The sequence below is a fragment of the uncultured Roseibium sp. genome, from assembly GCF_947496995.1.
GTDB lineage: Bacteria > Pseudomonadota > Alphaproteobacteria > Rhizobiales > Stappiaceae > Roseibium.
On sequence record NZ_CANMFD010000005.1, the window covers coordinates 398,159 to 453,862 of the forward strand.

Sequence of the window (55,704 nt, forward strand, 5' to 3'; positions counted from 1 at the left end):
TTTCCGCCAGCATGGAAATGGCCAACGTCGTCAACGACCTGATCGCCGTTCTGGCGCCGCGCTGAGACGGGCTGCCTGTCAGAACGTGTGAAAGCTGCTTTCCCGGGACGGGATCGGTATTCTGTTCCGGGAAGGAGCTTGTGGCTGGCGCCGGGTCTTCCCCTTTGCGGGGAAGATGTCCGTGAACTGACTGAGGGGGACGTGGCGCGGTGCGCTCCGCGAATGCCGCGTTATACCGATAGGCTGTTGTCCCCTTCTCTCCTGCTGAAGACGGATCCCCCGATTTGTCCCGACCCTTGAAAACGAGCTTTCATCTCCGGAACGTGCCCAGATAGGCGTTGCACATGACCACGAGCTGGCGGTGCAATTCTTCTGCCTTGTCCGGGGGCAGATTGCGCTCGAAGGCGTTGCGCACCGTGCCGAAGATGACGGTGACAAGCGTCAGGTTCGTCGACTCCAGATTTTGCAGAGCCGCATCTCGCGCGCTGGCGAGCATGGCGGTGGTCGCGATGTTGACGCGCGCGGCGAAGGCCTCGACGAGGGCGTCATTGTCCATTTCCACCACGGAGCGGTAAAGCGCGCGTGTCACATCGGCCCGTTCGGTCTTGGCACGCCAGTAGGTGTCGACGAGTGCTTCCACCATCCGGTCGAGCGGTGCCCCGTGATGGGCCTGGCAGGTCTGCTCTATCTTTTCGGCAAGTGCCTCAAGATAGCGCTCGTTGAGGGCGTAGATCAGCGCCTGCTTGTTGGGGAAATACTGGTACATCGTGCCGACCGATACGCCGGCGCGCTCGGCCACCCGCGTGGTCGTCAGCCGGGGCAGGCCGTCGCTCAGCAAAACCTGAATAGCCGCCTCGAATATCGCGTCCACCGTGACGCGCGCGCGCTCCTGGCGCGGCCTTTTTCGGGGTTTCAGGGCAGGGGGTATGGGAGCGGTCAAATGCGAATCCTAAACCTGAGGCATCCTTCATATATTAAGCAGGAAGTTCCACCAGGGAAAGGACGGCTCATGGAAAAGACACGCATCGCTCTCATCACCGGCGCGAACAAGGGGATTGGTCTGGAGATTGCCCGCCAGCTTGCGGGCGCCGGGATCGGCGTCATTCTGGGTGCCCGGGACATGGACCGGGCAGAGGCCGCGGTGGCGGATCTGGCTTCCAGAGACCTCGGCGCGCAGACTGTCCACCTCGATCTTGACGACCCGACTAGCATCGTGGCGGCGGCGAAGGAAATCGAGGTCCTGCACGGTCGCCTCGATATTCTCGTCAACAACGCGGGCATCTTCGATTTCGCCGATGCCCCTCCCGGCCGGGCCGACATCGAGGCGGTCCGCCGGGTGATGAACACCAATTTCATCGGCACGCTTGCCGTGACCCAGGCGATGCTGCCGTTGCTGCGCGCCGCGCCGGCCGGGCGGATCGTCAATCTGTCCAGCTCGCTCGGGTCGCTGACACTCAACGGCGATCCGACCTCGCCCTACTATGCGGCACAGTTCATCGGCTATAACGCCTCGAAGGCTGCGCTGAACATGCTCACTGTTGAACTCGCCGAAGAACTGCGCGGCACTGGCATCAAGGTCAACTCGGTCAGCCCCGGCTTCGTCAAGACAGACCTTACCGGCCAGGGCACCATGACGCCGGAAGAAGGCGCCAGGCTGCCGGTGCAATATGCTCTGAGTGGTGAGACAAGCGGAGGGTTTGTGGAGCCGGGCGGCGTGACGCCGTGGTAGGAAGTGGCAGGATTGCGCGACGGAATGGGCCCGGTCTATGGCCTGGGCGAATCCGGCCATATGAATGCCATGCGTCTTGGCTGGGTCATCATGATGCCCGAAGGCGACCGTCCGCTGATCATCCAGAAGGCCGGCGGCAGCCACCGAGTGTTCAGCTATCTGGCGTTCGCCCCGAGCCGGGGCGTCGGCATCTTCATGTCGATCAACCAGTTCAATTTTTCCGCCAGTATGGAAATGGCCAACGTCAACGACGTGATCGCCGTTCTGGCGCCGCGCTAAGACGGGCTGTAAAGGCGGGGAGGCGGCGTTCCATAGGAATGGCCTGGTTCGGGTCGAGTCAGGCTGTTCGCAAGAGAGAAGCGTAACGCCTTTATACCGTCCGGAGCGGTCTTGCGTTCAGGGCTCATCGTGTTTCCGCCGTCATGATTTTCCGCCGAAAGATCCGGGTAAAGAAGGTCCTGTCGGACAGGCGCCCGAGCAGAACGGCGATTGCGGCTGTTGCCGCCACGGCGAAAACGATCCGGCCGACAAGAATGCCGTAGACATCAGCACCGAGGGACATCATGAGGAGGGTGTCCTCGATCACGCTGTGGGCAAAGCCCATGAACACGCATGACAGGAATATCTGGCGCGGCGACAGGCAATCCGATTGCGCTTCGCGGATCAGGAGGCCGGCGCCGTAGGAGATGCCAAGGAACAGTCCGACCGCGGTAAGATGACGGGCTTCCCCGCGAATACCTGCCAGGCGCAACAGGGGGGTGATGGCTGTCATCATCAGATCCAGCAGTCCGGTCGCCTTGAGAAGTTCCAGAGCCCAGAACAAGACAACGAGAACGATGAACATCCAGATCATGGTCTCGCCGAGATCAAGGAAGAATGCCGTCCAATCGGGTGTCGCACTCATGGGAAGCCAGGTCGGGTCGACGGGGACCGACAACCAGCCGGTGGCTGTCAGGACATGGTGCAGGATGAAGGCGTAGAGCACGCCGCCGACAACGCGCAGACTTGTCGTCGCGATCAGGCCCGGGCCTGCCTTTTGAATGATCTTCTGCTCGATCGGCAAGCCGTGGGCGAACAGGATGAGGGCGGAGAAGACCGTCACATCCGCCACGCTCAGCGAGGAGACGGGAACAAGCGTGAATATGAGCGGCAGAGCGCCCCAGATCCCCACCAGCATCGCCGTCAGCCAGGCCAGCCCGAGTTCCGGGGGAAGACCGAAGAGTTTCATGACAGGTGCCAGAGCCGGGGCCACGGCATCGATCACACCCATCCGCGACAAGACCTCGGTGGTGATGGTGACAGGCACCATGATCCGGGCGAGCACCCAGTAAATCTGAAATGTTTCCGGTGTTTTGCGCAAGATGGCCATCAAAAGGGGCATTGGGTCTTCCTCTCCGTCTGCCTCATTTTCTAACTTGAGCCATTTCGAATTTGTGGTCAAAGATTGCAAGTTTTTGCAATTTTATTGCAAGAGCGCATGTGCCGGATATGCTGGGGGAATGGATCGGATTGACAGGAAACTACTGAATCTTCTTCAGCGGGACGCCTCGCGCACCAATGTCGATATGGCCGACAAGGTGGGCCTGTCGCCTTCCAGTTGCCTGCGCCGTCTGCAGCGGCTTCGCAAATCGGGCGTGATCGACCGGGTTGTCGCGATCCTGAATCCGGCGAGAGCAGGACGCGGGATCAAGGCCCTGGTGACCGTGGAACTGAGATTGCACGGTGAACAGCACATGCGCCGTTTCCTGAGTATAGCGAGCGCGGAGGAAGCTGTGTCGAACGCCTATTCGGTCACTGGCGAAACCGACGTGGTTCTGATGCTGCGCCTGACCGACATGGAGGAATTCGATGCTCTCTGCGACAGGCTGTTCCGCGACAACAACAATGTCGCGCGTTTCTTCACGATGATCGTGATCCGGACCGCCAAGGAGGAAACGGCCATTCAGCTTTGAGCATCCGCTGATTGTCGGCGGCCGGAGCATTGGTGCGATATTTTGCCGGCGATCCGCGCAGGCCGTCAGGCCGGCTCGATGAGGTCCCATTTGTTGCCGAAGGGATCCTCGAACACGGCGACCTTGCCGTAAGGCTCGATACGCGGCGCCTCCAGAAAGAGGACTCCGGCATCCAGCATCGCCTGATGGTCCCGGTCGAAATCATCCGTATTCAGAAACAGGAACACCCGGCCGCCCGCCTGGTTTCCGATGGCGGCCTCCTGGTCGGGGCCATCCGCCATTGCAAGCAGAAGGCGCGTTTCCGCGCTGCCCTTCGGGGCGACCAGCACCCAGCGTTTGTCGTCTGACAACCGGGTGTCCTCGATCAGGTCGAAGCCGAGCTTTTGCGTGTAGAACGCGATTGCCCGGTCATAATCCGGCACGACCAGTGTGAGAGCGCCGATGACCTGTTTCATGACGAGCCTACTGCGCCTTGCGGTAGACGGTGATGTTGGTGAAGCTCGCCACGTCGACAAGGTGCACGGTCTGGGTGATCGTCAGGGTGCCGCCGTCGTCGGACAGTTCGCGCTCCGCCTTCATCAGTGTCAGCCCGCCGCGGCGCGCTTCGGAGACCAGCTTGCGATCCCCCTGAAAGACAAGGCGCATGGCATCGACCAGACCGCTCTTGCCCAGCTTGACTTCAGGCCCGTCGGGCATGGCCTCGAAGGTGTCATTGGTGATCTCGCCGTCGGCATCGACCTGGTTCATCGTGAACACGGCCATGCCGAAATTGTCGTCGATCTTCAAGGTGGCGCTTTTCGGCGGGTCACCCTGCTCGAAGTCGCTTTCCTCCGCGTCGAGAATCCATGTGCCGAGAAAGGGGGCGAGTTTGTCTTCGTTCATCTGAGCAACCGCGGTTTGAAAGGAAGAGCCGCCACCGGGATACCCGCTGGCGGCTCGTGGTGCAAACACTGATGAGGCCGTCAGGCGCCGAGCGCGTCCAGTTCTGCAACGATGGCGTCGCCCATTTCGGCGGTCGAGATGGTCGCCTGACCTTCCGATGCGATGTCCCTGGTGCGCAGGCCCTTGTCGAGGGCATTGGCGATCGCCTTGTCCAGCTTGTCGGCGGCAGCGACTTCCTCGAAGGAATAGCGCAGTGCCATGGCGAAGCTGGCGATCATGGCGATCGGGTTTGCGGCGCCGGTGCCGGCAATGTCCGGAGCGGAGCCATGGACCGGCTCGTACAGCGCCTTGCGCTTGCCCGTGACCGGATCCGGCGCACCGAGGGAGGCGGACGGCAGCATGCCGAGAGAACCGGTCAGCATGGCGGCAACGTCGGACAGCATATCGCCGAACAGGTTGTCGGTGACAATCACGTCGAACTGCTTGGGCCAGCGGACGAGTTGCATGCCGCCGGCATCGGCCAGCATGTGCTCCAGCTGAACGTCCTGGTAGGCATTCTTGTGGGTCTGGCTGACGACCTCGTTCCACAGAACGCCGGACTTCATAACGTTGCGTTTTTCCATGGAAGTGACCTTGTTGCCCCGCGTGCGGGCCAGTTCGAAGGCGACCCCGGCGATGCGTTCGATCTCGTAGGTGTCGTAGACCTGGGTGTCGATACCGCGCTTCTGGCCGTTGCCGAGATCCCGGATTTCCTTGGGCTCGCCGAAATAGACGCCGCCGGTCAGCTCGCGCACGATCAGGATGTCGAGGCCTTCGATGATGTCCTTTTTCAGGGATGAGGCATCGGCAAGGGCCGGGTAGCAGATGGCCGGGCGCAGGTTGGCAAAGAGCTGCATGTCCTTGCGCAGGCGCAGCAGGCCGGCTTCCGGGCGCACTTCATAGGGTACGTCGTCCCACTTGGGGCCGCCGACAGCACCGAAGATGACGGCATCCGCCGCCATCGCCTTGGCCATGTCTTCCTCGGAAATCGACTGGCCGTGGGCGTCATAGGCCGAGCCGCCGACAAGGCCTTCGTCGGTTTCAAAGGACATGCCGCCCTTTGCATTGAACCAGGCGATGACCTTTTTCACTTCCGGCATGATTTCCGGGCCGATGCCGTCACCCGGCAGAAGCAGAAGATTTTGAGAAGCCATGGACGTTCCATCCCACATTGTTGGAAATTCGTTTGCGCTGAGTTACCGCGTCAGCCCGGGTCTTTCAAGGCAAAGCCGGTTGCGAAGAACTCAAGCGTGGAGAGGCGAAAGATCAATTCGGCAAGTGAACCGGTCCGTCGCTCAGGTGCCGAACCAGGATCGCCCGGCCTGCCAGAGAAGATTGAGGGCCAGCGCGGTCATCACCCATCTGAAGCCGATCCTGAAGGTTTTTTCGTCCATTTTGCCGAGCAGGTGACTGCCCGCGAGTGTTCCCAGGAACCCGCTGGCGATCATCAGCGCGATCAGGCCCGCCCAGGGCGCGAAGGCAAAGCCGAGCAGGCCGAAGACGATGATCTTGAAGATGTGCATGATCAGCGCCGTGGCGGCCTGATTGGCGACAAACCCGTGGCGCGGCAGACCGAGCGTGGCAAGAACCGCGCCGCCGATAGGGCCGGCAGCGCCGAAAAACATGGACAGGAACGTGGACGCAAAACCGGCGGCGGCCATGGCGCGCTTGCGGGCCTTGCCCAGTTTCGGAGCCTTGCCCCAGACAACCCAGAGGACAAAAAGTCCGATACCCGTCTTCAGGACAGCATCCGGGAGTTCCACGGCAATCGCGCCGCCGAGCGCAGCGCCGAATGCGGCGCCGATGGCGAACCAGAGCACGATCAGCCTGTCGATATGCCTGAACTGCACCAGTGCCCGTCCGGCATTCGAACCGAACTGGACGACACCGTGAACCGGGACCAGGGCGCTTGCCGGCATCAGCGTGGCCATGACCGCGATCAGGCTCACGCCGCCGCCGAGCCCAACGGCGGCCGTTATCGCGGAGGTGACGAAGCTGAAAAGCACCAGAAGAAGGGAAGACACCGTGCTCAGCTGCCCCGGGAGCAGCAGGTCCAGAAATGCGCTCACGTCACGACCATCTCGTGTTGGCGTAATTGACCGCCTCGCGCACGTCGAGCCTGCGGGTGGAATTGCCGCTGCGCAGATAGAATACCGATGCCTTGTTTTCCTCGAGATAGACGGCGCGCGGTGCCGGGCTGACGATGATCATGGCGACATCCTTGTCTTCCACCCTGGCAAAGACGGTATGCAGATAGGGGCACAGGTCGCCGCCGAGGTTTCTGGATACGATGTCGTTGATCGTGCGCTCGAAGGAATCCAGATCGGGGCTCTTCAGGGTCGCCAGATCATGGTCGAGGCCGAGCGGCCGGCCATTGTCGTCCACGCCGATGAGAAGGTGGCCGCCATCGGCGTTGTAAAACCCGGCAATCGTCTTGGCGATGACCTTTTCCAGCTCGCGGTTGACGTGTTTTTCCTTCAGGTCCCAGCGCAGCGAGGACTTGAATTCGACCCGCCGGGTCTCTCCCTGCCGCATCAGGTCCGGGATAAGGGCGGTCTGCTCCTCGCGCAGGGACCGGTAGGCCTCGGACGTGCGCATGTATTTGCGTGTGAAAATGCCGAAGGCGAGGCCGATGACAGCGCCAAGCGCCGTATAGGCGATGGCCACATCGAGATGGCGGGGCAGGATCAGCAGCCACAGCCGGGCGTTGATAAACTGGAACAGGTTCGGCGTTGTCTCGGGTGAACGCGCCAGTTCCCACCAGATCACCAACAGGTTCAGGGGATGAATCACCAGAACACCGACCACGGCCCCTGCAAGCACATAAGCCGCCAGAAAGGAGAGTTTGAACGGGGAAAGCGTCATATCGGATAGTTCCGGGAAAATTGCTGCAACGACTGGCGCCAGCTTAAAGCGTCAGGCGTTAATTTGGAAAACGAAACTCGGTCCATCCTCTATTTGCGGTGATCACCGGGCTTGACCCGGTGATCCATGCCATGACGGAGCGAACTTCCAAGGTTGAGCCTGGAGATATGAAGCGGCATGGATGCCCGGATCAAGTACGGGCATGACGACGGCGAGGGGGGACTGTCCTACGCCAGGTATGCACTCCCGGATGCGGACCGCGAAGAGAAAGAAACCCTGCAGGTCACGCCGCTGCGGGCATGGCGGTTTCGACCAGTTTCACCCAGTAGGAACAACCGACGGGGATCAGGTCGTCGTTGAAATCATAGGCCGGGTGATGGAGACCGGCGCTGTCGCCGTTGCCGGCGAAGATGAAAGCGCCGGGGCGTTCCTCCAGCATGTAGGAGAAATCCTCGCCGCCCATCATCGGCTCGATGTTGTGGTCGACCTTGCCTACACCGGAAATGCCTTCGGCGATTTGTGCGGCGAAGTCGGTCTGGGCGTCGTGATTGACGGTGACCGGGTAGCCGCGGGTGAACTGCAGCTCCGCCGTCGCGCCGAATGTTTCCGCAACCGAGCTGACGATGGTTTCCATGCGCTGCTGCGCCAGATCGCGCATCTCCGGGGACAGGGTGCGCACGGTCCCGCGCAGCGTCACGTCCTGCGGAATGACGTTGAACGCATTGCCGCCCTGGAAAACGGTCACGGAGACGACGAGGGAATCGAGCGGATTGGCATTGCGGCTGGCGATGGTCTGCAGGGCACTGACCATCTGTGCACCGACGACGATCGGGTCGATGGTCTCGTGCGGCTTGGCCGCATGGCCGCCGCGGCCGCTGATGCGGATCAGGAATTCGTCCGTTGCCGCCATGATGCCGCCCTTGCGGATCGCGAATTCACCCACCGGCAGGCCGGGGTAATTGTGCATGCCGTAGACTTCCTCGATCGGCCAGCGGGTCATCAGGCCGTCCTCGATCATCGCCTTGGCTCCGGCGCCGCCTTCTTCGGCGGGCTGGAAGATCACCACGACAGTGCCATCGAAGTTGCGTGTTTCGGCGAGATACTTCGCCGCGCCCAGCAGCATGGCGGTGTGCCCGTCATGGCCGCAGGCGTGCATCTTGCCGGGTACCTTGGACGCATAAGGTTTGCCGGTGATCTCCTCGATCGGCAGGGCGTCCATGTCGGCGCGCAGGGCGATGGTTTTGCCTACGCCGCCGTTCTTCCCCTTGATCACGCCCACGACGCCGGTTTTGCCGATGCCGGTGGCGATCTCGTCCACGCCGAAGCTCTGAAGAAGCTCAGCCACCTTGCCGGCGGTCCTGACGGTTTCGTAGAGAATTTCCGGATTTTCGTGAAGATCGCGGCGCCAGGCCGTGATCTCGTCGGTCAGGTCGGCGAGGCGATTGATGACGGGCATGAAGAACTCCTGAAAAACAGCGGAAGAGACGGGCGTGCGTTACGACCATCCTGATTCCGTCGTCGAAGCGGAAGATGTTGGCAATAAACTACCTCAAGCGGCAAAAAGGGGAAGTGGCCGCGGAGAAAAACTTTTGTGCTCCGGCAAAGACGGTGGATCGCTTCCGCCAAGCTGCAAATGCGGGATTATTTTTTCGCCATTCGAAAGACGCGGGTGCGTTTGATTTCATTGTCCTCAAGCGCGCCGACAACCGGGACATTGTAGCGGGCAAGCTCGGTCAACCGGGTTTTCGGCAGGTAGGACCTCCCCGGATCGCCGACCAGGATATCCGTGCCCCGGTCCAGCAGCCTGTCCATCAGATCAAGCACCTTGTCCGCCATCTCCCTGTCGTAAAAAACGTCGCCGCAAAAGACGATGTCGGCTTCCGGCGGCGGCGAAGCGGTAATGTCCGCCATTTCGAGACTGAGAATGACGCCGTTGAGCTCCGCATTGAGGCCGGTGGCGGCAAGGGCGAAGGGATCGATATCGACAGCATGGCAGGACGCGGCGCCGGCCATCATGGCGGCGATGCCCACAAGGCCGGAGCCGCAGGCAAAATCGATAACCCGCTTGCCCGCGACCAGATCGGGTGTGTCGAGAATATAGCGGGCAAGACCCTGGCCGCCGGCCCAGGCGAAGGCCCAGAAAGGAGGGGCGAGACCGAGCTCGCCAAGATCATCCTCGGTTTTCTGCCACAGCACCATGGCCTCATCGGCCACATGCAGCCGGATTTCCTCCGCATGCGGCACAGGCTTTATCCGGGTCTCCCGGCGGATGAAGTCAATGGGATCCTTGATCGGCGTCATTCACTTCATCGCTCTAAAAGCTGTCGGAGATATTCAGGCAGGTGTCTTGAGGCCGCCCATCTCGCAGACGATCTTCCATTCCTCTTCGGTGACCGGCTGGACCGACAGGCGCATGGACGTGACCAGGGCCATCTTGGCAAGACGCGGTTCCGCCTTGACGTCGGCCAGTGTCACCGGCTTGGGCATGTCGCGCACAGCCTTGAAGTCCACGCACTCCCAGCGCGGGTCGTCGATGGTGGTATCGGGATGGATCTCGCTGCAGACCTCCACGACACCGACAACTTCCTTGCCGATATTGGAGTGATAAAAGAAGGCCTTGTCGCCGATCTCCATGGCCCGCATGTTGTTGCGTGCCTGGTAGTTGCGGATGCCATCCCATTGTTCGCCGACGTCGCCCCTGGCCTTCTGCTGTTCCCAGGACCATTTGTCCGGCTCGGATTTGATCAGCCAGTACTGCACTTATTTCGTCTCCGGATTCTTGACCGCCCAGTTCCAAGGACGGATTTCCACGCTTTCGAACAGACCGGCCACCGCATAGGGATCTTCCTGGGAAATGGCGAGGATTTCGTCGCGGTTGGCCGCTTCGATCACCACGAGAGAGCCGGTCATGTTGCCGTCGTCATCCATGAAAGGGCCGGCGGCCTTCAGGCTGTCGCCCAGGCCCTTGAGAAATTCCAGATGCGCCGCGCGGTTGTCGAGACGGGTTTGCAGGGCACCGTGCTTGTCGGTGCAGATCAGGGCATAGAGCATGAAATGAGACCCTCAGGTTGTCGAATTCCGGACGAACCTAGGGTGGTGAGAGAGCAAACTCAATGGGGGAAAATTCCTTCCCGGTTCCCTGCGATGTGCAAATGCCGTTGCATGAGCGAACAGACTGTTGCGCAGGTGCCGGATCTGCCTGCGCTCAAATGCCCGCCGTCTCCGCCTTCAGTGGCCGGGCCATCAGGGTGTTGAGGGCGTCGTCTATCGTCAGGTCCTCGTCGATCATCTGGGCGACGGTTTCGCAGATCGGCACCTCGACATTGTATTTTTCCGCCAGTTTGACGGCGACCCGCGCCGAATAGGCGCCCTCTGCAAGTTTTCCACCTGCCGAGATCAGATCGGAGGCCATGAACCCTTCGCCGAGCCGCATGCCGAAGGAGAAGTTGCGCGACTGGGTGGAGGAACAGGTCAGGACAAGATCGCCGAGGCCTGAAAGGCCGGTCAGCGTTTCGCTCTGCGCGCCCATGGCAGCGCCGAGGCGGGAGAGTTCCGCAAAACCGCGGGCGGTGAGCGCGGCCTGGGCGCTGGCGCCGAGCTTGCGGCCGGCAACGGCGCCGCAGGCAATCGCCAGCACGTTCTTCAGCGCGCCGCCGATCTGCGTGCCGAGAATGTCGATCGAGGCATAGGGCCGGAAACTCGGCGATTGCAATGCCTCGCACAGGCTGAGCGCGGTTTTCGTCGAGGTTGCGGCAATCGTGACCGCCGTCGGCAGACCGCGCGCCACATCGTCGGCAAAGCTTGGCCCGGAGAGAACGCCTGGTTCCACACCGGGCAGTTCCTCGCTCATCACCTTCGACAGCAGCTTTCCGGAGGATTGTTCAATGCCCTTGGCGCACAGAACGACCGGCCCGCGTGCCTTGCCTGTTTTCTTCAGGGCGGCCAGCATGGCGCGGGTGGTCTGCGCCGGGGTGACCAGCAGGATGGCATCCACGTCCGCGGCCTCCGCCAGCGAATTGGTGGCGTTGAGGTCCTCATCGAAGGTGATGCCGGGAAGATAACGGGAATTCTGGCGGCGGGCGCGGATATCGGAAACGATCGCGGGGTCGCGGGCCCACAGGCACACGTCCCGCCCGGCGCGGGCGGCTGTCAGGGCCAGAGCCGTACCCCAGGCCCCGCCGCCAATGACGCCGACTGTCTTAATGGCGCCCATCGTTCTGCCTTTCCATCCGCGACCGTAATGTATCAAGCTGCGCTCCAAACTCTTCAAAGAACATGGTCTTGGGCGGCGCATCGTTGGCGAAAAGATCGACCCAGAACAGGCGGAACCGGATTGGCGGTCCGCCTGAACTCGGCGTCATTTCATAGTGTTCCCATTCTGCAGCGGGTTTTTCACGAATGCGACCGTGAAAATGCCGCCGCCGATGCAAGCCGGGGAGACTTCCGGGAACATCTTTGATGATGTGATCCTGGTCCGCGAACGATTCGAGCGCGATATCCAACGAAAGTCCTGTCTCTTCGAAAAATTCGCGCCGGGCCGCCTGGAGATAGCTTTCGCCCGGGTCCAGAGTGCCGCCGGAAATCTGAAGGTCAGGGTTGGGGTGATCCGGCTCGATAAACACCAGAAGCTCCGGTCCGCAGGTCAGATAGACATAGGCCTTGTGATAGAGTTTCAAGCTGAGATCCTTGAAGCCGGTTGTCCTCAGGTGGTTTTGCCGGGGCGGGGCAGACGGCTGCGCAGGGCGTCCAGAGGCGCGCCGAACGCAGCAAAGAAGCTCTCTTCGTCAAACGCTTTCGTGCTGAAGAGATCAATCCAGGAGAATCGGCAGCGAATCGGATCGCCGCCGCCGCTCGGAAACATCTCGTAGTGCTCCCAGGTGTCCCGTGGCTTCTTGGCCAGACATACGTGATAGTTCCGCCGGATGTGACGGCCTTTCAACGGCCGGTCCGGCGGAGCGCGGAACTGGCCGACCGGGGCGATGGTTTCAAAGGGCAGATCCTGGCTGGAAAAATGCTCGAAGGCCGCGTCGATGCTCAACCCGGTTTCCTCGGCAAACTCGCGCATGGCCCCATGCAGGAAGCTTTCGCCCGGATCGATCGTGCCGCCGGGAACCTGAAGCCCGAGATAGGGATCGTCCGGCTCGTCGAAAACCAGAAGATCCGTGCCGCAGGTCAGGTAGACATAGGCCTTGTGGTAGAGCCGCATGGAGGAAAATTTCCTTGTTTGAAACCACGCGTTCCTAACAGGCTCCCGGTCCGTGCAAAAGGGCCAAGCTTCGATTGAGGCGAATAAACCGGGTGGCGGTCTTCAGACCTTCGCACCCTTCTTGCCGGCTCCGAGCACACCGGCGCTTTGCGAATCGAGGGGCCAGCGCGGGCGCGGGGAGAGGGCCATGTCGTCGACCGGGCCCTGTCGCAACCGTTCGATGCCCGCCCAGGCGATCATCGCTGCATTGTCCGTGCAGAGCGCCATCGGCGGGGCGACGAAACGGGCCCCTGCCGCATTTGCCGCATCCAGCAGGCTTTGCCGGATTTCCTGATTGGCCGCGACGCCTCCGGCAACGACGATCACGGGCTCCGCGTCCGGATGCCGCTCCCGGAAAAGGTCGAGGGCGGATCTGGTCCGCGCCGCCAGCACGTCGGAGACGGAGCGTTGGAAGGCGGCGCAGAGGTCGGCGACGGTCTGCTCGTCGACCGGTTCCAGCTTTTTAGCCTGGGTCCTGAGGGCAGTTTTCAGTCCGGCGAAGGACATGTCGAGACCCGGCCGGTCGAGCAGCGGGCGCGGCAATCGGAACCGGGTCACGTCGCCCTTTGCCGCCATCTTCTCCACATGCGGTCCCCCCGGATAAGGCAGGCCGAGCAGCTTGGCGGTCTTGTCGAAAGCCTCGCCTATGGCGTCGTCGATGGTTGTTCCCAGGCGCTCGTAATCGCCGACGCCGCGCACCAGCAGAAACTGGCTGTGGCCGCCGGAAACGAGCAGCAGAAGGAAGGGGAAATCCAGATCGTCGGTCAGGCGGGCGGTCAGCGCATGGCCTTCCAGGTGATTGACACCGACAATCGGCCTGCCGGCCGCCATGGCGATGGCCTTGGCGGTCATGAAACCGACGATGACGCCGCCGATCAGACCGGGTCCGGCCGTGGCCGCGACCGCATCGATGTCCTCCCAGCCGCAGCCGGCTTCGTGCATTGCCTCCGCAACGATCCTGTCCAGGATGTCGATATGCGCGCGCGCGGCAATTTCGGGCACCACGCCGCCGAACTCCGTATGCTCGGCAATCTGCGAGCGGATGGTGTTCGAGAGGATCTGCCGGTTCAGCGGACCGCGGACAACCGCTGCCGCCGTTTCATCACAGCTCGTTTCGATACCGAGGACCGTCAGATTGGTCGCATTGTCATTTGAATTGACTGAGGTCATTGGTCTTGCGGTGCTGGCCTGTGCTAGGACATCTCAACGAAGCAAATCAGTTTCCCGGCGCATTTCATGCCGGGCGTAACATCCGGACGGTAAACCTTGCAATCAAATCCTTTGCGCATCGGCACGAGAGGCAGTGCGTTGGCACTGGCGCAGGCTCACGAAACCCGCGACAGGCTGATGACCGCTCATCGCCTTGGCGAGGAGGCTTTCGAGATCGTCGTCATCAAGACATCCGGCGACCGGATCCAGGACCGGCCCCTGTCGGAAGTCGGCGGCAAGGGTCTTTTCACCAAGGAAATCGAGGAAGCGCTGATGGACGGACGGATCGACCTTGCCGTCCATTCTTCCAAGGACATGCCGACAGTTCTGCCGACCGGCCTCGAGCTGACGGCCTTTCTGCCGCGCGAGGATGTGCGCGATGCTTTCCTGTCGCCCAAGGCGAAGACGCTGACGGATCTGCCGCAGGGCGCCGTTGTCGGGTCCAGCTCCCTGCGCAGGCAGGCAATGATCAAGCGTCTGAGGCCGGATATCGATGTGGTGATGTATCGCGGCAACCTGCAGACCCGGCTGCGCAAGCTGGCGGAAGGCGAGGTGGATGCGACGCTTCTGGCAGCCGCCGGCCTGAGACGGCTTGGGCTGGAAAATGAAATCACCAGTCTTCTGGAGGCCGATGAATTTCTGCCGGCAGTGGGCCAGGGGGCGATCTGCATCGAAAGCCGGACTGACGACGACGCCACGCGCACAATGCTCGCCGCGATCCACGATCCGGACACACAGGTTCGGCTGGACGCGGAACGGGCCTTCCTTGCGGTTCTCGACGGTTCGTGCCGCACGCCCATCGGCGGACTGGCGACACTGCGAGACGGAATGCTGCACTTCAGGGGCATCGTGCTGAAGCCGGACGGTACGGAGGCACATGTGACTTCAGGGAGCGGCGCGCCGGCAAGCGCGGTCGAGATCGGCATTTCCGCCGGCGAAACCCTGAAAGCCTTGATGGGGCCAGGTTTTTTCCAGGATCACTGACCATGCGTTTTCTGGTGACCAGGCCCCAGCCCGACTGCAAGCGAACCGCGGACAAGCTGCGGGCGGCCGGTCACCTTGCGGATGAAGCTCCGCTTCTTGAATTTCAGGTCATGCCCCCCGAACAGCTCGACCTTTCCGACATATGCGCCGTGGCGTTTTCAAGCCGGCGGGCGGTGTCCGTTTTGCGCGAACACTCCCAAATCGGCGAGCTTCTAGGTCTTCCCGCTTTCACCGTGGGAGAGGCGACGGCAGAGGCCTGCAGGCTGGCAGGATTTCAGGACGTGCGATCCGCAGGCGGGGATTTCGCGGCGCTGGGCGCGCTCATTCTGCGCGAGAGCGCAGGGCTCGCTCCGGGTGCGGTCTTCTATCCGGCGGCACATGACAGGGCGGGAGATCTTGAGAGTTTCCTGAAAACAGGAAACCTGGCCTGCCGCACGCAAGTCGTCTACCGGATGGATCCCGCGGAAAAACTTCCCGCCGGGATTGTCTCTGGCCTCAGTGGTGCAATCTATGATGGCGTGCTGGTCTATTCGAGGCGAACGGCGGAGACGCTGCTGTCATTGCTTAAAGCCTCCGGGCTCGATGGAGCGGCGCCGGGTTTGAAGATCTACGCCATTTCGTCGCATGCAGCGGAACCGCTTGCCGGGTTCATGCGTGTACATGTTGCGAGTGCACCTTGTGAAACGGCGCTTCTGGATCTGGTATTAGCGGAGTGTTAACCAGATCCGGGGGAGTCCTTCTATTGCGGCGCGGAAAAGTCTTTGCCGCGGCGGTACCGCTTCGCAAAGAGGCGTGTATAGTGAAGGTCTTGGAGCTGACGGTTCCGGGGCCGGGGCAGGTTCGGGAGAAGTACAGATGACGACGGACAATAAATCTTCTGGCGGGACGTCCTCTTCAGGCGGAAGCGGATCATCGGGCAAACCCGACACACCCTCAGCGTCTTCCGGCTCCTCCAAGCGACCGGTCACGATCGACCTCGCGGCGGAAAAGGTGAGTTCGAAACCCGCGTCTCCGGCTTCGTCCACAGGGGCTTCATCGACAGGTTCGACGAGTTCGACAAGTACTGCACGGCCGGGAAGCACTCCTTCCTCTTCGGGGGGCACATCGGTGCCGCCTTCGGGATCATCCTCGGCGACCACGAAACCCGGTTCGACAGGCACGGGATCTTCATTGGGGTCCTCGGGAAGTTCCTCCACCCGGACGACAGCGAGTGCATCGGGCAGCCCGACAGCAACGTCGACCAGCGGTTCCACGACCAGTTCTTCAAGCAGTCCATACGGCAGCAAGCCCGCATCGTCCGCTTCGCCGTCGACCCCTGGCAGCTCTTCCACGGCATCTTCCACCTCCGGAACGGCCTCGAAACCGGCGTCTTCCGCGAGCACGGCGCCAGGTTCCACAGGTACGAACCGTCCGGCCGGTTCGACGAGCTTTTCCAATCCGCCGGCGGCGGAAGACCGCGGCGGTGTCGGCGCTTTCGGCGTGATGATCGCGGCGGTTATCGGGGGCGTTCTGGTTCTCGGTGGCGGATACGGCCTCCACAAGGCAGGGATCGTCAAGCTGTCCCCGGAGCAGAACGTGCAGGTGACCAACGCGCTTTCTTCGGCCGAGCGCAAGATCGCCGATCTGGAAAGCAAACTTGAGAATGTGACCTCGACCGTGAGCGGGCAGGATCCGGCCAAAGCTGTCTCCGCTCTGGAGGCCAAGGTTTCCGATCTTGAAACGAAACTGCAGGGTGCGGTGTCGGCGGCTCCGTCCGATGTCTCTCCGGCCATCGAGGCGCTGAAGAAAGAGGTCGCGGATCTGCGCAGCGGCGTCGCTTCCGCGACGGGCGGCTCCGGCGAAGCGAACCCGGCAGATCTCGCGCCGCTGGAAACCCGGCTGACGGCACTCGAAACCGCCGCGAAGGATCGGGGCCAGGTGGAACTTACGCCTCTGGAAACACGTCTCTCAAAGCTTGAAAGCGAGACAAGCTCGACGTCCTCGGAAGCGGACAAGCTGTCCGGGTCGGTCTCCGGGGTGGAAACCGATCTGAACGAGCTGAAAGCCACGCTTGGCAAGCTTGAGACCCGGCTGCAGAACACCGAAGCGACGGCAAAGGCCGCGCAGACGGCGGTGTCGACGTCGGATGTTTCGCTGAAGACCCTTGCCGACAGTCAGGCGCGGGCGACTGAAACGCTCTCAAGTCTTGCCGCCGACATAAAATCCGTCGGTTCAGCGAACAGTTCCGCGCTGGAAGATATCCGCGCCGAGCTGGACACGCTCTCCAGTCGGCTTGCCAAGGTGGAAGCAACGATGGGCGACGCGACGGCGCGTGAAGTGGCCGCGCGGGCGCTCTCGGTCTCCGCGCTCCGCTCTGCCGTCGATTCCGGCCGTCCCTACGAAACCGAACTGGCGGCGGTCAAAGCGGGCCTTCCCGCCGATATGGATCTGAAAGCGCTGGAACAATATTCCGGAACCGGTGTCGAGCCGGTCGCCGTGCTGATCGCACAGTTTCCGGCAGAGGCGCGCAAGATCTACCAGACCTTCGCCGAGCCTGACCGTTCGGCCGACATGCTGGACAGCCTGCTTGCCAGTGCAAAATCACTCGTGTCGGTGCGTGGACCGGGCGACGCCGACGGCACCGGACCGGAGGCCGCGCTGCGGCGGATGGAAAATGCCGTCGCCGGCGGTGACCTGAGCGCGGCGCTGGCGGCCTACAAGACCCTGCCCGAGGCAGGGCAGGCAGTGGCGAGCGACTGGGCCGCGCGGGCCGAAGCACGGGTCGAGGTGGATGCCTTGACCGACAAGGCCTCGCAGGAAGTGCTGAATGCCCTTGCGGCGAAAGACAGTTGACCGGCGGCCGGTTTTGCGGCTGACGGACTATGAGATGCCGCAGTATCCTGCCCGCGTTCACCCGAACGCCGGATACTGCGGACGATATTGGGCCGGCGATGGCCGGCAACCCTTGGGAGCGTACTGAATGATCCGCGTCCTTCTCTTTTTCGCGCTGCTGTTCGCCCTTGCTTTGGGCTTTTCCTGGCTGTCGGACGTGCCCGGCATGATCTCGATCAGCTGGAACGGCTATGTCTGGGAACAGCCGCCGGCGGTCGTCGCCGTTGTTGCCGGCGTCCTCCTGGCGATTTTCCTCGCGGTTGTCTGGGTCATCCGCGTGATCCTGAAATCACCGCATATCGCCAGCCGGTTTTTTCAGCGCCGCCGCAAGGACAAGGGGTATCAGGCCCTGTCGCAGGGGTTGATCGCGCTGGGGACCGGCAATTCCAAACAGGCGCGACGTCATGCGGTGGATGCGGACCGGCTGCTGAGCGACGAGCCGGCGGCGAAACTTCTGCTGGCGCAGACGGCTCAGCTTGCCGGCAAGGACGACGAAGCGCGCGGGCGTTTCGAGGCGATGCTGGAAGATCCGCGCACGAAGGCTCTTGGCCTGCACGGGCTGTTCGTGGAAGCCGAACGCCACCGCGAGCCCGTGGCCGCCCGGCATTATGCCGAGGAAGCGGCGAAAACCTCCCCCGGTCTGGAATGGGCCGGCAAGGCTGTGCTCGGCTACCAGGCCGTGGCTCATCACTGGGACGAGGCGCTCAAGACACTCGAGCGCAATTACGCTGCCAAGATGATGGACAAGAAAACCTATCGCCGTCAGCGTGCCGTCATCCTGACCGCGCTGGCGCAAAAGCTTGAGGACGGCGAGCCGGAACGGGCCTATTCGCTCGCCAAGGAAGCGCACGGCCTGGCGCTGGATCTCGTGCCGGCGGCCGTCTTGACTTCGCGGCTTGCCACGCGCCGCGGCGATATCCGCAAGGCGTCGAAGGTGCTGGAAACAACCTGGCGGCTTTCCCCGCATCCCGAACTTGCGGATACCTATGCCCACGTGCGCACGGGGGACTCTGCCGTCGACCGGCTGAAGCGGGTCAAATCCCTGTCTGCGCAACGCGCCAACACGGCGGAAGGCGCTCTTGCTGTCGCGCAAGCGGCCCTGGAAGCGCGGGAATTCGACGAAGCCCGGGCGCAGCTGAAGAAAGTTCTGCAGTCGGAGCCTTCCCGCAAGGCTTTCCTGCTGATGGCGGAAGTGGAAGAAGCCGAACATGGCGACAGGGGGCGGATGCGCGACTGGCTCGCGCGCGCGATCAAGGCGCCGCTCGACAAGGTCTGGACGGCTGACGGGGTCGTTTCCGCCGAATGGCAGGCGGTCTCCCCGGTCACCGGTAAACTCGACGCCTTCAAATGGGTTACGCCCGGCGGCCTGTCCGATGAAGAGAGCGTCCTTCTGGAAGACAGCGTGTTCGAGGCGCCGGCACTTCCGGCGGCCACAGTGGCGGCAGCTTCCTCTTCCGTCGGGTCGTCCGAGGCCAAGGCCGATAAACCCGGGGACGACCTGGAAACCGTCGATCTGACGCCCGAGCCGGTCTCGCCGAAGCCAGTTGCTCCGAAGCCGGCCTCAAAGGAACCGGAATCGCAGACGAAGGCCGAAGCTTCGCCGGAAACGGTCAAGCCGGACAAGGAGAGCGTCAAGGGCCATGAGGGGACCACGGATGACGTCGGTCTTACCCCGCCGCTGAACGACTTGCCGGAAGCGCCGAAGGCCGCGGAGAAGACGGCTGAACCCGAAAAATCCGCGCCAGTCAAACCACCAGCCGAACCAATCAAGACGGACAGCGCGCCGAAGCTGGACACGCCCCCGAAGGAGGTTTCGGCCGCGGAAAAGCCAGCGGTGACATCATCCGGCATGGGCGAACAGGGCAAAAGCAAACCGGTGGATAAAAATCCGACGCCCGGCAAGGAGGAACTGAACGGTCCGATCGAGTTCGCCCTGACCCGCATGCCCGACGATCCGGGCCCGGATGACGACGACGAGGACGCCGCGGACAAGAAGCCGAAGCCCCGGTTTTTCAATTGAGCTTTCCATGACTGGGGATCTTGCCGGGGGCCGCGCCACAGGTTTCGCGCTGCCCCGGCCTAGAGCCGGGGCCAACCGGCCGGTCCCGGAGCAAGCGTGGGACAGCGACGGTGGTGGCTTCCATCCAAATCCGACCGGCAGGGCCGCAAATGGCGCGTGCAGGCAGGCCGCAACGGGCAAGATGTGATATCCTTGGCGGAACTCGCAGTTAGCCTCTTGCATCCGGCGCCAAGCTCCGGTAATTAGCGGCGCACCCGGCAACACCGGGGATATGCGCCATATAGCGCCTTGCCTGTATTTTCAGGCAGATCGCCGCTTTAGCTCAGGTGGTAGAGCACATCATTCGTAATGATGGGGTCGCAGGTTCGAGTCCTGCAAGCGGCACCATATCTAGACATTTGAATTAATTGTCTATTTTACTCTTCCTGCAACACAGAATTCCAATTGAATAAAGCTGCTTGGTACGCTCTGGGCACAGCGGGTTCAAGCATGGCATCCATCAGCAGACATAGAGACACAAATATGCTGAGACGATACGCCCATGCTGAAACAACCAGGTTGGCAAGGAAGTTGGAACCAGCAGAATAACCGGGCAGATGAGTACAATAGCGGGAAGCGGCTATGAACCAACCGGTCTCGCTTCGGGGCTAGTCTATTTTACTGAAATGCATGTGCATTGGGCACGATTGAAAATCTCTTGTGAAACACTTCCGAAAGTTGAGCTGTCAGAATGACTGACGCCTCTGGCCCCCATAACAATTGTGCCAGCCTCTAATTTCTCCTGCATCTTGAGGATCTCATCCGCAGGCTTCCCGCTGACGATTGGTAACAATTCAAACGCGACGCCATGCGTTCTGGCTTTCTCTGCAAAGTGATCAAGGATTATCTCACCGACCTTGTTGAGTATCTTGTCGGGAGCTGGGCCCAAGTTGGCCGAGATCGCCTTGTTCAGGATTTGTTGCAATGGTTTATCGAATTGGCTGGATATATCCAATGCCATCAGATCACTGGCAGCCTTGCCCCTCAGCAAAACATGGAGAATGCATAGGCGTCCCTGATACTTCGTGGCCAAATCTGATGCGATCTTAAGTGCTTTCATTGAGTGGATAGAACCGTCCACCGGTATCAGGATTTTGTGCATGCTATGTCCAGCGACCTTAGATTCATTGGATGACACTAGGGATAATCTGCCCGGATATGAAGTGTTCCCCAAATGGCAGAATGTTGCTGGTGCGTGAAATCAACATCTTTTCCGAGTTTCATTGGGTTATTGAAGCTGTACTAGGGTGTGGACCCATAAAATTGTACTTTCAGGCATCAATCCGACAAAGCAGGCCAAGGAAAAGCCTGAAGAGCCATGCTGGTGCATGGGGCAAAGGCTTTGACGCGGCTCTTTGCAGCCGGATTGATGCCTGAGAGCATAATTTTATGAGTCCACACCTAGGGGTGGTGTCGATTTCCAGAGCACCGAGACATGAAAATGCTGATGACGTATGCTCCCGCAAGTGCAACAATATTCTCGTAAATCAATTCAGCCAGATCGAGAGCACAGTGTGACCGCCCTTCGGCTTATTAGGCTCAAATCATCCATTCCTGACATTTTTTACACTGCGTTTTTACGGGCTGCATTTTCCGGCTGGTTACTTTGATTTTGGATTGCCGAAACGGTTGCTTGATTTAAAGCGTCCAAGTTGATTCAATGAAAGAATCAGCAAGTCTTCCTTATTTCAAGAATGTTCCGCTGTTTGAATGCATGGAGAGCGGTGTGGGCAAAACGGCAAAACTTGAATTTATCCGGCGGCTTATTCCGCTGAGCCTCGGTGTGCTTGCAATCGTTGGCGGATTTTTCTTCATGTCGGTGCTGAGCAACCTCCTGTGTCTGGTGGCGGCCGCCGGCATTTACGCTGCGCTGCCCCGGCCAAGCGCTCCTTCCGGGGCGATCCGGCCGGTGTCCCGGCCGCCGGTGCTGGTTCTGGATCTCATCGGCTTCGCGCTCGGTATTCCGCTGTTTTCACTCGCTTTCATCGGCATGGGGCTTACCGGCGGCGGGCTTGCGCTGCTTTCGCTGTTTTGTCTCGCGCCCGCGGCCGCATCTCTGGTTTTTTTTACGGCGGCTGTGCGTCAGCAAACTTCCTGGGTGCGGTTTTTCGGCAATGGTTTCGAATTTACCCAGTTGGGCCTGAGGGTCCGGGTTCTCTATGAAGAACTTTCGAAGATGGAAGTCCGGCTGTGGGAAGCTCCCGGTCTGGTGGCCTGGTTCCAGGCGACCATCGGCTCCAGCGGTCCGCGCTCCGCGGTGCTTTTGAATGGCGAGCAGAGCACCAAGACGCTTGTCTTCAGGCGGCGGGGTGACGGCGCCCGCTTCACGATTTCCTCCGAACTTGTCCCCGATCTGCAGCGTATCCTCATCGGCATCGACCGGGCGGGGATGGACCTGCCGGATGGCATCAGCGAACTGCAGCGCAGGAAGATCCGCCAGCGCCGTGAACGCATGTATGGCGGAGAGCATCTGGAGCTGCCGCAGCCGACCGAGCAGAAGAACGTCGCGCGCATCGCGGCGCTGATCGAGCACGCCAGGCGCACCGCCGGGCAATAAGGTTCAGGCCGTCCCGTTTGTCGCCGGTCCGTGAATACCGCTCAATGCCGATCACACTCCCATCTTCATCCAGAGAGACAGCCTTTTGCATTCTTCAGGATGTGTGTGTGGCTGGTTGCTGGGGTGCATTATGCCGGAGGGGGGCGAGACCTGTCAGGTCGCCACCCAGTCCGGTTTGCGTTTTTCGAGGAACGCCGAAATGCCCTCCCTTGCCTCCGGTGTTTCCCAGGTGTCGGCAAGACGGCGGATGGTGTCTTCGATGATCTCGTCGGTGATGGCAGGGCCGAGTGATCTGGCAAGCGCTTTGGAAGCGGCGACGGCTGCCGGGGCGGCGGCAAGATACGGGGTTACTTCCCGTTCGACGGCGTCGTCGAGTGCATCCGGCGAGACGATACTTGAGGCAAGATCGAGCTCCCTGGCTTCCTGCGCGCCGAATATCCTCGCCGACATGAATACCCGCCGCGCCTTGCCTTCTCCCATGCGCGCAAGCACATAGGGGCTGATCGTTGCCGGGATCAGGCCGAGGCGGACTTCGGTCAGGCCGAATTTGGCGCTGTCCACGGCGACAACGCTGTCACAGACACTCATCATGCCGATGCCGCCGCCGAAAGCCTGTCCCTGGACGCGGCCGATCAACGGTTTGGGTAGCTCATTGAGGGCCTTCAGCATCATGGCCAGTTTGCGCGCCTCGGCCATGCGCGTTGCGCGGTCGGCCTCGAACTGGTCGCGCATCCAGCCGAGATCGCCCCCGGCGCAGAAGCTTTTTCCCGCACCGGTCAGAACCACGGCACGAACCGACGCGTCGGCGGCGAGGTCGTTTGCCGCGGCCGTCAGTTCTCCGATCATCAGGGCAGACATGGAGTTGTGTTTGTCCGGCCGGTTCAGCGTGAGCGTCGCGACGCCGCGCGGGTCAGCCGACAGGGAGATGGTCTCGTAGGTCACGCGTCCACGCTCCGCAGGCTTTTGGCGAACGCCGCGACGTCTTCAAGCGCAGTGCGGTCGATGCCGGTTTCAAACCCCTTGTCCGCCATAAGGCCGAGTACGGCTTCCGTGGCGACATTGCCCTTGGCGCCCGGCGCATAGGGGCACCCGCCCAGGCCGCCGACGGCGCTATCGAAGGTGCGCAGGCCCTTTTCCAGACTGACCGCGATATTCTCCAGTGCCCGGCCTTTCGTGTCGTGGTAGTGGCCGGCCAGCCTGGCTGCGGGCACGGCCTCCAGCACCGCGTCCAACATGGCGGCGACCGTCTCCGGGGTTCCTGAGCCGATGGTGTCTCCCAGGGAGATCTCGTAGCAGCCGAGATCCAGGAGAAGCCTTGCGACTTCCGCGACCTTTTCCGGCGGGGTCGGCCCGTCATAGGGGCAATCGGTGACGCACGAAACATAGCCGCGGACGGGAATATCGTCTTCGCGGGCTTTTTCCAGCAGCGGCCGGAAGCGCTCGATGCTCTCGGCAATCGAACAGTTGATGTTCTTTTTCGAAAACCCTTCCGACGCGGAGCCGAAAATCGCGACTTCATCGGCCGATGCCTTGCGCGCCGCCGTGAAGCCTTTGACGTTCGGTGTGAGGGCCGCATAACTGATGGCCGGATGCCGGTATATGCCTTCCATCACGTCCTGTGCGTCGGCCATCTGCGGCACCCATTTGGGGCTGACGAAACTGGTCACTTCAATCTTGCGGAAACCGCAATTCGACAACCGGTCCACCAGTTCGATTTTCTGCGCTGTCGGCACGAACTGCTTTTCGTTCTGCAGGCCGTCGCGCGGGCCCATCTCAAAGATGGTGACAAAGTCGGACATTTTTCTGCTCACTGGGGTTTTCCGTTTGTGTGCTTTGTCATCCCGGCCAAGCGTGGCGCGAGCCGGGATCCAGTAGACCGTAGTACCTGCGATTTCTTTGCACCGCAGGCGATTACCGGATCCCCGCCTGCGCGGGGATGACAACGAGGGGCCGGATACCAATCCGGACTCCAGATATCTTTCGCGCTGAATGCACGACTGACTCCCGGGCTTGATACGTGGTCGCTGCGCACACGTCGATGCCGGAAACGACGGGGCACGAAGAGGTTGATCATTGTTCCTGCTCCGCGCGGGCCCTGAGGTCACGGCGGATGACCTTGCCGGTGGTGGTCAGCGGCAGGGCATCGACGAAGTCGATCTCGCGCGGATATTCATGGGCGGCGAGACGGGTCTTGACGAAGGCGGCGATCTCCTCGGCGAGGTCGTCCGACGGCTCGATGCCGCCTTTCAACACGACATAGGCCTTGACGATTTCCGTGCGCCGCGGGTCCGGCTTGCCGACCACGCCGGCCATTGCCACGGCAGGATGCCTGATCAGGCAGTCCTCGATCTCGCCCGGGCCGATGCGGTAGCCGGAGGAGGTGATGACATCGTCATCGCGGCCGACGAAGCGGATCCAGCCGTCTTCATCGCGCACGCCGGTGTCGCCGGTCAGCAGCCAGTCGCCGGCAAATTTTTCTTCTGTTGCCTGGCTGTTGTTCCAGTAGCCAAGAAACATCACCGGATCGGGACGGCCGACGGCGATGTTGCCCTGCGTTCCCGCAGGCAGTTCCTCTCCGTCATTGCCGACGATGCTGATCCTGTGTCCCGGAACCGGTCTGCCCATGATGCCCGGACGGGCCTGCATGAGCCTTGAGCAGCTTGAAACGATCATGTTGCATTCGGTCTGGCCGTAGAACTCGTTGATGGTCAGGCCGAAAGTCTTGCGGCCCCAGTCGATCAGTTCCGTACCGAGCGTTTCACCGCCCGAGGCAACCGAGCGCAGGTTCAGGTTCCAGCGCGTTTCGGGATCTGCCACCTGGCGCATCAGCTTGAGCGCGGTGGGCGGCAGGAAGCTGTTGCGGATCTTCTGGTCCTGAAGCAACTGGAAAGCGGCCTCTGAGGTGAATTTCCGGAACCTGCAGGCGACGACCGGAACGCCCAGATAGAGCGCAGGCATGAGCACGTCCAGAAGGCCGCCGATCCAGGCCCAGTCGGCGGGTGTCCAGATCCGGTCGCCGGTCTGGCCGAGAAAGTCGTGGCTCATTTCCACGCCGGGAAGATGGCCGAGCAGCACCCGGTGGCCGTGAAGGGCGCCCTTGGGCTGGCCGGTGGTTCCGGATGTGTAGATGATGATTGCCGGATCGTCGGGCCCCGTGTCGAAGGGTTCGAAGGTCTCCTCGTGGCCCGCCATATGGGCACCAAGGTCTTCGGCGCCCGGGCTTTCGCCATCGGCGCAGAATACCGTCGTCAGGCCGGGAAGCCGGCTTCTGATCTTCTGGAGTTTTTCCGCGCCGCCGGCGTCGGTTATCACCGCTTTCGCCCCGGAATCGTTCAGCCGGTACTCCAGCGCTTCCTCGCCGAACAGGGTGAAGAGCGGAATGGTGATCGCGCCGAGTTTCAGCGCGGCGATATGGGCGAAAGCGGTCTCCGGCCTTTGCGGCATCAGGACGCCGACCCGGTCACCCGGCTGGACGCCCCGGGCGGCCAGAAGATTTGCAAATCGGTTGGAGAGGCGTTTCAGGTCGCCATAGGAATAGCTGACCGTCTCACCGTCCTCCTGCGCATAGACGAGCGCTTCGCGGTCCGGGTCCTGCTTGGCCCAGGCGTCGCAGATGGCGACGCCGATGTTGAACCTTGCGGGGATGTCCCAGACAAAATCCTGGACAAGGTCTTCGTAGCTCCGGCTGTCAGGCGGCAGCATCGCCGGCCTCCTCCGCAAGAGCGAGAAGAATGGTGCCGTCGGTGACCTGTTCGCCTTCCGACACCAGGACCTCGCCGATGACCCCGTCGCGGGGGGCCTTGAGCGTGTGCTCCATTTTCATGGCTTCCAGGATCAACAGCGGCTGGTCCTTCGTGACCGCATCGCCTGTCTGGACCGTGAGCATCTTCACGAGGCCGGGCATCGGCGCGATGAGCTGGTCTCCGGCCGCGGCTGCGTCTTCATCGGCGCTGAGCGCATCCGGCAGTCCGATGATGAAGGCATGGCCGTTCAGGAAGACGGTCAGTCCCTTCTCGCCCTCGACGACGACCGTGCGGGCCCTGTGGCCCTGACATTCATAGAGACAGGAGCCGTTCTCGGCGCTGACCAGAACATATTCCCGGATGCCGTTTTCAAGGTGAACCGCAAAGCGGCGCGGGGCGAGGGCGTGGACTTCCACGTCCCGCCGTTCGCCGGCGATTTCCAGCAGCGCGAATTGCCGCGAAGCGCTCCAGATCCGCCATCCGGCCAGGGTCTCGAACGGGTCGCTCCCCGTCACCGCCCTGGTGAGGCCAAGGGCGGTGAGCGCCGCCATCGCAATGGCATCTTGGGGTATGTCCGGCTCGGCTATCAGATCGGCCAGATTACGGTCGATCAGGCCGGTATCGACCTCACCTGCGGCGAAGCCTTCATGGCGGCAGAGAGCGGCAAGAAAAGCCGCGTTGGTGACGCAGCCGGCCACTTCCGTTTTCTCAAGGCTGGCAAGCAGCTTGCCGAGCGCGGCCTCGCGGGTGGGGCCGTGCACGATCACCTTGGCGATCATCGGATCGTAAAAGGGCGTGATCTCATCCCCGGTTCGCACGCCGCTGTCGACCCTGGCGGTGTCCTCGGGCAGGACAAGATGTTCCAGTGTGCCGATGGCGGGCAGGAAGCCTTTCGGCGCGTCCTCTGCATAGAGGCGAGCCTCGAAGGCCCAGCCGTCAAAGGACAGCTCTCCCTGGGTCTTCGGCAGGGCTTCTCCGGACGCGACCCTGAGCTGCCATTCGACCAGGTCCTCGCCGGTGATCATCTCGGTGACGGGATGCTCCACCTGCAGGCGGGTGTTCATCTCCATGAAATAGAAGCGGTCGGGCCTGAGACCCTCGGAGACATCGGCAATGAATTCGATGGTGCCCGCGCCGCAATAGTCGATGGTCCTTGCCGCCTTTACCGCGGCTTCCCCCATGGCGAGGCGCATGTCCTCCGGCATGCCGGGAGCCGGAGCTTCCTCGATCACCTTCTGGTGGCGGCGCTGCAGCGAGCAGTCGCGCTCGAACAGATGCACCGCATTGCCGTGGCTGTCGCCAAAGACCTGGATTTCGATATGGCGCGGCGTGGTGAGATATTTTTCGATGAGCACGCGGCCATCGCCGAAGCTCGCCTCGCCCTCGCGCTTCGCGCCCCGCAGGGCCTCGACAAAATCCTTCTGGTCATCGACACGGCGCATGCCCTTGCCGCCGCCGCCGGCGCGCGCCTTGATCAGCACCGGATAACCGATGCGCCCGGCCTGGAGTTTGAGAAAGTCCGCGTCCTGATTGTCGCCGTGATAGCCGGGCACCACCGGAACGCCGGCTTTCTGCATCAGGGCCTTGGCGGCATCCTTCAGGCCCATCGCACGGATGGAAAAGGCGCTGGGGCCGATGAAGGCGATGCCTGCCTCTTCCAGAGCATCGACGAAATCCGGGTTTTCCGACAGGAATCCATAGCCCGGATGAACGGCCTGCGCACCGCTCCGCCGGCAGGCATCGATGATCCGATCGCTCTTGAGGTAGCTTTCTGCGGCCGGTGCCGGGCCGATGCGGTAGGCCTCGTCGGCCATGGCGACATGCTTTGCTCCGGCGTCGGCGTCGGAATAGACGGCCACCGTGCCGATGCCAAGTTTTTTCGCGGTCGCCATGACCCGGCAGGCGATTTCGCCGCGATTGGCAATGAGGATCTTGTTGAACATCAGTTGTCCGCCCTCCCGAGCGCATCGGCTTTGAAACTGGTGATGTCACCGCAACGGGTTCTTGTCAGGATCATTCTCACATTCCCTTCCGGCCGGCCGTCTTCAGGAAGGCCTGAACATGGAAGGCGATCGCTTCGGGCGCATCTTCCTGCATGAGGTGGCCTGCGCCGGAAACCGGAATGAATTCGGCTCCGGGGATCATGGCGTGCAATTCGCGTCCACGCTCGATCGGGATCCATTCATCGTCTTCTCCCCAAAGGATCTGCACCGGGCAACGGATCTCGGAATAGAGATCCTGAACCTCGTCCGTATAGCGCTGGTCCATTTGCGCGATCTGCCGGTAGAACGCAGCCTGTTTCTCCACGCCGATCCATTGCTCCGCGTAAGGGGTCAGCGTCTCCCGGCTCGCCTTGCGCTTCATGGCCGACTGAAGATAAGCGGGCAGGATGGCCTCGTGCATGTAACCCGGCATTCCTGCAAAGGCGGCTTCGTGATGTTTCACATGCTGCACCAGCGGCGAGCCCCAGGGCCGGACAGCGACAGGATCGATCAGTGTCAGGCTGTTGTAGTCAATGCCATCGATCAGATGGGCACGCAGCGCAGTTGCCCCTCCGAAATCGTGAGCGACAATGTCCGGTTCCGCCAGGTTCCAGTGGTCGACCAGGGCGGCGAACAACCGGTTCTGAACGCCGAGGGAGACGTCGCCGACCGGCCTGTCCGAGTTGCCGTAACCGAGCATGTCGAAAAAGTAGACCTTGCGTTCGGTGGCCAGCAAGGGTGCCAGCCGCGCCCACTCGTAAGACCAGAAGGGGGTGCCGTGCATGAGCACAACGGGTGCTCCCTCGCCGAGACTGCCCCAGCGGATCGTGTGACCCTGGAAATCGAACGTTTCGGGTGTCTGCCAGTCTGTCATCCGTTTTTACATCCTGAACAGGCCGAAGCGCGTCTCTTCTATGGGCGCGTTCAGCGCCGCTGACAGGGACAGGCCGAGGATGTCGCGGGTCTTGCGCGGGTCGACGATGCCGTCGTCCCACAGGCGCGCGGTGGCATAGAGCGGGTGGCCCTGTTCCTCGAACTGGTCGATGATCGGCTGCTTGAACGCCTGTTCCTCTTCCGTCGCCCAGGTGCCGCCCTTGCGCTCTATGCCGTCGCGGCGGACGGTGGCCAGCACGCCGGCGGCCTGTTCGCCGCCCATGACGGAGATCCGCGAGTTCGGCCAGGTCCACAGGAAGCGCGGGCCGTAGGCGCGGCCGCACATGCCGTAGTTTCCGGCGCCGAAGGAACCGCCGACGAGCATGGTGATTTTCGGCACGGAGGTGGTGGCGACGGCCGTGACCAGCTTGGCGCCGTCCTTGGCGATGCCGCCGCTTTCATATTTGCGGCCGACCATGAAGCCGGTGATGTTCTGCAGGAACACCAGCGGCACCTTGCGCTGAGAGCAGAGTTCGACGAAATGCGCACCCTTGACCGCGCTTTCGGAGAACAGGACACCGTTGTTGGCGACGATGCCGACGGGCATGCCGTGAATATGGGCAAAGCCGCAGACCAGCGTCGTTCCGTAGCGCGCCTTGAATTCGTCGAAGCGGGATCCGTCGACAACGCGGGCGATCACCTCGCGGATGTCGTAGGGCGTCTTGAGATCGGCGGGAACGACGCCAAGGATTTCCTCCGGGTCGTACAGCGGGTCTTCCGGTGTCTGCAGCGCAATCGAGGTGGACTTCACCCTGTTGAGGCTGGCGATGGAGCGGCGGGCGAGCGCGAGGGCATGGGCATCGTCGCGGGCAAGATGATCGGCAACGCCGGAAAGACGTGTGTGCACATCGCCGCCGCCGAGGTCTTCCGCCGTGACTTCCTCGCCCGTGGCTGCCTTGACGAGAGGAGGACCGGCTAGAAAGATCGTGCCCTGGTTCTTGACGATGATGGTCTCGTCGGACATGGCCGGAACATAGGCGCCGCCCGCCGTGCACGAGCCCATCACCACCGCGATCTGGGCAATGCCTTTTGCCGACATGTTGGCCTGATTGTAGAAAATCCGTCCGAAGTGGTCCCGGTCGGGAAAGACCTCGTCCTGGTTGGGCAGGTTGGCACCGCCGCTGTCGACCAGATAGATGCAGGGCAGGTTGTTTTCCGCCGCGATTTCCTGGGCGCGCAGGTGCTTCTTGACCGACATGGGATAGTAGGTGCCACCCTTGACGGTGGCGTCGTTGGCCAGGATCATCACTTCCTGGCCTTCCACCCGGCCGATGCCGGCGATCATCCCGGCGGCAGGCGCCGCACCGTCATACATTTCATGGGCGGCCAGCATGCCGACCTCCAGGAACGGCGAGCCCGGATCAAGCAGACGCGAGACGCGCTCCCGGGGCAGGATCTTGCCGCGGGAAACATGGCGCTGGCGGGAGGTTTCACCGCCGCCGTCGAGTGCGGTCTGGGCTGCGGCCTTCACCGTTTCCATGGCCGCCTCATGTGCGGCCCTGTTGGCCGCAAACTGGTCGCTTCTCGGCGAAAGGCTCGATTTCAGGATGCTCATGCCATCCGGTCTCCATTTGGGATTTCCGGCGCGACGGCCTTGCGCACCAGGTCAAGATAAAGTTCTTCAATGTCCCGTTCCGACAAGCGGCCGCCTTCGCGATACCAGGCCGGAATGCCGGTCAGCATGGCAATGATCGCACGGGTCGTGACTTTCGGATCCTCGACCGCGTAGCGGCCGGCGGTTCTGCCGTTTTCCAGAATGTCTGTCAGCAGGGCTTCGTAGCGGCGGCGCTCGGTTTCGACGATGCGGAAATTCACCGGCTCCAGATTGCGCAGTTCCATATAGGAAATGAACACCTCGTCCGTGCGCTCCAGGTGATAGCGGATGTGAAAGCGCACGAAGCGTTCAAGCGGATCCATGTCCGGCGAGAGGTCTGACGTTTCCCAGGCCGCCAGAAGATCGGCCATATGCGACAGCATCAGGTCTTTCAGGATGTCCTGCTTGGTCGGGAAATGATTGTAGAGCGCGCCGGGACGGACACCGACGTCGGCAGCGATCTCGCGCATCGACACGGCGGCATAGCCGGACGCAGCGAAACGCTTCAGGGCGGCCTTGCGCACCCGTTCCGCAGTTTCCTGACCCTTCGCGCGCGTCTGGGATCCGGCCTGAGCCGCGGCCGTGGCCCGGTCGTCTGTTTTCGCGGCGCTGCTTGGCATCCTGTCCTCCTCAACAGAAAAGTAAATGAACGTTCGTTCATTTGCAAGAAGGGTTCGATGTAAATTTGTCCCGAATGGATATAATGGCCTGCGAAAATTGGCGAGTGTCAAAAAACTTTCATGGATAAGCTGTTCACAGTCCGAGGGACGAAGCCTCCTGTTTTTCAAAGGAATGATTGATGAGCGACGATAGCGCGAAGACCTGGGTCGAGGCCGAATGGGCGGACAGCCTCGATGAAGAACTGGAAATGGAAATCGATGACAATCTGATCGCCAAGGATCTGGCCTTCATTTCCGACAAGAGGCACAAGTCGCCGCTCGACCGGAACACCTATTTCTACGAGTTGCTGCGCCTGCAGTCCGAGCTGGTGAAGCTTCAGGACTGGGTGCAGCACACGGGAGAAAAGATTGTCGTCATTTTCGAAGGTCGGGACGCGGCCGGAAAGGGCGGCGTGATCAAGCGCATCACCCAGCGCCTCAATCCGCGCGTCGCCCGGGTCGTCGCCCTGCCGGCGCCGTCGGAACGCGAGAAGGGCCAGTGGTACTTCCAGCGCTATGTGCCGCATCTTCCGGCTGCGGGTGAAATCGTGCTCTTCGACCGTTCCTGGTACAACCGATCCGGGGTCGAACGGGTCATGGGCTTTGCTTCGGAAGATCAGGTCGAGCAGTTCTTCAACGACGTTCCCGAATTTGAACGCATGCTCGTGCGTTCCGGTATCAAGCTGGTCAAATACTGGTTTTCCATAACGGACGAAGAGCAGCAGCTGCGCTTTCTGATGCGCATCCACGATCCGCTGAAACAGTGGAAACTCTCACCGATGGACCTGGAGTCCCGCGTGCGCTGGGAGGACTATACGAAGGCCAAGGAAGAGACCTTCGAGCGGACGAACATTCCCGAAGCGCCGTGGTTCATCGTCGAAGGCAACGACAAGAAGCAGGCGCGCCTCAACTGCATCAGTCATCTTCTGTCCATGCTGCCCTACGAGGAAGTGCCGCACGAGGCGATCACCCTGCCGGAACGCCGCTTCAACCCGGATTACGAGCGCAAGGTCCTGCCGGAGCATCTCTACGTGCCGCAAAAATTCTGAAGCGGTGCGGAAGGAGCCGGAGCGCAAGCTCCGGTTCCCTGCAAGAGAAGACAATCCGATCTGTATCGATCCGTTCTGCCCGGCCCCCGCCCTTGCGGTGGGTCTTTCTTCTGTGCCATTTGAGGAGCGTGCCTCAAAAGAATGTGGGAGAAAGTCACGATGGACAGCACGAAAATCCGGTGGGGAATCGTTTCGACGGCCGCGATCGGGCTTCAGAAGGTCATTCCGGGTATTCAGCGCTCGAAGACGGGAGCCGCTTGTGCCATTGCCTCCCGGAGCCTCGAAAAGGCGCAGGGCGCAGCGCGTGATCTCGGCATCGAGAAAGCCTATGGATCCTACGAGGATTTGCTGGCCGACCCGGAAATCGACGCCATCTACAATCCGCTCCCCAATCACCTGCATGTGCCGGTGACGGTGCAGGCCGTCAAGGCGGGCAAGCATGTGCTGTGCGAGAAGCCGATTGCCCTGAATGAACGGGAGGCCGCGCAGCTTCTCGATCTGCCGAAGGACCGGCTTGTGGCAGAGAACTTCATGGTGCGCGCGCATCCGCAATGGATCAGGGCCCGCGAGATCGTCCGCTCCGGCGAGCTGGGCGACCTGAAGGCGATCCAGGCGTTTTTCAGCTATTACAACGACGATCCGGACAATATCCGCAACATGGCCGATATCGGCGGTGGCGCGCTTTATGACATCGGCTGCTATACCATGCTGGCCGGCCGGTACTTTTTCGATGGAGAGCCCGAGCGCGTCGTATCGCTGATCGACCGGGATCCGAAATTCGGCACAGACCGGATGACCAGCGCATTGCTGGATTTCGGGCAGGGCCGGCATCTGAATTTTGTCGTCTCGACCCAGCTGACGCCCTATCAGCGCTTCCAGCTTGTCGGCACCAGGAAACGCCTCGAGATCATGATCCCCGTCAACGCCCCGCAAGGCGAAGCCGTCACAATCCGTATGGACGACGGGTCGGAGCTGGGAGACGGCGCCATCCGGTCCGAGACAATCGCGCCCTGTGACCAGTATGCCGAGCTTGCCGATGTTTTCGGCCGGGCGATAAAGGGTGAAACCCCGTTGCCCCATGGCGCGGCAGACGCCGTTCAGAACATGAAAATCCTGGACGCACTGTTTGCGTCGGCGGACGAGGGCGGCTGGGTCACGGTTGGCTGATCGTACGGCCAGCTGATTGCATCGGCAGGGCACTCACGTGCCCTGCTTGCCGGGGAGAGTATGGATTCGTATTGACCGCACTCTCATATGGCATTCTCGCAGGTCGTGAGGTGACCTGAGTTTTCTTTAAAGTATATCTTCAGATGTATTGTAATTATTGCCACTATCAATAGATAAATCAGCACAACTTAATAGTCATTTATTGTAAAAATTGCTTATTTTTCGTAGAATATGAAGTTCTTGAAGTATAATTTAGCCTGAGATTTACTTTTTATTATTTCTGTCGTTCCACGTTGACATCGATCACATCGGGCCAGCGAACAGGAGCCTGCAGGAAAGACGATGCATTTCATTCGCAGAGATTTTGATCCGGCGGAGCTGCTCGAATGCCTGGTCTCAACAGCTCATCACGGCATTTCCTTCATTGATCGCGATCTCAACCTCGTGATGATCAACGAGACTGCGTTGAAGCTGCTTGAATTGCCAGCGGACATTCTGGACGATGACCCTAGGCTTGAAAACGTGTTCCGCTACAATGCCGAACGCGGCGACTACGGGCCGGGAGATCCCGAAGTTCTCGTAAAGGAGCGCCTGGACCTCGCCGGATTGTTTTTGCCGCATGACTTCGTCCGCACCCGGCCGGACGGCAGGATACTGCGTATTCAGGGCACTCCTGTCCAGAGCGGGGGCATCATCACGACCTATACCGATGTCACGACCGAACACGAGCAGGAAAAGGCCCTGAGAGAAGCGCGGGACCGACTGGAAGACACGCTGGACGAGCGGTCCCGTGAACTGGGCGCCAATCGCGACCTGCTTCTCAGTTCGATAAACGCCATCAAGGACGGCTTTGCCGTGACCGATGCGGAAGGCAGGGTGGTTCTTGCCAACAACAAGATGTTTGAAATCTATCCGCAGCTGCCGGCGTTTCTGGCGCGCAAAGCCCATGTCAGCGAAGTGATTAATTCCATTTTTCCCGACGAACCGGTGAGGAATCTCGACGAGTTTTCCGACCGCCAGAGCATGTGGACGGAACGGCAGTTTCCCGATGGGCGCTGGTACAGGATCACGCGGACCAGAACGGACGACGGCGGAATGCTGGCTGTCTATTCCGATATCTCCTCCTACAAGGAACAGCATGCCGTCCTGCAGAGCCATACGGATGAGCTGGTCCGGCATCTGAGAAAAGAAAAAGAACTGAACGAGATGCAACGCGAGTTCGTCTCGATGGCCTCCCACGAATTCAGGACTCCGCTGGCGATCATCGACAGCAATGCTCAGCGGATATTGCGAAAAGCGGACAAGTTGAAGCCTGAAGCGCTCGTTCAGCGGCTCGGGAACATCCGGGATTCGGTTGAGCGAATGCAGTATCTCATCGAGCGTTTTCTGAATTTCTCTCAGTCCGAGTCCGTCGGGATGGAGATCAACCGGGATTCCATTTCGTTGCGCCACCTCACCCTTGCCGTGTGCGAGCGACAGAAAGGCATCGCAAGGGACTACAAGTTCGTGGTCGACGTGGACAATCTTCCCGAATTCATGGATCTGGACAGAAAACTGATCGAGCAGGGCATTTCGAACCTTTTGTCGAATGCCGTCAAATATTCACCCGAGCAATCGACGATCACCGTGATCGGCTCGGAAATGGACGGCAAGGCAGTTATCTCCGTGCGGGACGAAGGGGTGGGCGTTCCCCAGGAAGAAATTTCCAAGATCTTCAACCGGTATTTTCGGGCGTCGACTTCCAGCGGTATTGCCGGCACGGGCATCGGCCTCAACCTGACAAAAATGATCGTGCAGAAACACGGCGGGAATATCCACGTTGAAAGCGAGGTCGGAAAGGGAACGATCGTCACCATCTCCCTGCCGGTGGTGAGCCGTCAGGCTAAAGTTGCGCAGGCGAGAGCAAGCTAGATGTGGACCAAAGTCATGCATTCAGGCCTTTCGGAAACAGATTGGATCCAGGGCGTGAAAGCGCGGGAGGGCTGGTGCCCCGGACACGCGCGGGACCTCCGGAGATGGGCTGATTTTGCCCGCGGGAGGCGTGTGTTTCCCGAAAGCGCTCCAGGCGATGCCTCTTTTCGGCGGAACCATTTGAAAGCGGAAGAGTTTATCGCCTTTGAGGCGAGTCAGGACTGCTCTTCCTCACTGACGAAAACAAAACCTGATTTATGAACGGAACCAGCATGTCAAAAGTTGCCAGGATTTTGTGCGTCGAAGACGAGGACATGCTCCTTCACGATCTCAAGGAGGAGCTTGAAGACGAAAACTATGAGGTGCTGACGGCGAAGAACGGTCAGGTCGCCCTGGAGGTCCTGGAAAACGAGAAGCCGGACCTGATCATCAGTGACATGATGATGCCGAAACTGGACGGCCCCGGGTTGTTGAAGCATATCAGAGCCAACCGGCCAAGCCTTAACGATGTCCCTGTCATCTTTCTCACCGCCAAGGCAACACGCGACGATCTTATCGACGGCAAGCGGCTGGGTGTGGACGACTATCTGACCAAGCCCGTGGACTATGATCTCCTTCTGGCGACCGTGGAGGCGAATCTCGGTCAGGTGCTGCGTATCAGGAAGCAGAACCAGACCAAGCTTCGACGCATCTACAATGCCATCCAGAAGCAGAGAGCGACCTCTGAGGAATTGCGTGTCAGTTTCATCGCCCAGAACCCGACTTCCGTCCAACCGATCCTAAAGGCGCTCAATGAGCTCGGCTGCGCCGTCTCGGTGATTTCAGAAGATCAGCTGGTGAAACGCAGCTTTTCACTCAACACGACGGATATTCTGTTCATCGTCTACAGCAAGGTCGTTCACTATTATCTCAAGTATGTCACCGATGATATCGGCAAGAACTGGGAGGGCATTTCGGTCCTGCTGGCGCCCCCCAAGCTTTCGGAAGAACAGCGCGCCTGCATCAAGGATGCGGGCATAAGCGACACCATCGAGTATCCCTACCCGCCGATCGAGGTGTTCAAGTTGCTCATGCGCCGGATGAAGACCTGACAGGTCGTCCGGCTGCAGAAACGCGCGGTTGCGACCTGATCCGGGCAATAAAAAACCCCGCCGGAGCGGGGTTTGAAATTTTCGGTCAGCAGCAGGGCCTATTTGATAGGTGCCAGGATCATCACCATCTGACGACCTTCAAGCTTCGGTGAGGCTTCAACCTTGGCAATCTCGGCTGTTTCCTCACGGACCTTGTTCAGGAGATTCATGCCCAGGTCCTGGTGCGCCATTTCGCGGCCGCGGAAGCGGAGCGTGACCTTCACCTTGTCGCCTTCGCCGAAGAAGCGCAGCATGCTTTTCATCTTCACTTCATAATCATGAGTGTCGATGTTCGGGCGCATCTTGATCTCCTTGATCTCGACGACCTTCTGCTTCTTTCGGGTTTCAGCAGCTTTTTTCTGGGCCTGGTATTTGTACCGGCCGTAGTCCAGGATCTTGCAGACTGGCGGATTGGCATGTGGCTGGATTTCTACGAGATCCAACCCTGCTTCCGTTGCGATTTCCATCGCTTCTTCTGTCAGAACAACGCCGCGGTTGGCGCCTTCATGATCAATCAACTGGACTTCGCGAACGCGAATTTCTTGGTTCGTGCGCGGGCCTTCCTTAGTCGGAGGCGGGGCGCGGAATGGACGGCGAATGGTCGCAAACTCCTCTATCGTTTCAACATGGCGCCAGAACAACCCGCAGGTGGGCGGATGTGCCCGATTGCGGAAAAGTTGCCCGGATTAAATGTCCTGAAGCACCTTGTCCGTATCCGCACGGACGCAGGCTACTTTGGGATCTGGCTCTTCGCATACACAAAAACCCCCGGAACTCATGTACCAAGGTGCTTGTTGCGCAAGTCCTAACGCCAGCCCCTAACGTCCTGCCAAACCGTCAAAAAGTCAACTGAAATCGGCGGTTTTCGCGTTTCCCGAAGGTGTTTGGCCGAAAGGAGCGGGTTTGGGGTAAAAGCGTCGCGATTCGACTGAAGCGACCGCTAGCACAGTTGCAAAGCGCAGGATAAGGGATCAAGTAAGGGCAATATGCTCCATTTCAAGGAAGGTCAGGTTTTGGACGGCGGAAAACTTCTGTTTCAACTCCTCAGGATCGTCTGCGGCTTCGTTCTGGCTGTCATAGCCTGTGGGCTGTTTCTTGCGTGGGGCTTTTTTCGCGCGGCTCATCCGGACCAGGATCCGGTCGCCTTTGCCGCCATGGCCGGCTCGGGCCTGGTCGGGGCAAGCGTCATTGGAGGCACGGTCCTCGTGCCTGCCGCCGTTCTGATCGCTGTTGCCGAAGCTGTGCGCTTGCAGGGTTTCATCTTTCATGTCGCCGCAGCCGGAGCCATCGCGTTTCTCGTGTGGACGCTCGGGGCCGGGAGCGGGACAACAGACTGGAGACCGGGGAGCGCCGTTGTGCTGGCCGCAGGATTTCTCGCCGGGGCTGTCTATTGGCTGATCGCCGGCAGGATGTCGGGAGGCTGGCACGGTGTTAAAGACCCGGCCGGCAAAGGGCGGAACCGAAACGCCTGAGCGGTTACAGGTCGCCGTCTTTCAGCGCGTCCCGGGCTGCCTGATAGTGGTCTTCATGCATGTGCACGCGGATCATCGCAATGGCAGCCAGAAGGATCGTGGCATCGTCTCCGAAGCCGATTGCGAGCAGAAAATCCGGCACCGCATCGATGGGCATGACGAAATAGGCCAGCGCGCCGATGAACGATGCGCGCACCTTGACCGGCGTTGCCGGGTCCATCGCACAATAATATCCGGCAACGATATCCTCGATGAAGGGAACCTGACGGATGGCCTTGCGCGCCGTGGCGAGCAGCTTTTTTCGGACGGTTTGTCGTTGTTCTTCTTCAGGTCCCAGAAACTCGGGACCGGACCCCAGGTCCTCGAAAGTCGTATCCATGTCATTTCCCGCGATTGGTTTCCGCCTTTCTTACATAGTGACCAAAGGTTAGACGTTCAACGCCGTGAGCAGGTCGCGCATGGCCGTTACCTCAAAGGGTCGCGGCGTTTTTCTCGTCCGCTTCCTGCAATTCGTCATGTCCGAGCTTTTCCAGCGCAAGATCGATCTCGCGAAGCTGGGAAGAGGTCTGATCCTCGTTCACCATCGGGCTTTCCGTGCCGGCGCGCTGCAGGGCGCGCGCGTCCTGGCGCATGGTGAGAAGGTCGGAAATGCGGTCTTCCTTGCTCCGGGACTCGTCCTTCAGAATCTCGGCGATCTGTCCATTTGTCCGGCTGGTCATTGTCTTTCTCCCTTTATGAGCAATCTCTTGAAATCAGTCGCCTATCAGGCAAGCAAGGGGGCCGGCGTGCCGGCACCCCTATTCCGCCCGAGCGTTTTATTTGACGAGCACGGCATCCGGGTTCATGCGGAACGCCTGTTCATCGTATTCAGGCACGGACTCGAGCTTCTTCTGAGTGACCGACGAATAGATGTGCATCGTGCCGGTTTCATCCTTGTAGATGTCCAGACCGGAGGCGGCGAAGGCTACCTGCTTTTCGCCGAGGCCAAGGAAACCACCGACATCGATCAGGTAGGCTTTCACGTTGTCCTCTTTTGCACCGAGGAGAATGTCGCTGACCTCCCCGAGCTGCTCCTGGTCGGCTCCGACGACGGCCGTTCCGATCAGCTCCTGGACGGAGACGGATGTCTGGTCGACGGAAACCCCGTCTTCGCCTGTCGACTGATTGCCGCCCTGCAGGGCCGGAGCTTCAGCGACGCCGAGGTTGTCTTCAACTTTGCGCTGCGTATCTGCTTGAGCTGCCTCGACAACCGGATCCGCCGCGGGGGCTGTCGACGGCAAGGCGCCGTTCGGGAGCTGAGCAGTCTGGTCGTAATCTTCGGAAATGGCCTGTTCAGGCCCCGCCTTGCCCACGATCAGGTCACGGTCGAATTCGGGCGCATTTTCCAGCTCTTCGCGCGTGCTGTTGATCGTCAGCCAGGTGACGCCGTCGATCTCGGAGAGAGACAGGCGTTCAAAGGATACGGCCACCTGCTTTTCGCCCAGGCCGAGAAATCCACCGACGCCGACAACAACAGCTTCCGCCTTGCCGTCTTCGGACATCACCATGTCGTTCACGTCGCCGACAACTTCAGCGTCATCGCCAAGGCGCGTGTAGATCGATTTGCCGATCAGTGTGGTGGCAAGCACCTGGCTTTCCGAGGTTTCCAGGTAACCGCCGACATTGTAATCGGAGGGTTTGTCGGAAAAGCGCTCGAAAACCGGTGCGGAGCGATCCCCGGTCATGCCTGCGTCTGTTCTGGTGTCACTGGCATAGGCGGCGCCTGCCGCTACTACGGCGGTGAGAGCGGTTGTGGCAAGAAACTTCCGGATCATGATTAGGTATCCCTGTTTGTTCTTTGTGTTCGGGCCGCGCGGTCGGCTCATCCTCAGCGGATAGTGGACCTCGATCGGTCGCCGGATCGGCGCAGCCTGCCAACACAAGGAGAACGTCTCGCGGGAAAAGAAGTTCCGTTGTCCCATCATCGAAACCGGTCGGTCCGGCTCAAGGAAGACGCCGGCATATGGGAACCATTGCGAACTGCTGCCGTTGTGTCCCTGTGCAACAACAAGGGAGATCCAAATGTTGAGAGCCGTTCTTGTCGCGGTTGCCCTGATCGGGTTAACTGCCTGCAACAACACGCAAAAAGGCGCCGTAATCGGCGGAGCCTCGGGTGCGGCCGTTGGCGCTGCCGTATCCGGCAGTACGCAGGGTGCGCTTGTCGGTGGCGCAGTTGGCGCTGCTGCCGGTGCCCTGGTCGGACGGGCGACGGAACCCGGCAAATGTGTCTACAGGGATGCTTACGGCCGCGAATATGTCGCGAACTGCCGGTAAGGTCATACCGGGGACGGGTCGTCCCCGGTATTGAAGAATTTACCCGGCTCGCAGCCTTCATTTAAGGGCCGCGGGCCGGGTAACTGCTGCGCATGAATGGTCTGGGCCGTCAGTACGCGTAGAAAAACAGCACGGCTGCAAGCGCCAGAATCGCTCCGGTCAGGCCGAAACCCAGAACGTAGCGGACCTGATGCGGCTCACGCCCCTGCCTGGCGTCGGTCTTGTTCAGAACGGTCCGGTCTTCCCCATCGGAAGAAGTTTGATGATAGGCCATTTTATTCCTCGCTTGAGATTTGAACGGGCAAACTTCAGGAAGCTTGACGTTTCCACACAGCTCGCAAACGCGTCAGAGCCCCACTCGTTCCGGATTCAATCGCAGCCCGACGCGCCTCGCGGCGGTCGCAGCGTGCAAAAATCCGGTCACGGGTGATGGGAAAGAAGGGCCTGGGGGCATGGGTCGAGTCGAATGGCCAGCGGGGATTCAGGCGTTCAATCGAGACATCAACGCGGGTTAGAAAATCGCCACTGCGGCCCAGACTGCGCCGCCAACCGGCAAGAGGGCAATCAGGGCGTAGAGCCCGTCCCGGGTAATCAGTGCCACGGCAATAAGGCAGACTGCAGCACCGAAGAACGACGAGGAAAACGGCACAAGCTCCATCAGCGGCATGAGTGCGCCGAGGGTCATGCAGGCAAGCGGCAGCAGGTAGCGGAACGGCCGATGGAACAGGAACCGCAGGCGTTTGCGCGAATGATTGTCCAGCCAGGCTGCGATCGGACGCATCTTGGTCATTGCAGCCTTCAGCTTTTCGCCGCTGATGCAGCGGCGGGTCAGCCAGGAGGGCATCCAGATATCTTCCCGGCCCGTCAGCCACTGAGTGGCGATCAGGAAAATCATGATGCCGCAAAGAGACGAGAAAGCCGGAATGCCGCTCAGGGGGGTGACGACGGCAAGCGCCGGTATGAACAGCAGCGGCGCAAATCCGGCCTGGCCGAAGGCGGAGAGGAGATTTCCGACCGAAACCTCCTCGCGCCGGGCCTCGTCCGTCGTGCGGTCGATAATCCCCGTCAGGGACCGGTAACTCTGCTGATCGTCATTCGTATCGCTCAAGCTGGTTGTCTCCGGTCCCTGTCGATGTTCAGAACGTTTCCGCTCGCTCAGGTTCAGGAACCGCCCAGAGCGAGTTTTTCGATCTTGTCCACCGGGTGGTTGGTCAGGTCCTTGTCGATTTCCGCAATGATCCGGTCATTGACCTCCTTGTGCAGTTCCTTGCGGATCTGACCGAGAACGGAGGGGGCGGCGACAAGCACCATTTCCTTGAAGTCACCCTTGTGGGCGCGTTTGTAGAGAATGTCCGCGAGATCGGCAGCGAAGTCGTCTTCCGCAAGCTGATGCCAGTCGGTTTCGCTGACAGCGCTCCGGTGACCTTGCGGCCCGTCGCTCTTGCGACCGGGGCGGTCGGCGGCCTGCTCACGGTTCGGCGGGTTGTCCTGTTCTTCCTTCTTGAAGATCTCGAGGTTCGGGAATTTCTCGTCACCTTCGTTGCGCAGGAAAAGCGCCTTGGCGCCGTCGGCTACCACAACCCAACCGCCATGTTTCAACCGGATCGATTCGCTCATTTCCTATCTCCTCGTAATGTCGGACCACCTGGATGATCAACGGGACTGCGGCCGATCCGTTCCACGCATACCTGTCGGGCAGGACGGGCCGTCTCGGCTCGTTTCGAAGTCGCACCAGGCTAACTGCTTATATCTGGATGATGGAACGATCTTTCAATCGGCTGTCCCGCAGACGTGGCCCTGCAAGCTGTAACCGCGCGGGCAGGAACCATGCGGGCGCTGGGCCGTTTGTCCATAAGCTGACGTCCCAGGCGCGCAAATCCGCGAGTTCACCATGCTTGAACAGATCCAGTCCGAGTTCGACCTCAACTTTCAGGCCCTGCCTGTCTCCATCGTGCTGATGCGCATGATAGCGGCGATCGTGCTGGGCGGGGTCATAGGCTTCGAGCGGGAAGGTCGCGGCAAGGACGCCGGATTGCGCACGCATATGCTGATTGCGCTCGCGTCCTGTCTTTTCCTGCTGATCAGCCAGGAGCTTGCCGCGCTTTCCTTCGGCGGCGATGCGGACAAACAGGTTGATCCGCTGCGCCTGGTCGAAGCGGTGACCGCCGGCGTTGCATTCCTTTCGGCTGGCCTGATCTTCGCACGCAACGGAACGGTCAAGAACGTCACCACGGGCGCGTCCATGTGGCTGTCGGGCGCTATCGGGATGGCGTGCGGCGCAGGTCAGATGGGACTGGCCCTCGTGGCCACCGTGCTTGTGGTGATCGTCCTTGCGGCGGTCGGCTTGCTGGAAAGACGCTTGTCCGGCAAGGACAATCAGGCGAAATGACCGGAACCCGGCGCCACAGCGCAGGGTTCCCCTCGAGTTTCAGTTCCGTGCCTGTCAGGCGTTGCCACGGGTCTCCAGAAGCCGCCGGGCGATCACCTGCGCCTGGATCTCCGCCGCGCCTTCGAAGATGTTCAGGATGCGGGCGTCGCACAGGACTCTGGAAACGGGATACTCCAGCGCGAAGCCGTTGCCGCCGTGGATCTGCAGGGCGTTGTCGGCGGCGGCCCATGCGACGCGTGCGCCAAGAAGCTTTGCCATGCCCGCCTCGAGGTCGCAGCGTTTGCCGGAGTCCTTCTGCCATGAGGAAAAATAGGTGAGCTGGCGAGCTATCATCAGTTCGGTGGTCATGATCGCCAGCTTGTCGGAGACGCGTGGAAACTCGATCAGCGGCTTGCCGAACTGGATGCGTTCTTCCGCGTACCGCAGACCGAGATCGAGCGCGGACTGGGCAACGCCCAGGGCTCTGGCCGCGGTCTGGATGCGGGCGCCCTCAAAGGTCTGCATGAGCTGCTTGAAGCCCTCGCCCTCCACCTGGCCGAGGAGGTTCTCTCCCTTCACCTCAAAGCCGTCGAAGGCAATCTCGTATTCCTTCATGCCGCGATAGCCGAGCACTTCTATCTCGCCGCCGCTCATGCCCTCGGCCGGAAAAGGATCTTCATCCGTGCCGCGCGGCTTTTCCGCGAGGAACATGGAAAGGCCCTTGTAGCCGGCTTCTTCAGGGTTGGTGCGGGCAAGAAGCGTCATGACGTCTGCGCGCACCGGATGGGTGATCCAGGTCTTGTTGCCCGAGACCTTCCAGTTGTCACCGTCCTTTACGGCGCGAGTCTTGAGGGACGCCAGGTCGGAGCCGGTGTTGGGTTCGGTAAAGACAGCCGTGGGCAGGATCTCACCGGAAGCGATTTTCGGCAGCCAGTGCTGCTTCTGGTCTTCCGTGCCGCCGCACAGGATGAGTTCCGCGGCGATCTCGGATCGGGTGCCGAGGGAGCCGACACCGATATAGGCGCGGGACAGTTCCTCGGAGACGACGCACATGGCTTCCTTGCCAAGACCGAGCCCGCCATATTCTTCCGGGATGGTCAGGCCGAATACGCCCAGTTCGGACATCTGGCCGACCACTTCGTATGGGATGTATTCGTTTTTCAGGTGCCATTCATGGGCATGGGGGGCGACGGTATCCTGCGCAAAGCGTCGCATCTCGTTGCGGATCTGCTCCATCGTTTCATCGAGGCCGGGGTCACCGAATGTCGAGTGACCGGCCTGATCGCGGATGAGCTGCGTGATCTCCCGGCGGATGTCAGGCGTGTTGCCTTCCCGGATCAGTGTCTCCACTTCAACTGTGCGAAAAGGTTCGGCCTCGTCGTGGGCAATGCCCAGGTCCGCGAGGCGAACAACTTCCCCCTGGTTCATCGGGATGCCGCCGAAAACCTGTGCCAGATATTCGGCGAACCCGAGCCGGACAATCCTGTCCTCCAGCGTGCCGTAACGGCCTTCCTCCTTGAGACGGCTTGCATAGGCGTCAAGCTGGCGCAGCGAGTCCACATAGGTCGCCAGCCATGCCAGTCCGTGGGTGGCCCGCTGTTCCTCTTCCATGCGCTGCGAGGAGATGCGGTCGTCTTTCGTCACCAGCGCCCGCACCCGCTGCGCTGCAAGATCAAGCAGGCTGTCGAGGGTGGCGACGGCGGCGGCCGTGTGTTCCGACAGGCTCTCCGGCGTTTCTGCCGCCTTTGGGGCTGCAGGGGACATTGGCGTTCTCCGTTTTCATTTGTTGCGTTCGCGCGCTTGTTGTTGAAGCTATGTTGCGTTGCACACCCTGATTTGTCGAGGCGGAATTTCTTCACCTTTTGGAGGGGGCGGATTTTACCCGGGGGCCTTGACTAGACCTTTGGAGCAAGGCCTCATCGAAATATGAGTCTTCGCCTTGCAGCCGTGACGATTTATGCCGTCCTGAAAGACGCAATCGGCCATTTTACCCGTGATGACGGCTTCGCCATGGCCAGTCACGTCGCCCTTTCCGGCCTTCTTGCCATTTTTCCACTGCTGATTTTCATAGCGTCGCTGGCGGCCTTTCTCGGCCTGACCGGGGCGGCCGATACGGTCTCCGATCTCATTTTCGATGCCTGGCCCCAAAGCGTCGCCGCGCCGCTTGCACGTGAAGTCCAGAATGTCCTGACGGTCCGGCGCGGGGACCTTCTGACACTGGGTGCCGTGGCCGCGCTGTGGTTTGCCTCCAACGGCGTGGAGGCGCTGCGCACCGCGCTGAACCGCGCCTACCGGCAGCAGGAACACCGTTCGATTGTCCTGTTGAGGCTGCAGTCCCTCGGACTGGTCCTGCTGGGCGCAGGCATCCTGCTGGCCTACACGTTTCTCGTGGTTCTGGCGCCGCTGGCTCTGGCGGAGCTGGAGACTTACGTGCCGGCGATCGAATCCTTCCTGCTGTCGATCAATCTGGCGAGATACACGCTGGCCGGGTCCCTGCTGATCATCGGACTGTTCATCACCCACTGGCAGCTTCCCTCGGGACACAGGACCTTCAGAGATCTCTGGCCGGGTGTGCTTGCAACCCTGATCATGTGGATTGTCGCCGGCAGTGTCTTTGGTGCCTATCTGGCCCGCTTCGCCAATTACGTGTCCACCTATGGCGGACTGGCCGGCATCATGACCGCGGTGATCTTCCTCTATATCTGCGCACTTGTCTTCATTCTCGGAGGCGAGCTCAACGCGGCGATTTCCCGCCAGCGGCAGTTTGCCCTGCGCAAGAAAGCGCAGGCGGCCTTGCGCGAGGCGAGCGAAAGCTGACAGCGCGATGCTGCGGGCGGATCAGGGTCTTGCAGTAGGCTTGCGGATCGTCAGGACAGCGCTGACGACGAGCGCCATACCGGCAAGCTGGACAATTGTCAGGGTTTCCCCGAAGAGAAAATAACTCTCGACCGCCGTTGCGACAGGCACCAGGTAGAACAGGCTGGCGACCCTCGAGACGGCTCCCTGACGGATGAGCAGCATCAGAAGCAGGATCGCCCCCACGGACAGAACCAGGATCAGCCAGACAAGCGCGAAAATGAATTCACCCGACCAGGTGATGCTCCAGCTTTCGAAAAGGCTTAAGGGGACGGTTACCAGCAGGGCGCCGACATATTGCCAGGCGGTTGCCGCAAGAAGATCCGTGGTTCCCACAAAGCGTTTCTGGTAGACCGTGCCCAGACTGATGGCGAAGACGCCGCCAAGCACGACGGCGATGGTCGCAACCGTGATGCCGGTTCCGCTCAGGTCGAACTTCGGGCCGAGAACCAGGGCCAGGCCGGCAGCACCGATGGCCATGGCAAGCCAGTGTCTTTTCGAGACGGTTTCCCCAAGCATCAGCACCGCCATGAGCGCCGTCAGAACCGGCTGCAGGCCGACGATGATCGACGACAGGCCCGCCGGCATGCCCTGCTTGATCGCCCAGAAGACGCCACCGAGATAAATCCCGTGAACGAGCATTCCGGTGACGATGCAGTGAAAAATTGCAACCGGTGATTTTGGCCAGGATTTCGATAACATTAGGGCCAGAACGATCAGGATCGGCACGACCGCGGCGAATCGGACGGTCAGAAACACCATCGGTTCGACATAGGGCGCGCCCAGTTTCGAACCGATGAATCCGGTGGACCACAACAGAACGAAGATTGCCGGAGCGGATTTGGCGAGGAATTTCAAACTTTGCCTCAAAAAGAGAGAGAATGCCCGGAAATTGGGCAGTTTTGCGGATGGAAGGGTAGGAAGTCATTAACTGGAAATTGTTGATTTTCCTAGACTCTGTGGACTGATTACTCAGGTGTTAGGGGCATACGCTGGTGACTGTCGGGACTCAACCATCACTTCAAATTCTGTCGAGATTGTCGGTCAAAGTCAGAATTCTCTCGCTCAGCCTATTCACGATTGTCGGCCTTCTGGCAATAGGGGCCGTGTTTTTCTGGAGCCAGAACGAGGTGGATACCGCTTTTACCCGCATGGGTGGAAGCGCAACCCTGGCCGAGCAGGTCGCGGAACTTTCCGATGTCGGAGGCTCCCTGCTGGCAGTTGAGGAGCGTTACCTTATCGCGCCTTCACCGGGCGGGGTCGAGGCCTTCGAGGCGAAACTCGCGCAGGCCAATATGGTTCTGGAAGGCATTTCCGCCAACCCGGTTGCCGCGGTCCAGTCAGTCCAGATCGCGGACGTTAGGGACACGCTGGAAGGTACCGGGGGTGCGTTCGAAATGCTTGACGCGGTCCAGCAGAAGATCGGTTACGACAGCACTCAGGGGTATCTGGCGAAACTGAATGAAACCGCCGGGGCCGTGAAGCTCCGTCTGCAGGAAGAAATGAAATTCGGTGGTGGTCCGGACTTCGAGAAACTGGCACGCGCCATCCTTGCCGTTCAGCTCGCGGAAAAGGAATACACCCTGAACAACACACCTCAGTCGGTGGAGATGTTCGGAGCCGAGTTCATGGTGTTCGAGAAGCTTCTGAAAAAGGTCTATATCTCCGACGCCATCAAGAAGGAGCTCGCCGACAACATGGCCGCCTACAAGGCCACGTTCGACGAATACACCGCCGCAATGTCCGAAAAGGCCGAGTATACAGCTCTGTTGGAAAGCCTGTTCGAACTGGTCCCGCCGCATATCGCCACCTTGAACGCGGCCGCTCGTCTAATCCAGTCACAAGCCGACAAGCAGCTGGCAGCCGCCCGTTTCATCGCCGCCGTCGCAATCGGCGGTACGATACTGCTCCTGCTGGTTCTGCTCCCCGCCATCGCTCTCCTGATCGGACAGTCGATTGCCCGGCCGCTGTCCCGACTGCAGGCGGCGATGGAGAAGCTGGCGGATGGACACACCGACCTCGACCTTCCCGAGGTCGCGGGAAATACGGAACTGGCTTCGATGAGCCGAACCGTCCAGGTGTTCCGCGACAACGCGCTTGAACGCATCCAGCTCGCGGAGGCGCAGGCCTCCGAATACAGCAAGCGCGAGGAACGCGTTGTCCGGCTCGACAAGCTGATCGGCAGCTTCGAGGGAACCGTCTCCCAGGCACTCAACAGTCTGGACAGAGCGAATGATGAACTGCGGCAAACCTCGAAATCCATGGAACAGTCGGCGGATGATGTTGCGGATCAGTCCGACGAAGCGGCAACTGCTGTGAAGACCGCCGCGCAAAACGTCACATCTGCGGCCCAATCCGCGGAAGAACTTGCCGCATCCATCGCGGAAATCGCCGGGCAGGCGAACAGGTCGACGGAAGTTGCCAAACAGGCCGTCGCGAGCGCGACCTCAACCGTTGCCACCATGCAGAAGCTTTCCGGCGCAGCAGACCGGATCGGTGAAGTCATGGGTCTCATCCGGGACATTGCCAGCCAGACCAATCTCCTGGCGTTGAATGCGACCATTGAAGCCGCCCGCGCAGGCGAGGCCGGCAAGGGGTTCGCCGTGGTGGCGGCAGAAGTCAAGCAGCTCGCCGACCAGACATCTCAGGCAACCGAGGAAATCGCAACCCAGATCGAGGCGATCCAGGGATCTTCCGGCGAGGCGGTTCAGGCCATCGAGGATGTGAACCGTATCATTTCGGACATGGAAGGGCTGGCATCCGCCGTGGCTTCGGCCGTCGAGCAGCAGGATGAGGCGGTTCACGCGATCTCCGAGAACGTTTCCAGTGCCTCCGCCCGTTCGGAAGAGGGCGCCGAGCGCATGGAAGCGGTCGGTTCCGCCGCCAGCCTGGCGCGCAGCAACAGCTCGGAAGTCGAGTTGCTTGCCGAATCTCTCGGCGAGCAGGGCGTTCTGATCCGCGAGGAAGTCGCCCGCTTCCTGCAGGATGTGCGCAGCGCCTGACCGGCAGGTCGGGCGGCGGTCCTTTCGGATACGCCCTCGCGGCAATTCGCCCTTCTGGCGGGTTGCCGGACTTCATGTTAGGCCATACGCAGATATCGGTGCGAAAAGCCAGGCATGAAGAGGTCGGACGGAATGCAGGAAGAAATCGTCATCATCGGTGCGGGGCAGGCGGGTGCGCAGGTTGCCCAATCCTTGCGTCAGGGCGGATTTGAAGGACCGCTGCGCCTGATCGGTGACGAGCCGTATCTTCCCTACCAGAGACCGCCGCTTTCAAAGAAGTTTCTGGCCGGAGAAATCGAAACGGACGGCCTCTTGCTGCGCCCTCCGGCGTTTTTCGCCGCCAACGACATCGATCTTATTCCCGACACGAGGGTCGCCGCGATTGACCGGAAGTCGAAACGCCTGCGGCTGGAGAACGGCGACACGCTGCCTTACGGCAAGCTCGTTCTGGCGACGGGGACCCGTGCGCGCTCGCTGCCCATCAAGGGCGCCGACAAGCAGGGCGTCCTGACGCTGCGCTCGATCGCCGATGTCGATGTCATCCGCAAAAGGCTGGAGACCTGCACGCGGGTCGCGATCATCGGTGCCGGTTATATCGGCCTGGAAGTGGCCGCGGTGGCCAAGGGACTGGGCAAGGACGTGAGCGTTATCGAAGCCCAGGACCGTCCGATGAAACGTGTGGTGAGCGAGACCGTATCCGCCTTTTTCGCCGACCTGCACAGCTCGAAGGGCATAGATCTTCGCCTCAACACGGGTATCGAGGCAATCGAAGGCAACGGCGACGCCACGGGTGTCAGGCTGGCGACAGGGGAAACAGTCCCGGCAGGTCTCGTGCTGATGGCCGTCGGCGCGGAGCCGAACGACAGCCTCGCGGAGGAGGCCGGTGTGGAGACCGACAACGGCATTCTGGTGGACGGTTCGGGCCAGACCAGCGACCCGGACATCTATGCGGCAGGCGACTGCACACGGTTCTATTCCAACCGCTACAAGCGGTCCGTGCGGATGGAGAGCGTGCAGAACGCGATCGATCAGGCCAAGATTGTGGCGCAGGCCCTGGTGGGCCAGGACGTCGACTACGATCCGCTGCCCTGGTTCTGGTCCGACCAGTATGACATCAAGCTGCAGATCGCCGGGCTTTCGGACGGCTATGACGACACGGTCGTCGTCGGTTCGACGGAAGACCGGAAATTCTATGTCGCCTATCTGAAGGCCGGACAGCTTATCGCCGTCGACAGCATCAACGCGCCGCGTTCCCACATGATGGCTCGCCGGGTTATCGGGGAAACCTGGCGCGAGGGATTGCTGCCGGAGGCCTGATTTCCGTCCTGGTTCGGCCGGTCCGGCTGTTTGCCGGAGTTATTCCACCTGACCGAATTTTTCCAGAAAGTGGGCCGTCATCTCTTTGTTGCGGTCATATTGATGGACGATCGCATAGGGCTGCCTGTCCGATGTCATCACCACACCGTCTTCAAACACGGGAACTGACTCCGCGGGCATGCAGAAGCTTTCTACCTTCGGGCTGACATTCGCGCTCACCGCATGCAGCAGCCAGGGAACCTGCCAGTTCACCTTGGCCGTCTTTTCCTTCCAGCCGGCGAATGTCAGAAGCTGGTTGAAGGCGGCCTGATCACCGCTTCGTTTGGTCTGGTCGAAATAGTAGACGGCGAGCATGAAATCCATCATCGCGTCATATCGGCCGGCGAAATATCCGGCGCAGCAGACCGGAAGGTTCTCGACGCGTTCCAGTGCATGGTGACCGTAGGTTTTCAGGACATTCCGGCGGTTCCACGGGTCCTGATGCGTAATGCTTTCCTCACCGACCACCAGGTCCTTGTCCGGGGTCAGGTTGTTCTCCATCCAGCTGAACGGATCACTCTGGAAAACCACGTCCCTGCTGTCGGAGAAGGCGACGAAGCGAATGGGCTCGCCGAGAGCCTCCAGGTGTTTTCTGACCAGATGTCCGGCGTGAAAGAAACGCCGGTCATAGATCTTGTCCTTGAACCTGAGGAGACGCTTGTTCCAGGTCCAGCGCCTGTCGGAGTAAAGCCTGCCCGCGTCGGTCCGATCCGCGATTTCTTCGTTGAGCTGCGAATAGGAGTAGCGCCGCTTCTTTTCGTCGTGATCAAAGGTAATAACAATCGACCCCATATGGGTCATGTATTCGACCAGGGCCTCGCTGACGTCATAGGCGACAGCGACGGTGCGTCCCTTGTATCCCGCCGCCTTCAGGGAATTGTACCAGACCGCCAGGTCCTTCGGTTGATATCCTGATACGGCAGTGACGATCACGTCGCGCGGCAAAGCGGTGTTGAGCGACATTTTTACTCCGAAAAATTGCGAGCGGTTCTGCTGCCGCCGAAACAGGGTAGTCGAAACTGGCTGGCATCCTGCCTACTCCAGTCGCGGAATGAATGCTACCGCACGCCGCTGTTCAGAAGAATGAGCCGGGTGACTTCCCTGGGAATTTCCAGGTGCACCATGTGGCCGACTCGTTCGAAGATGTGCGTGGCCACCATGCCGGGCAGCTTGTGAGCCTGGCGGGTGGGAAGAACCCGGTCCTGGGTGCCCCAGACGACCCTGATGGGCAGGGGCAGGGCTGCGAGTTCGTCCCTGGGCAGGGTCTTTTGCACATTGCCGTCGATGATCTCGTCGGCGATGGCCTGCAGCGTTGCGGCGGCGCCCGGCCGGGCGCGGCTTTCGGCGGCGGTTTTTGCCAGGAATTTCGGCAGCTTGAATTCCCAGCCGAAAAACTGCTCCAGCAGGGTTTCCATTTCAGCCGCATCCGTTGCCGCGGCGTAGCGGCGCAGGAGGCGGTGGTTGATTTCCGGTCCGAAGCCGCCCGGAGCCAGCAGCGTGAGGCTCGCAACGATTTCTGGGGATCTCAAGGCGATCAGCGCGGCGATGGCTCCGCCCATGGAGTGACCGACCAGATGCACCTGGGTCAGACCGAGTGCCTCCAGGGAGTGCGACACGGCCTTGGCGGCGAGACCGGCATTGCCGATCCTCGGCCAGTCGAGAGCTTCTCCATGACCGGGGAGGTCGAAGGCGATGGACCTTTTTTGCGGGGCGAGACCGGTCTGGATGTTCAGCCAGGTCTGGCGATCACCGCCGAAGCCATGCAAAAGGACAACGGGCGCGCCCGTATCGTCTCCGCCGGCCTCCTGGTCCCGGAAGGGCAGATGCGTCGGGGTGGCTGGGCGGATGTCGGTCATGTCGTTCCGGTACTTTTGAATTGGCGGGTGGGTCCGGCATCGGCGCCGCGAAGGGTGAGAATAGCTTTTTAGGGAAGCGGGCGGCTTATTCCAAGGCGAAAAGAGGTTGCGGGGCGGCGAAACCGCTCAGCGCGAAATCACCGACAGGGCGCGCTCTTGCGCCGGTGCGCCTGGCGACATCGGCGGTCATGAGAACATCCACGCCCACGGTTTTGGTTAGGCTTTCGATCCGCGCGGCGGCATGTACGGTCTGGCCGATGACGGAGAAGGTCATTCGGTGCGGAACGCCGATGTTGCCGAACATCACCGTTCCGACGGAAAGAGCGATGCCGGCTTTCAGCGGCTGCGCGGATGCCGGCTCCGCGTTGACGGACTTCAGCCGCTTGCGCGTTGTATCCGCGGCGGCGATGGCTTGCTCCACGGCGGTTTCCAGGCTCTGCTCACCGATCGGGAAGACGCCAAGGACAGCGTCGCCGATGAAATCCAGCACCTCGCCGCCGTTGTCCAGTATCGCGCCTGCAGTGGCCTGAAAATAGGTGTTGAGCCAGGACAGATAGGCATCGGGACCCAGGTGTTCGGCGATGGCCGTGGAGTTGCGCATGTCGCTGTAGAAAATCACGGCATCTATGGTTTCCCCATCGCCATGACGGATCTGGCCGGCAAGCACCTTGCCGCCGGCGATCTTGCCCAGATAGGTTTCGGCGATGGTGCGGCTGATCTGGCTCTGCAGGGTGGCACGGGCGGCAAGGGCCAGCCGTTTTTGAATATAGGTGATGGCGGCCAGTGCTTCGTCGGTGAAACCGTTCTCCTCACGGGTCGCCCAGGTCACCACGATGCCAGAAGTGGAGACTTCCTCGCGTATCGTCGGCAATTCGAAGGCAGTGACCATGACCATGTAGTCGCTGTAACCACGCTCGCTAAGGCTGGCGAGCAAGGGAAAATCGAACGGTGCGTTGCTGTTGGCCAGACGCCGCCGCATCACCGGTTCGCCGCTCATGAGGATCGAGCGGATCGGGCTGGTGAGCCAGTCTTCGCTTTCCTCCTGGAAATGACCGATCTGTTCATGCTGGACGTCGGCGCCGTTTTCCCAACAAACGGTTTCCGCCTCGATCAGTGGGTGCAGCGTCGACCAGCCCAACAAAGCCCGGTCGATTGGCACATGACATTGGCGGAGCCTTTCGCACATTTCGGCGAACATCGCCGCCATGTCCGGCGATCCGAGGGCCTGGCCGATAAGCCAATCCTCGACCCCGTCGATGTCCTTCATACTGATCATGGTGTGAAGTTAGTTATCTTTCGCATCCGATTCCAGACAGTCCGAGCCGGCAGATACACAGGAAACGGGCTGAAGCGCGACTTCGCCGGGCGGGATGATCACCCAATTGATGATTTCTTCCGGAATTCCGGCGGAGGACCGGTAGGGGAAAGTTTTTCGGCCGCTGCGCACCGCATCCGGATAATAGCGCAGTATCTCGCGGGCGGGACGCTCGCTGTCGCCGCGCCAGACGATCATCAGTCCTCGGGCCTGAACGTCTTCCATGTCGATCCACGGGCTGAGGCGTGCATCATGCAGGTAGAACATCGAGGGCCGGCCGGGCACGTAAATCGTGACATTTGCCGCCGACCACATGTCGCCGGCGACATAGGCCAGGTCCGTGCCCGTTTCCGACTTCCAGATCGAGGCCAGATGACCGGCAATGTCCCGCCCGGGGTAATGGATGCGCGTCTGCTTGTGTTTCCAGTGCGGTTCCAGAACAGCCTGTCCGATCAGGACGGCAAGGAAAATCGCCTGGATCGCGACAGCGGCGGCAAGCGCACGGCGGGAGTGGGGCCAGAGCTCCGGCAGCGCGAGAAACCTGATGGCGAGCATGCCTGAAAGCAGGAACATCGGCATGCCCCACATATGCTCGAATTCGTTGCCCGTCACCGCGGAGGCAGCCAGCACGACGGCAAGGGGCACGAAAGCGAACCAGAGGAGAAACCTGTCTCCGGGAGGTGGCAGGGTGCGCGTCGCCTGCCGGAGGCCGGTCCTGACGGCTCTCATGCCGCTCCAGCCGAGGCCGACCAGGACCACAAGGAAGAGCCCGACATGATTGCCGATCTGGGCGGCAAGAAAGTTCAGAGGATTGAGAATGTGGTCGAGGAACGAGGTGGCCGGATTGCTGCGGTCGGCGGCATATTGAAAGGTCAGGAAATCCGTTTCCAGGAGCCAGCGGACATGCGGAACGAGCAATGCCGCGCAGACCAGGGCACAGAGCCAGGGACCGGCCGACAGGAGGTGCCGGCGTGCATCCGCGAAGACCAGCGTGTAGAGGCCGATCGTTCCGATCAGGAGCAGTACGAAATATTTGGTGTAGAGCCCGAATGCCGCGAAGACCCCGAGGACGATCCAGTCCAGCAGGCGTCCTTTTGCCAGAGCCCTGTGAAAGAACAGCATCATGCCCGCCCAGACCGGGATCTGAAGCACATTCGGATTGAACTCGGGCAAGGGTAGTGTGAAGTAGAATGTCACGCTGGTCAGGACGATTGCCCAGAATGCCTGCCAGGGAGAAAAACCGAGGCGGCGGGCGAGCTGCCAGATGAACAGATAGGTGAGTGCGGCGCTGAGCGCGCTCAACCAGTAGCCGCCGGCATGATGGCCGCCGGTGAGACGGTAGGTCATTTCCAGCAGCCAGGCCTGCATGGGCGGGTGCTTGGTGTAGCCGAGCGCAAGCTCCCGGCCCCAGGCAAACCCTTCGACCACATCCAGCGGCGGACCCGGAAAGGTGAGTGACGGGATCAGTGCGTAGAGCAGGCAGATTACGCTGCCATACAGGAAGGCGGCGCGGGTCGCGGAGGGGGTATGAAAGGCCATTGCGGTGCTCAGGTCTCGGCCACTCTGTGGGAGAACGCCCACAGACGGGCGCCCAGAAAGGAAAGTGCCGGCACGATCGCGATGGAGAACAACAGGCCGACGAGATCCGGCCAGGGGGTCAGTTCGAGCCAGAGCGCCAGGACGACCGAATTGAGCATAAACCCGGACAGGGCGATCACCAGGAACCGGGTCATGCTTGCAAGCGCCGCGCCCTTGCGGCGCAGATGCGAAAAGCTCCAGAAATAGTGACCGCTGAAGGATACGCCGAAAGCGACGAGGAACCCGCAGATATTGGCTGGAAAGGCGGACAGTGTGCCGGTCTCCAGAAGGACAGTGGCGACACCGGCGTGGGTAAGAGTGGCCAGAATGCCGACAACGGCGAATTTTCCAACGGCCGCCGTCTCGGTCCGGATCTTCCGATGTCTTGCGTCAGTTTCCATCCGGGACCTGCTCCGCCTCACCGGACGCGCCGGCCGCGTCCCCCTCGATGACGTCCTGAAGGATATAGACCGGCCGCTGTTTTGCCTCGTTGAAGAGACGGGCGATATATTCCCCGATCATGCCGATGGACAGGAGCTGGACTCCGGAGAAAAACAGCAGCGCGACCATCAGCGACGCATAGCCGGGCACATCGATGCCGGAAACAATGACATGCAGGATCAGGTAGAAGGCATAGGCAAATGCGGCAAGCGACACGAAGGCGCCGCCGTAAAACCAGACCCTTAGAGGCAGGGTGGTAAATCCGGTCAGGCCGTCGAGAGCGAAATTCCACAGTTTCCAGTAATTGAACTTGCCCGTCCCCGCCTTGCGCGGCGGGCGTTCGTAGGGCAGCGCCATCGCCGGAAACCCGACCCAGGCGAACAAGCCCTTCATGAAGCGGTTGCGTTCGGGCAGTCTCAGAAGCGCATCGATGACGGCGCGGTCGATGAGTCGGAAATCACCGGCATTCGCGGGCATCTCGATATTGGCCAGCCGGTCGAACAACCGGTAGAACATGCCCGCGGTCGAGCGCTTCATGAGCGTATCTGAAGAGCGGTCGACCCTGAGGCCGTAGACGACGTCATAGC

The 55,704-nt window shown here is 60.9% G+C and carries 58 protein-coding genes and 1 tRNA gene (2 of these 59 only partly in view); 20 read left to right on the forward strand and 39 right to left on the reverse strand.

The genetic code is table 11. From position 1 onward, the window contains the following. Positions 1-65 carry the end of a D-alanyl-D-alanine-carboxypeptidase/endopeptidase AmpH gene (gene ampH, locus Q1B40_RS20685; RefSeq protein WP_299818809.1) on the forward strand. Its footprint begins 1,048 nt before the window's first position, so 65 of the gene's 1,113 nt are visible here — the last part of the coding sequence; the start codon falls outside the window, past its left edge; its stop codon occupies positions 63-65. Positions 66-310: 245 nt separating this feature from the next. On the opposite strand, the gene Q1B40_RS20690 is transcribed toward ampH, so the two are convergent. Continuing rightward, positions 311-940, reverse strand: a complete 630-nt coding sequence (locus Q1B40_RS20690) for a TetR/AcrR family transcriptional regulator (protein ID WP_299818812.1) — start codon at positions 938-940, stop codon at positions 311-313. Positions 941-1,009: 69 nt separating this feature from the next. Between Q1B40_RS20690 and Q1B40_RS20695 the strand changes: the two genes are divergently transcribed. Both Q1B40_RS20695 and Q1B40_RS20700 read left to right on the forward strand, forming a co-directional pair. After that, positions 1,010-1,729, forward strand: a complete 720-nt coding sequence (locus Q1B40_RS20695) for an SDR family oxidoreductase (protein WP_299818815.1) — start codon at positions 1,010-1,012, stop codon at positions 1,727-1,729. Between the two features lie 12 nt (positions 1,730-1,741). Then, positions 1,742-2,008 carry a hypothetical protein gene (locus Q1B40_RS20700; RefSeq protein WP_299818818.1) on the forward strand — a complete coding sequence of 89 codons (267 nt, stop codon included), beginning with the start codon at positions 1,742-1,744 and terminating at the stop codon, positions 2,006-2,008. Positions 2,009-2,132: 124 nt separating this feature from the next. On the opposite strand, the gene Q1B40_RS20705 is transcribed toward Q1B40_RS20700, so the two are convergent. Beyond that, the gene (locus Q1B40_RS20705) at positions 2,133-3,110 is read right to left on the reverse strand and encodes a nucleoside recognition domain-containing protein (protein ID WP_299818821.1); all 978 of its coding nucleotides are present in this window, start codon (positions 3,108-3,110) and stop codon (positions 2,133-2,135) included. A gap of 118 nt (positions 3,111-3,228) precedes the next feature. Here Q1B40_RS20705 and Q1B40_RS20710 point away from each other — a divergent pair, with 118 nt between their 5' ends. Then, positions 3,229-3,681, forward strand: a complete 453-nt coding sequence (locus Q1B40_RS20710) for an Lrp/AsnC family transcriptional regulator (RefSeq protein WP_299818824.1) — start codon at positions 3,229-3,231, stop codon at positions 3,679-3,681. Positions 3,682-3,746: 65 nt separating this feature from the next. On the opposite strand, the gene Q1B40_RS20715 is transcribed toward Q1B40_RS20710, so the two are convergent. From Q1B40_RS20715 to tsaD, 13 genes are all read right to left on the reverse strand, one after another. Continuing rightward, on the reverse strand, positions 3,747-4,136 hold the full coding sequence (locus tag Q1B40_RS20715; RefSeq protein ID WP_299818827.1) for a VOC family protein: 390 nt from the start codon (positions 4,134-4,136) through the stop codon (positions 3,747-3,749). Positions 4,137-4,143: 7 nt separating this feature from the next. Next, positions 4,144-4,563, reverse strand: a complete 420-nt coding sequence (locus Q1B40_RS20720) for a hypothetical protein (RefSeq protein ID WP_299818830.1) — start codon at positions 4,561-4,563, stop codon at positions 4,144-4,146. Between the two features lie 80 nt (positions 4,564-4,643). Next, positions 4,644-5,756, reverse strand: coding sequence for a 3-isopropylmalate dehydrogenase (gene leuB, locus Q1B40_RS20725; protein WP_299818833.1), 1,113 nt, complete (start codon positions 5,754-5,756; stop codon positions 4,644-4,646). Between the two features lie 141 nt (positions 5,757-5,897). Next, positions 5,898-6,671 carry a sulfite exporter TauE/SafE family protein gene (locus Q1B40_RS20730; RefSeq protein ID WP_299818836.1) on the reverse strand — a complete coding sequence of 258 codons (774 nt, stop codon included), beginning with the start codon at positions 6,669-6,671 and terminating at the stop codon, positions 5,898-5,900. A 1-nt stretch (position 6,672) separates the two neighbouring features. Then, the gene (locus Q1B40_RS20735; protein ID WP_299818839.1) at positions 6,673-7,467 is read right to left on the reverse strand and encodes a helix-turn-helix domain-containing protein; all 795 of its coding nucleotides are present in this window, start codon (positions 7,465-7,467) and stop codon (positions 6,673-6,675) included. Positions 7,468-7,750: 283 nt separating this feature from the next. Beyond that, positions 7,751-8,923: a M20 aminoacylase family protein gene (locus Q1B40_RS20740; RefSeq protein WP_299818841.1), complete on the reverse strand. Its 1,173-nt coding sequence runs from the start codon at positions 8,921-8,923 to the stop codon at positions 7,751-7,753. A 185-nt stretch (positions 8,924-9,108) separates the two neighbouring features. Continuing rightward, positions 9,109-9,768 carry a methyltransferase gene (locus tag Q1B40_RS20745; protein ID WP_299818843.1) on the reverse strand — a complete coding sequence of 220 codons (660 nt, stop codon included), beginning with the start codon at positions 9,766-9,768 and terminating at the stop codon, positions 9,109-9,111. A 33-nt stretch (positions 9,769-9,801) separates the two neighbouring features. Continuing rightward, positions 9,802-10,227: an EVE domain-containing protein gene (locus Q1B40_RS20750; protein WP_299818845.1), complete on the reverse strand. Its 426-nt coding sequence runs from the start codon at positions 10,225-10,227 to the stop codon at positions 9,802-9,804. Beyond that, a complete protein-coding gene (locus Q1B40_RS20755; RefSeq protein ID WP_299818847.1) occupies positions 10,228-10,518 on the reverse strand; it encodes a YciI family protein in 291 nt (96 codons plus the stop codon). 154 nt (positions 10,519-10,672) lie between these two features. Continuing rightward, positions 10,673-11,680, reverse strand: coding sequence for an NAD(P)H-dependent glycerol-3-phosphate dehydrogenase (locus tag Q1B40_RS20760; protein WP_299818850.1), 1,008 nt, complete (start codon positions 11,678-11,680; stop codon positions 10,673-10,675). Beyond that, complete coding sequence (locus tag Q1B40_RS20765) at positions 11,667-12,089, reverse strand: NUDIX domain-containing protein (protein WP_299818853.1); 423 nt, start codon at positions 12,087-12,089, stop codon at positions 11,667-11,669. Before Q1B40_RS20765 ends, Q1B40_RS20760 begins: the two co-directional genes overlap by 14 nt. A gap of 80 nt (positions 12,090-12,169) precedes the next feature. Then, positions 12,170-12,673, reverse strand: coding sequence for an NUDIX domain-containing protein (locus Q1B40_RS20770; protein WP_299818856.1), 504 nt, complete (start codon positions 12,671-12,673; stop codon positions 12,170-12,172). A 102-nt stretch (positions 12,674-12,775) separates the two neighbouring features. Further along, complete coding sequence (tsaD, locus tag Q1B40_RS20775; RefSeq protein WP_299819136.1) at positions 12,776-13,846, reverse strand: tRNA (adenosine(37)-N6)-threonylcarbamoyltransferase complex transferase subunit TsaD; 1,071 nt, start codon at positions 13,844-13,846, stop codon at positions 12,776-12,778. Positions 13,847-13,978: 132 nt separating this feature from the next. Between tsaD and hemC the strand changes: the two genes are divergently transcribed. Together hemC and Q1B40_RS20785 are read left to right on the forward strand one after the other, a co-directional pair. Next, positions 13,979-14,905: a hydroxymethylbilane synthase gene (gene hemC / locus Q1B40_RS20780; RefSeq protein ID WP_299818859.1), complete on the forward strand. Its 927-nt coding sequence runs from the start codon at positions 13,979-13,981 to the stop codon at positions 14,903-14,905. A gap of 2 nt (positions 14,906-14,907) precedes the next feature. Beyond that, positions 14,908-15,624, forward strand: a complete 717-nt coding sequence (locus tag Q1B40_RS20785) for a uroporphyrinogen-III synthase (protein ID WP_299818862.1) — start codon at positions 14,908-14,910, stop codon at positions 15,622-15,624. On the opposite strand, the gene Q1B40_RS20790 is transcribed toward Q1B40_RS20785, so the two are convergent. Further along, positions 15,610-16,341, reverse strand: a complete 732-nt coding sequence (locus tag Q1B40_RS20790) for a hypothetical protein (RefSeq protein ID WP_299818865.1) — start codon at positions 16,339-16,341, stop codon at positions 15,610-15,612. The genes Q1B40_RS20785 and Q1B40_RS20790 overlap by 15 nt on opposite strands. 46 nt (positions 16,342-16,387) lie before the next feature. Between Q1B40_RS20790 and Q1B40_RS20795 the strand changes: the two genes are divergently transcribed. From Q1B40_RS20795 to Q1B40_RS20805, 3 genes are all read left to right on the forward strand, one after another. Further along, positions 16,388-17,737, forward strand: coding sequence for a hypothetical protein (locus Q1B40_RS20795; RefSeq protein ID WP_299818868.1), 1,350 nt, complete (start codon positions 16,388-16,390; stop codon positions 17,735-17,737). Between the two features lie 127 nt (positions 17,738-17,864). Then, the gene (locus Q1B40_RS20800) at positions 17,865-19,796 is read left to right on the forward strand and encodes a heme biosynthesis HemY N-terminal domain-containing protein (RefSeq protein WP_299818872.1); all 1,932 of its coding nucleotides are present in this window, start codon (positions 17,865-17,867) and stop codon (positions 19,794-19,796) included. Between the two features lie 311 nt (positions 19,797-20,107). Beyond that, a tRNA-Thr gene (locus Q1B40_RS20805) sits at positions 20,108-20,183 on the forward strand. 265 nt (positions 20,184-20,448) lie between these two features. On the opposite strand, the gene Q1B40_RS20810 is transcribed toward Q1B40_RS20805, so the two are convergent. Next, a complete protein-coding gene (locus Q1B40_RS20810; RefSeq protein WP_299818877.1) occupies positions 20,449-20,937 on the reverse strand; it encodes a universal stress protein in 489 nt (162 codons plus the stop codon). Positions 20,938-21,561: 624 nt separating this feature from the next. Here Q1B40_RS20810 and Q1B40_RS20815 point away from each other — a divergent pair. After that, on the forward strand, positions 21,562-22,392 hold the full coding sequence (locus Q1B40_RS20815; protein ID WP_299818880.1) for a hypothetical protein: 831 nt from the start codon (positions 21,562-21,564) through the stop codon (positions 22,390-22,392). A gap of 153 nt (positions 22,393-22,545) precedes the next feature. Here the strand turns inward: Q1B40_RS20815 and Q1B40_RS20820 are convergent, their stop codons facing one another. The 7 genes from Q1B40_RS20820 to Q1B40_RS20850 form a co-directional block, all read right to left on the reverse strand. After that, positions 22,546-23,334: a crotonase/enoyl-CoA hydratase family protein gene (locus tag Q1B40_RS20820; RefSeq protein ID WP_299818883.1), complete on the reverse strand. Its 789-nt coding sequence runs from the start codon at positions 23,332-23,334 to the stop codon at positions 22,546-22,548. Further along, complete coding sequence (locus tag Q1B40_RS20825) at positions 23,331-24,191, reverse strand: hydroxymethylglutaryl-CoA lyase (RefSeq protein WP_299819139.1); 861 nt, start codon at positions 24,189-24,191, stop codon at positions 23,331-23,333. The genes Q1B40_RS20820 and Q1B40_RS20825 overlap by 4 nt, the downstream gene beginning before the upstream one ends. A 271-nt stretch (positions 24,192-24,462) precedes the next feature. Beyond that, positions 24,463-26,094 carry an acyl-CoA synthetase gene (locus tag Q1B40_RS20830; RefSeq protein ID WP_299818886.1) on the reverse strand — a complete coding sequence of 544 codons (1,632 nt, stop codon included), beginning with the start codon at positions 26,092-26,094 and terminating at the stop codon, positions 24,463-24,465. Further along, the gene (locus Q1B40_RS20835; RefSeq protein WP_299818889.1) at positions 26,081-28,078 is read right to left on the reverse strand and encodes an acetyl/propionyl/methylcrotonyl-CoA carboxylase subunit alpha; all 1,998 of its coding nucleotides are present in this window, start codon (positions 28,076-28,078) and stop codon (positions 26,081-26,083) included. The genes Q1B40_RS20830 and Q1B40_RS20835 overlap by 14 nt, the downstream gene beginning before the upstream one ends. Before the next feature lie 76 nt (positions 28,079-28,154). Further along, positions 28,155-28,991, reverse strand: coding sequence for an alpha/beta hydrolase (locus Q1B40_RS20840; protein WP_299818891.1), 837 nt, complete (start codon positions 28,989-28,991; stop codon positions 28,155-28,157). A gap of 6 nt (positions 28,992-28,997) precedes the next feature. Then, entirely contained in the window at positions 28,998-30,605 is a 1,608-nt protein-coding gene (locus tag Q1B40_RS20845; protein WP_299818894.1) for a carboxyl transferase domain-containing protein, read from the reverse strand. Next, the gene (locus tag Q1B40_RS20850) at positions 30,602-31,264 is read right to left on the reverse strand and encodes a TetR/AcrR family transcriptional regulator (RefSeq protein WP_299818897.1); all 663 of its coding nucleotides are present in this window, start codon (positions 31,262-31,264) and stop codon (positions 30,602-30,604) included. Before Q1B40_RS20850 ends, Q1B40_RS20845 begins: the two co-directional genes overlap by 4 nt. 179 nt (positions 31,265-31,443) lie before the next feature. On the opposite strand from Q1B40_RS20850, the gene ppk2 reads away from it, so the two are divergent. The 4 genes from ppk2 to Q1B40_RS20870 all read left to right on the forward strand — a co-directional run bounded on the left by ppk2 (position 31,444) and on the right by Q1B40_RS20870 (position 36,521). Further along, positions 31,444-32,352: a polyphosphate kinase 2 gene (gene ppk2, locus Q1B40_RS20855; RefSeq protein WP_299818900.1), complete on the forward strand. Its 909-nt coding sequence runs from the start codon at positions 31,444-31,446 to the stop codon at positions 32,350-32,352. Between the two features lie 159 nt (positions 32,353-32,511). Then, positions 32,512-33,519, forward strand: coding sequence for a Gfo/Idh/MocA family oxidoreductase (locus tag Q1B40_RS20860; protein WP_299818903.1), 1,008 nt, complete (start codon positions 32,512-32,514; stop codon positions 33,517-33,519). 342 nt (positions 33,520-33,861) lie between these two features. Continuing rightward, positions 33,862-35,430 (forward strand): PAS-domain containing protein, encoded by a 1,569-nt coding sequence (locus Q1B40_RS20865; protein ID WP_299818906.1) that lies wholly within the window; start codon positions 33,862-33,864, stop codon positions 35,428-35,430. Positions 35,431-35,702: 272 nt separating this feature from the next. Further along, complete coding sequence (locus Q1B40_RS20870) at positions 35,703-36,521, forward strand: response regulator (RefSeq protein ID WP_299818909.1); 819 nt, start codon at positions 35,703-35,705, stop codon at positions 36,519-36,521. Between the two features lie 98 nt (positions 36,522-36,619). Here the strand turns inward: Q1B40_RS20870 and infC are convergent, their stop codons facing one another. After that, on the reverse strand, positions 36,620-37,159 hold the full coding sequence (gene infC / locus Q1B40_RS20875) for a translation initiation factor IF-3 (protein ID WP_299819142.1): 540 nt from the start codon (positions 37,157-37,159) through the stop codon (positions 36,620-36,622). A gap of 387 nt (positions 37,160-37,546) precedes the next feature. Here infC and Q1B40_RS20880 point away from each other — a divergent pair, with 387 nt between their 5' ends. Next, positions 37,547-38,032, forward strand: coding sequence for a translation initiation factor IF-3 (locus tag Q1B40_RS20880; RefSeq protein WP_299818912.1), 486 nt, complete (start codon positions 37,547-37,549; stop codon positions 38,030-38,032). A gap of 4 nt (positions 38,033-38,036) precedes the next feature. On the opposite strand, the gene Q1B40_RS20885 is transcribed toward Q1B40_RS20880, so the two are convergent. The 3 genes from Q1B40_RS20885 to Q1B40_RS20895 form a co-directional block, all read right to left on the reverse strand. After that, a complete protein-coding gene (locus tag Q1B40_RS20885) occupies positions 38,037-38,411 on the reverse strand; it encodes a YkvA family protein (RefSeq protein ID WP_299818916.1) in 375 nt (124 codons plus the stop codon). Between the two features lie 91 nt (positions 38,412-38,502). Continuing rightward, a complete protein-coding gene (locus tag Q1B40_RS20890; protein WP_299818919.1) occupies positions 38,503-38,751 on the reverse strand; it encodes a hypothetical protein in 249 nt (82 codons plus the stop codon). 96 nt (positions 38,752-38,847) lie between these two features. Further along, a complete protein-coding gene (locus Q1B40_RS20895; RefSeq protein WP_299818922.1) occupies positions 38,848-39,846 on the reverse strand; it encodes a PRC-barrel domain-containing protein in 999 nt (332 codons plus the stop codon). A 247-nt stretch (positions 39,847-40,093) separates the two neighbouring features. Here Q1B40_RS20895 and Q1B40_RS20900 point away from each other — a divergent pair, with 247 nt between their 5' ends. Further along, on the forward strand, positions 40,094-40,345 hold the full coding sequence (locus Q1B40_RS20900; RefSeq protein ID WP_299818925.1) for a YMGG-like glycine zipper-containing protein: 252 nt from the start codon (positions 40,094-40,096) through the stop codon (positions 40,343-40,345). Between the two features lie 109 nt (positions 40,346-40,454). Here the strand turns inward: Q1B40_RS20900 and Q1B40_RS20905 are convergent, their stop codons facing one another. From Q1B40_RS20905 to Q1B40_RS20915, 3 genes are all read right to left on the reverse strand, one after another. After that, entirely contained in the window at positions 40,455-40,619 is a 165-nt protein-coding gene (locus Q1B40_RS20905; RefSeq protein ID WP_299818928.1) for a hypothetical protein, read from the reverse strand. A gap of 237 nt (positions 40,620-40,856) precedes the next feature. Then, positions 40,857-41,453 carry an exopolysaccharide biosynthesis protein gene (locus Q1B40_RS20910; RefSeq protein ID WP_299818931.1) on the reverse strand — a complete coding sequence of 199 codons (597 nt, stop codon included), beginning with the start codon at positions 41,451-41,453 and terminating at the stop codon, positions 40,857-40,859. A 53-nt stretch (positions 41,454-41,506) separates the two neighbouring features. Continuing rightward, complete coding sequence (locus tag Q1B40_RS20915; protein ID WP_299818934.1) at positions 41,507-41,962, reverse strand: host attachment family protein; 456 nt, start codon at positions 41,960-41,962, stop codon at positions 41,507-41,509. A 274-nt stretch (positions 41,963-42,236) separates the two neighbouring features. Here Q1B40_RS20915 and Q1B40_RS20920 point away from each other — a divergent pair, with 274 nt between their 5' ends. Further along, positions 42,237-42,734: an MgtC/SapB family protein gene (locus Q1B40_RS20920; protein ID WP_299818938.1), complete on the forward strand. Its 498-nt coding sequence runs from the start codon at positions 42,237-42,239 to the stop codon at positions 42,732-42,734. Positions 42,735-42,788: 54 nt separating this feature from the next. Here the strand turns inward: Q1B40_RS20920 and Q1B40_RS20925 are convergent, their stop codons facing one another. Next, positions 42,789-44,477: an acyl-CoA dehydrogenase family protein gene (locus Q1B40_RS20925; RefSeq protein ID WP_299818940.1), complete on the reverse strand. Its 1,689-nt coding sequence runs from the start codon at positions 44,475-44,477 to the stop codon at positions 42,789-42,791. 162 nt (positions 44,478-44,639) lie between these two features. On the opposite strand from Q1B40_RS20925, the gene Q1B40_RS20930 reads away from it, so the two are divergent. Next, entirely contained in the window at positions 44,640-45,530 is an 891-nt protein-coding gene (locus Q1B40_RS20930; RefSeq protein WP_299818943.1) for a YihY/virulence factor BrkB family protein, read from the forward strand. Positions 45,531-45,551: 21 nt separating this feature from the next. Here the strand turns inward: Q1B40_RS20930 and Q1B40_RS20935 are convergent, their stop codons facing one another. After that, on the reverse strand, positions 45,552-46,427 hold the full coding sequence (locus Q1B40_RS20935; protein WP_299818945.1) for a DMT family transporter: 876 nt from the start codon (positions 46,425-46,427) through the stop codon (positions 45,552-45,554). Between the two features lie 179 nt (positions 46,428-46,606). On the opposite strand from Q1B40_RS20935, the gene Q1B40_RS20940 reads away from it, so the two are divergent. Both Q1B40_RS20940 and Q1B40_RS20945 read left to right on the forward strand, forming a co-directional pair. Next, positions 46,607-48,571 carry a methyl-accepting chemotaxis protein gene (locus Q1B40_RS20940; RefSeq protein WP_299818948.1) on the forward strand — a complete coding sequence of 655 codons (1,965 nt, stop codon included), beginning with the start codon at positions 46,607-46,609 and terminating at the stop codon, positions 48,569-48,571. Positions 48,572-48,703: 132 nt separating this feature from the next. Further along, positions 48,704-49,888 (forward strand): FAD-dependent oxidoreductase, encoded by a 1,185-nt coding sequence (locus Q1B40_RS20945; protein ID WP_299818951.1) that lies wholly within the window; start codon positions 48,704-48,706, stop codon positions 49,886-49,888. A gap of 39 nt (positions 49,889-49,927) precedes the next feature. Here Q1B40_RS20945 and Q1B40_RS20950 read toward each other — a convergent pair whose 3' ends face one another. The 6 genes from Q1B40_RS20950 to Q1B40_RS20975 form a co-directional block, all read right to left on the reverse strand. Beyond that, positions 49,928-50,890 (reverse strand): putative nucleotide-diphospho-sugar transferase, encoded by a 963-nt coding sequence (locus Q1B40_RS20950; protein WP_299818953.1) that lies wholly within the window; start codon positions 50,888-50,890, stop codon positions 49,928-49,930. Positions 50,891-50,985: 95 nt separating this feature from the next. Continuing rightward, positions 50,986-51,783 carry an alpha/beta fold hydrolase gene (locus Q1B40_RS20955; RefSeq protein WP_299818956.1) on the reverse strand — a complete coding sequence of 266 codons (798 nt, stop codon included), beginning with the start codon at positions 51,781-51,783 and terminating at the stop codon, positions 50,986-50,988. 85 nt (positions 51,784-51,868) lie between these two features. Beyond that, positions 51,869-53,059 (reverse strand): adenylate/guanylate cyclase domain-containing protein, encoded by a 1,191-nt coding sequence (locus tag Q1B40_RS20960; RefSeq protein WP_299818958.1) that lies wholly within the window; start codon positions 53,057-53,059, stop codon positions 51,869-51,871. Between the two features lie 9 nt (positions 53,060-53,068). Beyond that, positions 53,069-54,637: a glycosyltransferase family 39 protein gene (locus Q1B40_RS20965; RefSeq protein WP_299818961.1), complete on the reverse strand. Its 1,569-nt coding sequence runs from the start codon at positions 54,635-54,637 to the stop codon at positions 53,069-53,071. A gap of 8 nt (positions 54,638-54,645) precedes the next feature. Next, on the reverse strand, positions 54,646-55,077 hold the full coding sequence (locus tag Q1B40_RS20970) for a GtrA family protein (RefSeq protein WP_299818964.1): 432 nt from the start codon (positions 55,075-55,077) through the stop codon (positions 54,646-54,648). Further along, positions 55,067-55,704, reverse strand: the 3' portion of a protein-coding gene (locus Q1B40_RS20975; protein WP_299818966.1) for a glycosyltransferase family 2 protein. Its footprint extends 397 nt past the window's final position; only the last 638 of its 1,035 coding nucleotides appear in the window; the start codon falls outside the window, past its right edge; its stop codon occupies positions 55,067-55,069. The genes Q1B40_RS20970 and Q1B40_RS20975 overlap by 11 nt, the downstream gene beginning before the upstream one ends.

Bases quoted from the DNA above. Each gene is read 5' to 3' on its own strand.
- Q1B40_RS20890 (WP_299818919.1), bottom strand. From the start codon at position 38,751: ATGACCAGCCGGACAAATGGACAGATCGCCGAGATTCTGAAGGACGAG.
- Q1B40_RS20960 (WP_299818958.1), bottom strand. From the start codon at position 53,059: ATGATCAGTATGAAGGACATCGACGGGGTCGAGGATTGGCTTATCGGC.
- Q1B40_RS20810 (WP_299818877.1), bottom strand. From the start codon at position 20,937: ATGCACAAAATCCTGATACCGGTGGACGGTTCTATCCACTCAATGAAA.
- Q1B40_RS20950 (WP_299818953.1), bottom strand. From the start codon at position 50,890: ATGTCGCTCAACACCGCTTTGCCGCGCGACGTGATCGTCACTGCCGTA.
- Q1B40_RS20735 (WP_299818839.1), bottom strand. From the start codon at position 7,467: ATGACGCTTTCCCCGTTCAAACTCTCCTTTCTGGCGGCTTATGTGCTT.
- Q1B40_RS20970 (WP_299818964.1), bottom strand. From the start codon at position 55,077: ATGGAAACTGACGCAAGACATCGGAAGATCCGGACCGAGACGGCGGCC.
- Q1B40_RS20945 (WP_299818951.1), top strand. From the start codon at position 48,704: ATGCAGGAAGAAATCGTCATCATCGGTGCGGGGCAGGCGGGTGCGCAG.
- Q1B40_RS20785 (WP_299818862.1), top strand. From the start codon at position 14,908: ATGCGTTTTCTGGTGACCAGGCCCCAGCCCGACTGCAAGCGAACCGCG.
- Q1B40_RS20930 (WP_299818943.1), top strand. From the start codon at position 44,640: ATGAGTCTTCGCCTTGCAGCCGTGACGATTTATGCCGTCCTGAAAGAC.
- Q1B40_RS20830 (WP_299818886.1), bottom strand. From the start codon at position 26,094: ATGCTGCCGCCTGACAGCCGGAGCTACGAAGACCTTGTCCAGGATTTT.
- Q1B40_RS20860 (WP_299818903.1), top strand. From the start codon at position 32,512: ATGGACAGCACGAAAATCCGGTGGGGAATCGTTTCGACGGCCGCGATC.
- Q1B40_RS20770 (WP_299818856.1), bottom strand. From the start codon at position 12,673: ATGCGGCTCTACCACAAGGCCTATGTCTACCTGACCTGCGGCACGGAT.
- ppk2 (WP_299818900.1), top strand. From the start codon at position 31,444: ATGAGCGACGATAGCGCGAAGACCTGGGTCGAGGCCGAATGGGCGGAC.
- Q1B40_RS20850 (WP_299818897.1), bottom strand. From the start codon at position 31,264: ATGCCAAGCAGCGCCGCGAAAACAGACGACCGGGCCACGGCCGCGGCT.
- Q1B40_RS20905 (WP_299818928.1), bottom strand. From the start codon at position 40,619: ATGGCCTATCATCAAACTTCTTCCGATGGGGAAGACCGGACCGTTCTG.
- Q1B40_RS20865 (WP_299818906.1), top strand. From the start codon at position 33,862: ATGCATTTCATTCGCAGAGATTTTGATCCGGCGGAGCTGCTCGAATGC.
- Q1B40_RS20895 (WP_299818922.1), bottom strand. From the start codon at position 39,846: ATGATCCGGAAGTTTCTTGCCACAACCGCTCTCACCGCCGTAGTAGCG.
- Q1B40_RS20845 (WP_299818894.1), bottom strand. From the start codon at position 30,605: ATGAGCATCCTGAAATCGAGCCTTTCGCCGAGAAGCGACCAGTTTGCG.
- Q1B40_RS20705 (WP_299818821.1), bottom strand. From the start codon at position 3,110: ATGCCCCTTTTGATGGCCATCTTGCGCAAAACACCGGAAACATTTCAG.
- Q1B40_RS20720 (WP_299818830.1), bottom strand. From the start codon at position 4,563: ATGAACGAAGACAAACTCGCCCCCTTTCTCGGCACATGGATTCTCGAC.
- Q1B40_RS20745 (WP_299818843.1), bottom strand. From the start codon at position 9,768: ATGACGCCGATCAAGGATCCCATTGACTTCATCCGCCGGGAGACCCGG.
- Q1B40_RS20695 (WP_299818815.1), top strand. From the start codon at position 1,010: ATGGAAAAGACACGCATCGCTCTCATCACCGGCGCGAACAAGGGGATT.
- Q1B40_RS20755 (WP_299818847.1), bottom strand. From the start codon at position 10,518: ATGCTCTATGCCCTGATCTGCACCGACAAGCACGGTGCCCTGCAAACC.
- leuB (WP_299818833.1), bottom strand. From the start codon at position 5,756: ATGGCTTCTCAAAATCTTCTGCTTCTGCCGGGTGACGGCATCGGCCCG.
- Q1B40_RS20715 (WP_299818827.1), bottom strand. From the start codon at position 4,136: ATGAAACAGGTCATCGGCGCTCTCACACTGGTCGTGCCGGATTATGAC.
- Q1B40_RS20880 (WP_299818912.1), top strand. From the start codon at position 37,547: ATGCTCCATTTCAAGGAAGGTCAGGTTTTGGACGGCGGAAAACTTCTG.
- Q1B40_RS20870 (WP_299818909.1), top strand. From the start codon at position 35,703: ATGTCAAAAGTTGCCAGGATTTTGTGCGTCGAAGACGAGGACATGCTC.
- Q1B40_RS20740 (WP_299818841.1), bottom strand. From the start codon at position 8,923: ATGCCCGTCATCAATCGCCTCGCCGACCTGACCGACGAGATCACGGCC.
- Q1B40_RS20900 (WP_299818925.1), top strand. From the start codon at position 40,094: ATGTTGAGAGCCGTTCTTGTCGCGGTTGCCCTGATCGGGTTAACTGCC.
- Q1B40_RS20795 (WP_299818868.1), top strand. From the start codon at position 16,388: ATGATCGCGGCGGTTATCGGGGGCGTTCTGGTTCTCGGTGGCGGATAC.
- Q1B40_RS20710 (WP_299818824.1), top strand. From the start codon at position 3,229: ATGGATCGGATTGACAGGAAACTACTGAATCTTCTTCAGCGGGACGCC.
- Q1B40_RS20965 (WP_299818961.1), bottom strand. From the start codon at position 54,637: ATGGCCTTTCATACCCCCTCCGCGACCCGCGCCGCCTTCCTGTATGGC.
- Q1B40_RS20800 (WP_299818872.1), top strand. From the start codon at position 17,865: ATGATCCGCGTCCTTCTCTTTTTCGCGCTGCTGTTCGCCCTTGCTTTG.
- Q1B40_RS20835 (WP_299818889.1), bottom strand. From the start codon at position 28,078: ATGTTCAACAAGATCCTCATTGCCAATCGCGGCGAAATCGCCTGCCGG.
- Q1B40_RS20825 (WP_299819139.1), bottom strand. From the start codon at position 24,191: ATGTCCGACTTTGTCACCATCTTTGAGATGGGCCCGCGCGACGGCCTG.
- Q1B40_RS20915 (WP_299818934.1), bottom strand. From the start codon at position 41,962: ATGAGCGAATCGATCCGGTTGAAACATGGCGGTTGGGTTGTGGTAGCC.
- Q1B40_RS20925 (WP_299818940.1), bottom strand. From the start codon at position 44,477: ATGTCCCCTGCAGCCCCAAAGGCGGCAGAAACGCCGGAGAGCCTGTCG.
- Q1B40_RS20885 (WP_299818916.1), bottom strand. From the start codon at position 38,411: ATGGATACGACTTTCGAGGACCTGGGGTCCGGTCCCGAGTTTCTGGGA.
- Q1B40_RS20760 (WP_299818850.1), bottom strand. From the start codon at position 11,680: ATGGGCGCCATTAAGACAGTCGGCGTCATTGGCGGCGGGGCCTGGGGT.
- Q1B40_RS20955 (WP_299818956.1), bottom strand. From the start codon at position 51,783: ATGACCGACATCCGCCCAGCCACCCCGACGCATCTGCCCTTCCGGGAC.
- Q1B40_RS20920 (WP_299818938.1), top strand. From the start codon at position 42,237: ATGCTTGAACAGATCCAGTCCGAGTTCGACCTCAACTTTCAGGCCCTG.
- Q1B40_RS20840 (WP_299818891.1), bottom strand. From the start codon at position 28,991: ATGACAGACTGGCAGACACCCGAAACGTTCGATTTCCAGGGTCACACG.